This is a genomic window from Sulfurimonas sp., from assembly GCF_041583195.1.
Classification (GTDB): Bacteria; Campylobacterota; Campylobacteria; order Campylobacterales; family Sulfurimonadaceae; genus Sulfurimonas.
Window position 1 is genome coordinate 115,343 of the sequence record NZ_JBFHGL010000005.1, and the last position, 55,043, is coordinate 170,385.

General features: G+C 32.4%; 52 protein-coding genes and 1 pseudogene (1 of these 53 cut by a window edge). 20 read left to right on the forward strand and 33 right to left on the reverse strand.

Annotated elements, in window-relative coordinates:
* Positions 1–78, reverse strand: the beginning of a protein-coding gene (locus ABZA65_RS06480) for a ribonucleotide-diphosphate reductase subunit beta (RefSeq protein ID WP_373071866.1). It extends 945 nt beyond the left edge of the window; only the first 78 of its 1,023 coding nucleotides appear in the window; the start codon lies at positions 76–78; its stop codon lies beyond the left edge, outside the window.
* A gap of 396 nt (positions 79–474) precedes the next feature.
* Between ABZA65_RS06480 and ABZA65_RS06485 the strand changes: the two are divergent.
* From ABZA65_RS06485 to ABZA65_RS06495, 3 genes and pseudogenes are all read left to right on the forward strand, one after another.
* Positions 475–987 (forward strand): annotated as a pseudogene (locus ABZA65_RS06485) (methyl-accepting chemotaxis protein); the annotation flags it as partial.
* 72 nt (positions 988–1,059) lie between these two features.
* The gene (locus ABZA65_RS06490; protein WP_373071958.1) at positions 1,060–1,398 is read left to right on the forward strand and encodes a CZB domain-containing protein; all 339 of its coding nucleotides are present in this window, start codon (positions 1,060–1,062) and stop codon (positions 1,396–1,398) included.
* A gap of 110 nt (positions 1,399–1,508) precedes the next feature.
* A complete protein-coding gene (locus tag ABZA65_RS06495) occupies positions 1,509–2,390 on the forward strand; it encodes a bifunctional methionine sulfoxide reductase B/A protein (protein ID WP_373071960.1) in 882 nt (293 codons plus the stop codon).
* Positions 2,391–2,580: 190 nt separating this feature from the next.
* Here the strand turns inward: ABZA65_RS06495 and ABZA65_RS06500 are convergent, their stop codons facing one another.
* From ABZA65_RS06500 to typA, 4 genes are all read right to left on the reverse strand, one after another.
* Positions 2,581–3,498: a hypothetical protein gene (locus ABZA65_RS06500; protein ID WP_373071868.1), complete on the reverse strand. Its 918-nt coding sequence runs from the start codon at positions 3,496–3,498 to the stop codon at positions 2,581–2,583.
* A 54-nt stretch (positions 3,499–3,552) separates the two neighbouring features.
* Complete coding sequence (locus ABZA65_RS06505) at positions 3,553–3,684, reverse strand: hypothetical protein (RefSeq protein ID WP_373071870.1); 132 nt, start codon at positions 3,682–3,684, stop codon at positions 3,553–3,555.
* Between the two features lies 1 nt (position 3,685).
* Complete coding sequence (locus ABZA65_RS06510) at positions 3,686–4,201, reverse strand: hypothetical protein (protein ID WP_373071871.1); 516 nt, start codon at positions 4,199–4,201, stop codon at positions 3,686–3,688.
* Between the two features lie 267 nt (positions 4,202–4,468).
* The gene (gene typA, locus ABZA65_RS06515) at positions 4,469–6,271 is read right to left on the reverse strand and encodes a translational GTPase TypA (RefSeq protein ID WP_373071873.1); all 1,803 of its coding nucleotides are present in this window, start codon (positions 6,269–6,271) and stop codon (positions 4,469–4,471) included.
* A 143-nt stretch (positions 6,272–6,414) separates the two neighbouring features.
* Here typA and ABZA65_RS06520 point away from each other — a divergent pair, with 143 nt between their 5' ends.
* Positions 6,415–7,605: a CCA tRNA nucleotidyltransferase gene (locus ABZA65_RS06520; protein WP_373071961.1), complete on the forward strand. Its 1,191-nt coding sequence runs from the start codon at positions 6,415–6,417 to the stop codon at positions 7,603–7,605.
* Here ABZA65_RS06520 and ABZA65_RS06525 read toward each other — a convergent pair.
* The 6 genes from ABZA65_RS06525 to dnaA all read right to left on the reverse strand — a co-directional run bounded on the left by ABZA65_RS06525 (position 7,598) and on the right by dnaA (position 14,866).
* On the reverse strand, positions 7,598–8,065 hold the full coding sequence (locus tag ABZA65_RS06525) for a hypothetical protein (protein ID WP_373071875.1): 468 nt from the start codon (positions 8,063–8,065) through the stop codon (positions 7,598–7,600). The two genes, ABZA65_RS06520 and ABZA65_RS06525, sit on opposite strands and share 8 nt — an antisense overlap.
* Positions 8,066–8,095: 30 nt before the next feature.
* Positions 8,096–8,479: a preQ(1) synthase gene (gene queF, locus ABZA65_RS06530; protein WP_373071876.1), complete on the reverse strand. Its 384-nt coding sequence runs from the start codon at positions 8,477–8,479 to the stop codon at positions 8,096–8,098.
* Between the two features lie 4 nt (positions 8,480–8,483).
* Complete coding sequence (locus ABZA65_RS06535; RefSeq protein WP_373071878.1) at positions 8,484–9,842, reverse strand: GGDEF domain-containing protein; 1,359 nt, start codon at positions 9,840–9,842, stop codon at positions 8,484–8,486.
* Between the two features lie 54 nt (positions 9,843–9,896).
* A complete protein-coding gene (gene gyrB / locus ABZA65_RS06540; protein ID WP_373071880.1) occupies positions 9,897–12,209 on the reverse strand; it encodes a DNA topoisomerase (ATP-hydrolyzing) subunit B in 2,313 nt (770 codons plus the stop codon).
* 85 nt (positions 12,210–12,294) lie between these two features.
* Entirely contained in the window at positions 12,295–13,362 is a 1,068-nt protein-coding gene (dnaN, locus tag ABZA65_RS06545; RefSeq protein ID WP_373071882.1) for a DNA polymerase III subunit beta, read from the reverse strand.
* Between the two features lie 196 nt (positions 13,363–13,558).
* Positions 13,559–14,866 carry a chromosomal replication initiator protein DnaA gene (gene dnaA, locus ABZA65_RS06550; RefSeq protein WP_373071885.1) on the reverse strand — a complete coding sequence of 436 codons (1,308 nt, stop codon included), beginning with the start codon at positions 14,864–14,866 and terminating at the stop codon, positions 13,559–13,561.
* 141 nt (positions 14,867–15,007) lie between these two features.
* On the opposite strand from dnaA, the gene ABZA65_RS06555 reads away from it, so the two are divergent.
* Together ABZA65_RS06555 and ruvC are read left to right on the forward strand one after the other, a co-directional pair.
* Positions 15,008–16,252, forward strand: a complete 1,245-nt coding sequence (locus ABZA65_RS06555) for a diguanylate cyclase (protein ID WP_373071887.1) — start codon at positions 15,008–15,010, stop codon at positions 16,250–16,252.
* Complete coding sequence (gene ruvC / locus ABZA65_RS06560) at positions 16,252–16,749, forward strand: crossover junction endodeoxyribonuclease RuvC (protein WP_373071889.1); 498 nt, start codon at positions 16,252–16,254, stop codon at positions 16,747–16,749. Before ABZA65_RS06555 ends, ruvC begins: the two co-directional genes overlap by 1 nt.
* Here ruvC and ABZA65_RS06565 read toward each other — a convergent pair.
* The 7 genes from ABZA65_RS06565 to purB all read right to left on the reverse strand — a co-directional run bounded on the left by ABZA65_RS06565 (position 16,746) and on the right by purB (position 24,851).
* Entirely contained in the window at positions 16,746–18,026 is a 1,281-nt protein-coding gene (locus tag ABZA65_RS06565; RefSeq protein ID WP_373071891.1) for a citrate synthase, read from the reverse strand. The genes ruvC and ABZA65_RS06565 overlap by 4 nt on opposite strands.
* A 35-nt stretch (positions 18,027–18,061) precedes the next feature.
* On the reverse strand, positions 18,062–18,484 hold the full coding sequence (trxC, locus tag ABZA65_RS06570) for a thioredoxin TrxC (RefSeq protein WP_373071893.1): 423 nt from the start codon (positions 18,482–18,484) through the stop codon (positions 18,062–18,064).
* Positions 18,485–18,493: 9 nt separating this feature from the next.
* Positions 18,494–19,876: a DegQ family serine endoprotease gene (locus tag ABZA65_RS06575; protein ID WP_373071895.1), complete on the reverse strand. Its 1,383-nt coding sequence runs from the start codon at positions 19,874–19,876 to the stop codon at positions 18,494–18,496.
* A 111-nt stretch (positions 19,877–19,987) separates the two neighbouring features.
* A complete protein-coding gene (fliW, locus tag ABZA65_RS06580) occupies positions 19,988–20,368 on the reverse strand; it encodes a flagellar assembly protein FliW (RefSeq protein ID WP_373071897.1) in 381 nt (126 codons plus the stop codon).
* Positions 20,369–20,388: 20 nt separating this feature from the next.
* The gene (locus tag ABZA65_RS06585; protein WP_373071899.1) at positions 20,389–20,727 is read right to left on the reverse strand and encodes a hypothetical protein; all 339 of its coding nucleotides are present in this window, start codon (positions 20,725–20,727) and stop codon (positions 20,389–20,391) included.
* A gap of 1 nt (position 20,728) precedes the next feature.
* A complete protein-coding gene (locus tag ABZA65_RS06590; protein ID WP_373071901.1) occupies positions 20,729–23,095 on the reverse strand; it encodes a ribonucleoside-diphosphate reductase subunit alpha in 2,367 nt (788 codons plus the stop codon).
* 421 nt (positions 23,096–23,516) lie between these two features.
* Positions 23,517–24,851, reverse strand: coding sequence for an adenylosuccinate lyase (gene purB, locus ABZA65_RS06595; protein WP_373071963.1), 1,335 nt, complete (start codon positions 24,849–24,851; stop codon positions 23,517–23,519).
* Between the two features lie 105 nt (positions 24,852–24,956).
* Here purB and ABZA65_RS06600 point away from each other — a divergent pair, with 105 nt between their 5' ends.
* Entirely contained in the window at positions 24,957–25,877 is a 921-nt protein-coding gene (locus tag ABZA65_RS06600) for an RluA family pseudouridine synthase (RefSeq protein WP_373071903.1), read from the forward strand.
* Between the two features lie 520 nt (positions 25,878–26,397).
* On the opposite strand, the gene ABZA65_RS06605 is transcribed toward ABZA65_RS06600, so the two are convergent.
* The 4 genes from ABZA65_RS06605 to hisF form a co-directional block, all read right to left on the reverse strand.
* On the reverse strand, positions 26,398–26,649 hold the full coding sequence (locus ABZA65_RS06605; RefSeq protein WP_373071905.1) for a hypothetical protein: 252 nt from the start codon (positions 26,647–26,649) through the stop codon (positions 26,398–26,400).
* Between the two features lie 166 nt (positions 26,650–26,815).
* Positions 26,816–27,892: a 23S rRNA (adenine(2503)-C(2))-methyltransferase RlmN gene (rlmN, locus tag ABZA65_RS06610; RefSeq protein WP_373071965.1), complete on the reverse strand. Its 1,077-nt coding sequence runs from the start codon at positions 27,890–27,892 to the stop codon at positions 26,816–26,818.
* Positions 27,889–28,461, reverse strand: coding sequence for a purine-nucleoside phosphorylase (locus ABZA65_RS06615; protein WP_373071967.1), 573 nt, complete (start codon positions 28,459–28,461; stop codon positions 27,889–27,891). Before ABZA65_RS06615 ends, rlmN begins: the two co-directional genes overlap by 4 nt.
* Before the next feature lie 76 nt (positions 28,462–28,537).
* Positions 28,538–29,296 carry an imidazole glycerol phosphate synthase subunit HisF gene (gene hisF, locus ABZA65_RS06620; RefSeq protein ID WP_373071907.1) on the reverse strand — a complete coding sequence of 253 codons (759 nt, stop codon included), beginning with the start codon at positions 29,294–29,296 and terminating at the stop codon, positions 28,538–28,540.
* A 145-nt stretch (positions 29,297–29,441) separates the two neighbouring features.
* Between hisF and ABZA65_RS06625 the strand changes: the two genes are divergently transcribed.
* The 6 genes from ABZA65_RS06625 (at position 29,442) to fliI (ending at position 35,179) form a co-directional block, all read left to right on the forward strand.
* Entirely contained in the window at positions 29,442–29,906 is a 465-nt protein-coding gene (locus ABZA65_RS06625) for a CZB domain-containing protein (protein ID WP_373071909.1), read from the forward strand.
* 42 nt (positions 29,907–29,948) lie between these two features.
* Positions 29,949–30,737 (forward strand): 16S rRNA (adenine(1518)-N(6)/adenine(1519)-N(6))-dimethyltransferase RsmA, encoded by a 789-nt coding sequence (gene rsmA / locus ABZA65_RS06630; protein WP_373071911.1) that lies wholly within the window; start codon positions 29,949–29,951, stop codon positions 30,735–30,737.
* A 31-nt stretch (positions 30,738–30,768) separates the two neighbouring features.
* Positions 30,769–32,736, forward strand: a complete 1,968-nt coding sequence (locus ABZA65_RS06635; RefSeq protein ID WP_373071913.1) for a ribonuclease J — start codon at positions 30,769–30,771, stop codon at positions 32,734–32,736.
* 146 nt (positions 32,737–32,882) lie between these two features.
* Positions 32,883–33,071 (forward strand): DUF2892 domain-containing protein, encoded by a 189-nt coding sequence (locus tag ABZA65_RS06640; protein ID WP_373071915.1) that lies wholly within the window; start codon positions 32,883–32,885, stop codon positions 33,069–33,071.
* A 209-nt stretch (positions 33,072–33,280) separates the two neighbouring features.
* Positions 33,281–33,865: a GTP cyclohydrolase I FolE gene (gene folE, locus ABZA65_RS06645; protein ID WP_373071917.1), complete on the forward strand. Its 585-nt coding sequence runs from the start codon at positions 33,281–33,283 to the stop codon at positions 33,863–33,865.
* Positions 33,866–33,871: 6 nt separating this feature from the next.
* Positions 33,872–35,179: a flagellar protein export ATPase FliI gene (fliI, locus tag ABZA65_RS06650; RefSeq protein ID WP_373071919.1), complete on the forward strand. Its 1,308-nt coding sequence runs from the start codon at positions 33,872–33,874 to the stop codon at positions 35,177–35,179.
* Here the strand turns inward: fliI and ABZA65_RS06655 are convergent, their stop codons facing one another.
* The 6 genes from ABZA65_RS06655 to ABZA65_RS06680 all read right to left on the reverse strand — a co-directional run bounded on the left by ABZA65_RS06655 (position 35,180) and on the right by ABZA65_RS06680 (position 44,593).
* Entirely contained in the window at positions 35,180–37,297 is a 2,118-nt protein-coding gene (locus ABZA65_RS06655; RefSeq protein WP_373071921.1) for a hypothetical protein, read from the reverse strand.
* 49 nt (positions 37,298–37,346) lie between these two features.
* Entirely contained in the window at positions 37,347–37,664 is a 318-nt protein-coding gene (locus ABZA65_RS06660; RefSeq protein WP_373071923.1) for a cytochrome C, read from the reverse strand.
* A 135-nt stretch (positions 37,665–37,799) separates the two neighbouring features.
* On the reverse strand, positions 37,800–39,290 hold the full coding sequence (locus ABZA65_RS06665; protein WP_373071925.1) for an NAD(P)/FAD-dependent oxidoreductase: 1,491 nt from the start codon (positions 39,288–39,290) through the stop codon (positions 37,800–37,802).
* A 228-nt stretch (positions 39,291–39,518) separates the two neighbouring features.
* Positions 39,519–41,147 (reverse strand): DUF3373 family protein, encoded by a 1,629-nt coding sequence (locus tag ABZA65_RS06670; protein ID WP_373071927.1) that lies wholly within the window; start codon positions 41,145–41,147, stop codon positions 39,519–39,521.
* 249 nt (positions 41,148–41,396) lie between these two features.
* The gene (gene recJ, locus ABZA65_RS06675) at positions 41,397–42,974 is read right to left on the reverse strand and encodes a single-stranded-DNA-specific exonuclease RecJ (protein WP_373071930.1); all 1,578 of its coding nucleotides are present in this window, start codon (positions 42,972–42,974) and stop codon (positions 41,397–41,399) included.
* The gene (locus ABZA65_RS06680) at positions 42,974–44,593 is read right to left on the reverse strand and encodes a CTP synthase (RefSeq protein WP_373071932.1); all 1,620 of its coding nucleotides are present in this window, start codon (positions 44,591–44,593) and stop codon (positions 42,974–42,976) included. Before ABZA65_RS06680 ends, recJ begins: the two co-directional genes overlap by 1 nt.
* 109 nt (positions 44,594–44,702) lie before the next feature.
* Here ABZA65_RS06680 and ABZA65_RS06685 point away from each other — a divergent pair, with 109 nt between their 5' ends.
* Positions 44,703–46,325, forward strand: coding sequence for a cation:proton antiporter (locus ABZA65_RS06685; RefSeq protein ID WP_373071934.1), 1,623 nt, complete (start codon positions 44,703–44,705; stop codon positions 46,323–46,325).
* A 570-nt stretch (positions 46,326–46,895) separates the two neighbouring features.
* On the forward strand, positions 46,896–47,885 hold the full coding sequence (locus tag ABZA65_RS06690) for a sensor histidine kinase (protein WP_373071936.1): 990 nt from the start codon (positions 46,896–46,898) through the stop codon (positions 47,883–47,885).
* Here the strand turns inward: ABZA65_RS06690 and pyrE are convergent.
* The 3 genes from pyrE to secG are packed head-to-tail and all read right to left on the reverse strand — an operon-like array spanning position 47,882 to position 49,383.
* Positions 47,882–48,490 carry an orotate phosphoribosyltransferase gene (gene pyrE / locus ABZA65_RS06695; RefSeq protein ID WP_373071938.1) on the reverse strand — a complete coding sequence of 203 codons (609 nt, stop codon included), beginning with the start codon at positions 48,488–48,490 and terminating at the stop codon, positions 47,882–47,884. The two genes, ABZA65_RS06690 and pyrE, sit on opposite strands and share 4 nt — an antisense overlap.
* Positions 48,490–49,047 carry a ribosome recycling factor gene (gene frr, locus ABZA65_RS06700; protein ID WP_373071940.1) on the reverse strand — a complete coding sequence of 186 codons (558 nt, stop codon included), beginning with the start codon at positions 49,045–49,047 and terminating at the stop codon, positions 48,490–48,492. Before frr ends, pyrE begins: the two co-directional genes overlap by 1 nt.
* A gap of 12 nt (positions 49,048–49,059) precedes the next feature.
* The gene (gene secG / locus ABZA65_RS06705; RefSeq protein ID WP_373071942.1) at positions 49,060–49,383 is read right to left on the reverse strand and encodes a preprotein translocase subunit SecG; all 324 of its coding nucleotides are present in this window, start codon (positions 49,381–49,383) and stop codon (positions 49,060–49,062) included.
* Positions 49,384–49,491: 108 nt separating this feature from the next.
* Between secG and ABZA65_RS06710 the strand changes: the two genes are divergently transcribed.
* The 5 genes from ABZA65_RS06710 to ABZA65_RS06730 are packed head-to-tail and all read left to right on the forward strand — an operon-like array spanning position 49,492 to position 53,443.
* Positions 49,492–50,439: a metal ABC transporter substrate-binding protein gene (locus tag ABZA65_RS06710; RefSeq protein WP_373071944.1), complete on the forward strand. Its 948-nt coding sequence runs from the start codon at positions 49,492–49,494 to the stop codon at positions 50,437–50,439.
* On the forward strand, positions 50,436–51,200 hold the full coding sequence (locus ABZA65_RS06715; protein ID WP_373071946.1) for a metal ABC transporter ATP-binding protein: 765 nt from the start codon (positions 50,436–50,438) through the stop codon (positions 51,198–51,200). Before ABZA65_RS06710 ends, ABZA65_RS06715 begins: the two co-directional genes overlap by 4 nt.
* A 1-nt stretch (position 51,201) precedes the next feature.
* On the forward strand, positions 51,202–52,002 hold the full coding sequence (locus ABZA65_RS06720) for a metal ABC transporter permease (protein ID WP_373071948.1): 801 nt from the start codon (positions 51,202–51,204) through the stop codon (positions 52,000–52,002).
* Positions 51,999–52,694 carry a methyltransferase domain-containing protein gene (locus ABZA65_RS06725; RefSeq protein ID WP_373071950.1) on the forward strand — a complete coding sequence of 232 codons (696 nt, stop codon included), beginning with the start codon at positions 51,999–52,001 and terminating at the stop codon, positions 52,692–52,694. The genes ABZA65_RS06720 and ABZA65_RS06725 overlap by 4 nt, the downstream gene beginning before the upstream one ends.
* A gap of 11 nt (positions 52,695–52,705) precedes the next feature.
* Complete coding sequence (locus tag ABZA65_RS06730) at positions 52,706–53,443, forward strand: competence/damage-inducible protein A (protein ID WP_373071953.1); 738 nt, start codon at positions 52,706–52,708, stop codon at positions 53,441–53,443.
* On the opposite strand, the gene ABZA65_RS06735 is transcribed toward ABZA65_RS06730, so the two are convergent.
* Together ABZA65_RS06735 and ABZA65_RS06740 are read right to left on the reverse strand one after the other, a co-directional pair.
* On the reverse strand, positions 53,440–53,847 hold the full coding sequence (locus ABZA65_RS06735; RefSeq protein WP_373071954.1) for a thiamine-phosphate pyrophosphorylase: 408 nt from the start codon (positions 53,845–53,847) through the stop codon (positions 53,440–53,442). The two genes, ABZA65_RS06730 and ABZA65_RS06735, sit on opposite strands and share 4 nt — an antisense overlap.
* Positions 53,840–54,541 carry a Bax inhibitor-1/YccA family protein gene (locus ABZA65_RS06740; RefSeq protein WP_373071956.1) on the reverse strand — a complete coding sequence of 234 codons (702 nt, stop codon included), beginning with the start codon at positions 54,539–54,541 and terminating at the stop codon, positions 53,840–53,842. The genes ABZA65_RS06735 and ABZA65_RS06740 overlap by 8 nt, the downstream gene beginning before the upstream one ends.
* Between the last annotated feature and the right edge of the window lie 502 nt (positions 54,542–55,043).

Consider the following 55,043-nt stretch of genomic DNA (forward strand, 5'->3'; position numbering starts at 1 on the left):
TGTCGGATTTCCGCCAAATATTCTTCTTTCGTTTACATTCTCTTTTGATTCAGGGTTATATATTTTTTTTCTATCCATGCAAGGTTTCCTTATAACAAAATAGTTTTTGTTTTAATTCAAAGTTTATCATTATATCTCTCCAATTATTTGAATAAGCTTTACAAAATAAAAGTTAATCAACTAATCTATTTTGAGTGTCTAAATTTTGTACTTTTATATAAATTCTGCTAATATTGAGATATAATTTTTATGTTTTATTACGTTGTATTGTTTTATCACAAAATTATCACAAAGGATGATGTTATGGGCTTATTTGGGGAAAAAGGGGTACCTTTAAGAGAATACACTCTCTTAATAGATGAAAAAAAAGCATTACAAAATGAGAACAAAGAACTTTTAGAAAAAATAAACACTCTAGAAGAACAAATTAAAAAGCAAGATTCTAAAGTTTCAGATAGCATTTCAGATAAACTTATGTCATCTCAAAACCTGCATTTAAAAGCAAATATAGTTGACGTTCAAAGTAATCTTGCCGAGTCTGTTGAATCATCTAAACTAAGTGTAGGTAGATCTGAGGAGCTTGTTCAAAACATAACAAACGTATCAAATAAAACAAAAGAGATAGTATCAACTCTTGATCAGTTAAATGAGTTATCTGATGAATCTGTACATACAGTTGAAGGATTATCTTCTAGAACTGAAGAGATCACAGGTATATTAACACTTATTAAAGATATATCTGATCAAACTAATCTTCTAGCCTTAAATGCTGCGATCGAAGCAGCTCGTGCAGGTGAACACGGTCGTGGATTTGCCGTAGTTGCAGATGAAGTACGTAAACTTGCAGACAGAACAGATAAAGCAGTTTCTGAGATTAACATATCACTTCAGTCAATGAAACAGGATGTTGATAGCATGAGCGAACAATTTAAGCATGTTCAAAACGGAGTAAACGGATCAAACCAACTTATAAGTGAACTAGATGAATCACTTCAAGAAAACTCTGCTGAAATAGAATCAACTTTCAAAGATATGCACTATACAACAGATAGAGTATTTATGTCTTTAGCAAAACTAGATCATATTTTATGGAAAGTAAATACTTACTATTCAGCTACAACAAGAGAAGAACAGTTCAAATTTGTAGATCATCACAATTGCCGCTTAGGTAAATGGTATGAAGAGGGTGATGGAAAAACAAATTTCGCACATACTGAACATTATAAAGAATTGGAAGCTCCTCATGCCATTGTCCATAATGGTACCCACAAAGTATTTGATCTAATTGCTCAGGAAAATCCAGATACCAACAAACTAAAAGCTGCTTTTGATGAGATGGAGAAAGGTAGTGACGAGGTATTTAAAATACTTGATAAAATTCTTCATGATAAAGATTAAATAAACTAATAATTTTTTATTTAAAACTTTCATACTAAAATAATCCCTCATATATTTAAAAAGGAGACGGTATGAAAGTTATAATATTTTTCATACTGCTATTTACTACAATGCAAGCAATAGATTTAAAACCTTACCAACAAAAAGCTGATTCACTGAGTGAACTTGAATACAATGTAATTGTCAACAAAGCAACTGAACATCCATATACAGGGCTTTATCTAGATAATAAAAAACACGGTATCTACAAATGTAAACTATGCGGTACACCTCTGTACAAATCAGATGACAAGTTCAATTCAAACTGCGGCTGGCCTAGTTTTGATGATGAAATTGAAGGCGCTGTTAAACGTGTACCAGATGCTGATGGCAGACGTGTAGAGATCGTTTGTGCAAAATGCGGCGGACACTTAGGACATGTATTTGAAGGTGAGAATTTTACAAGAAAAAATACACGCCACTGTGTAAACTCAGTCTCTATAGACTTTGAAGAAACACAAGCTGATCCAAATATGGCAAAAGCATACTTTGCAGGTGGATGTTTCTGGGGCGTTGAGTATTATATGCAACAGATCGAAGGTGTAAAAGAGGTGATCTCTGGTTTTATGGGTGGACATGTAAAAAACCCAACTTACTATGAGGTTGTAAGGACTGATACAGGGCACTTGGAGACTGTTGAAGTTATATATGACAAATCAAAAGTATCTTACAAACAGTTAGCCAAGACTTTCTTTGAGATCCATGACCCTACTCAAGAAAACGGTCAGGGACCAGACATTGGTGCACAGTATTTATCAGCTATATTTGTAAATAACGATCGCGAGCGTGAGACTATAAATGAGCTGATCAAAGAATTGAAATCAAAAGGTTACGATGTAGTTACAATGGTAAAAGATGCGGACGAGTTTTATCAGGCTGATGAATCACACCAGAACTATTACAATAAAAAAGGCTCACTACCTTATTGTCACGGATATGTTAAAAGGTTTTGACCAAAGTCTGTAATTTCTGGAGCTCGTATTTTGAAAAAAATATGAAGCCCGAGAAATTACCATAGAGAGACTTTGGTTACACCCTAGGGTGTAATCTTTGAAACTACTAGAGTTTTAGAAATTTAACGTTTAAGTTGAGAAATAAATTGGCCGCAGGGTAATTTATTTCTCTCTAAAATTTTGTTAAATGCTACACAAAAACAGAACTATACACATACCATCCACCAAGTGCAGCTAATATTAATGAAACGATTGCTCCCCCTATAGGAGACTCGCTAGTTAACATTGCACTGACTTCAGAAATCAGTTTTTTCGTTTCTATATCATTTAATCTATCTATACCACTTGGAATAGATTCTTTTAGCCTTTTTCGTTTTACAGTCGTTAGCATAGAAAGATCAAGATCAATATATGAAAATATAACTTCTATAGATTCTCCTTTGTGCAATGGAGTTTCACCACGTTTTATTGCTAATAACTGCTTCTTTAATTTTGGAGCCTCCCATAGAAGTGCAAAGAAAACTAGTAGAAATAACATTGAAAATATACCAACAAGATATACTAAGAATCCAACATTTCCGTTTATTGTTACTTGTTCTTCCGCTTTCATTGTTTTTAAGTCTCTTACATTTTTAATTCTTGCAGAAGAAATAAATTCTGGGTCTTTAACATCTGAAAGGATTGAAAATACTATTAGATCTCCTGGATTTAATAGTTTAAACTCTAGTGAAATAGACTTTTCATCAATAACAATATTTTTATCTATATTCTCAGGGCTACTTTTTACTATTTCAGCTTCAAGAATATTTCCCTCTTTTAGAGTAATTTTTGGATTAGAAATTAACTCATCAACAGTTACAGCTTTTCTTCCAGTATTCTTGATTTCAAAAGATGTTTTTGATAATGAATCAACCTGTCTTCCTCCATAAAGAATTTGTAATTTCTCTACATTACTTTTTTTCTCTACAATTGTTGCAGTCCTATCTATAGTTAACGTAACTTCAGCAGAAGAATTCCATAAATCCCATGCAATTGGAATAATTACACCTAGTAAGGCTATAAATAATCCCATGATTGTTAATGAAATTCCATTATTTGTTTTTGCCATCTTTTTAGTCCATCTTTTATTTAACGTTTAAGTTGAGAAATATTTGTTATATACTTAGTCTTCTTCTTGAGTTGGTTGCTCTAAATAAGACTCATCGCTTTCCATAGTTATTGTTAGTTCTGGTGCATCCACTTCTGGCGGGACTTCTTCTTGATTATCATCTTCATTTTTATATTCTTCACTCATATCATTTACTCCATTCTAAAATTAATATTAACACAATTGATATAGATAATGTCCAAATAGTACCACTAATATCAGTATATGCTTTTTGCACAAAATCTAATTTCTTACTATAGTTTTCTTCAACTTTTTTTATTGCTTCAGAATACCTTTTACTTAGTCCAAGGTAGACTGTTTCTTTTGTATTTTTTTTAAAATACGATATTATCTTATCATCAGATGGCATTTTTACAATATCTGAAAGTTTAATAGCTCTAAAAACTAAACTCCATGAAGATAAAAAGCAAATAAAAGTAATAGCAACAGATAGTATTATTAACCATTCTAATAAATTATTAGGTGGAATTATTCCTTCAATAATTTGTCTGATTAAAAATAAATAAGCACCCAAAGCAAATGTAATAGCACTTAAATATTTTAATGCTTTTTCTTCAAGGCGTCTATACCTATTAACTTCTTCATCAAATTGGTTCTTTTGATATTCAAAAAGAAGTTTATATTTTTCACTATCAACACTCATATAAATGTCCCTTTTAGTATATAATTATTTATTCAACGAACATTATATATAGATTAGCTTGATATTATATAAATATATGAACACTAAAAATGTTAATTTAAATTATGTTTTCATTGCAATGTAGCATGTTTTGGCCAAAAAGCATAAAATCTTTAAAATACCAATGTACATTTTGTCATTTAATTTTTTAGAAGTGTATGATGAAAAAAGAGATGAGTTTAGTTAGTTACACCTCGAAAGAGGTGCAACTAGTTTGTAGTATAAAAACTATTTTCTAGAAGCGCGTTTACGCTCAGTTTCAGTAAGGAATTTTTTACGAATACGAATATTCTCAGGAGTAATCTCAAGAAGTTCATCATCCTCGATCCACTCTAGTGCACGCTCTAAAGACATGTCACGTGGTGGAACAAGTTTAATAGCATCATCAGCACCAGATGAACGAACGTTCGATTGTTGCTTACCTTTGATCGGGTTAACAGTTAAGTCATTGCTTTTTGCGTGCTCACCGATAATCATACCCTCATAAACTTTTGTCTGAGGTTTTACATACATAACACCACGTGCTTGTAAGTTAAAGATTGAGTATGCTACTGCTTCACCGTTTTCACTTGAAATTAAAGCACCATATTGGCGAGATTCAACTTCACCGCTGAATGGACGGTATTCGATGAATGAGTGGTTCATTACACCTTCACCTTTAGTGTCAGTTAAGAACTGTCCACGGAAACCGATTAATGAACGAGCAGGGATCTCAAACTCTATACGTTGGAAACCTTGACCCATTGGAACCATTGATTTCATCTCAGCTTTACGCTTACCAAGACGCTCGATAACTGTACCGCCTAGATCTTCAGGAACGTCAATTACTAAGTGCTCAAACGGCTCACATTTAACGCCTTCGATCTCTTTTCTGATAACCTCTGGACGAGAAATACCAAACTCAAAACCTTCACGACGCATATTCTCAGCAAGAACAGTAATTTGAAGCTCACCACGACCTGAAACTTTAAATTTACCCTCACCAACAACTTCATATTTCATAGCAACGTTAGTGTTCATCTCAGAATCAAGTCTGTCTTTGATCTTGTTAGATGTAACGTGTTTACCCTCTTGACCTGCAAGTGGAGAATCGTTAACTGAGAATACAACTGTTAAAGTTGGCTCTTCAATGTGCATTGGATCAAGTGCTACAGGATTAACAGGATCACAAATAGTGTCACCAACGTCAATAGTCTCTAAACCAGCCATAGCAACGATATCACCAGCTTCAGCCTCTTCAATCTCCATACGGTTAAGACCGTGGAAACCAATAAGCTTAGTGATACGACCTTTTACAAACTCACCATCAGCTTTTGCAAGAACAACATTATCACCTTTTTTGATAGTACCGTTGAAAATACGGCTAATACCGATCTTACCAACATAGTTATCATAGTCAAGTGTAAATACCTGTGCTTGAGCAGGGTTATCTTTACTACCTTCTGGTTCAGGGATATGCTCTAAAATAGTTTCGAAGATACATTGGAAATCTCCACCCTCTTCATCCATATCTAATTTTGCAATACCATCACGAGCAGCAGCATAGATAACAGGGAAGTCTTGTTGATCATCAGTTGCATCCATATCTGCAAAAAGGTCAAACATCTCATCAACAACACGATCTGGATCAGCTGAAGGTTTATCTATCTTATTGATAACAACGATAGGTTTTTTACCCATCGATAACATTTTCTTAACAACGAATTTTGTTTGCGGCATAACACCTTCGTATGCATCCACTAACACTAACACACCATCAACCATTTTTAATACACGCTCAACCTCACCACCAAAATCGGCGTGACCCGGAGTGTCAATAATGTTGATCTTGTGATCTTTATAACGAATAGCAGTATTTTTTGAAAGAATCGTAATACCACGCTCTTTTTCTAAATCATTACTATCCATAGCACGTTCATCATGTTGCTCATGATCACCAAATGTTCCAGACTGCTCTAACAGTCCATCAACCAATGTAGTTTTTCCATGGTCAACGTGTGCGATAACAGCAATATTTCTAATCTTTTGCATTGCAAAGTTCCTGAGATAAATTTTTCGCGATTATACCCAAATAAATGTTATATTCTTGTAAAACTAATGGTATAATTGTTGAATATTAAGGAAAAATAAATATAACTCTAAAAATATTATTTTTCAGCTAAAAAGTGGCATATATGATTGAATATCCAAATAAATTAGATATTATCTTTGATAAATTGCAAAAATATAATATTAAACCCGTTATTGTAGGCGGGTATGTTAGAGACTATTTTTTTAATAAATATGAAAAAAGCTCTAAACGTCTGACAAAAGATATAGACATAGAACTATACAATGCCGAGTCTTTCGAACAACTTCAAAATATTTTATGTGAATTTGGTAATCCAAATCTAAATGGCAAAAATTTCGGAGTTATCAAACTAAAAGTTGATGATTTAGATATTGACTTCTCTCTTCCAAGAACTGACAATAAAGTATCTTCAGGTCATACTGGCTTTGAAGTAGACACATATTCGGACATATCTTTTCATAAAGCAAGCTCAAGAAGAGATTTTACGATCAATGCTATAGGTTTTGATATATTTAATAAAAAAATATTAGATCCTTTTGGAGGATTAGAAGATTTAAAACAAAAAAAATTAAAAATGGTAAGCCAAGAAACATTTATAGAAGATCCTTTAAGAGTTCTAAGAGCTATGCAGTTTTGTGCTAGATTTGAATTAAAACCGGATTACGAACTAATAGATGCAGCTTCTAAAATGTGTGAAAATAATCTTTTAGATGAACTACCAAGAGAGAGAATATATGAAGAGTTTAAAAAGCTTTTTTTAAAGGCAAAACATATATCCATAGGTCTAAATTTTTTAAAAGACGTGAATGGGTTTATATACTTTAGTGAACTAAATATGTCAGAATCTGACTGGCATATTAAGTTAAAATATATAGACAGTGTTGATAAAACAAAGTTAGATAACGCTACTAACATAGCAGTAGTGTTAGCACTGTTATGTTATAAGATGGAAGAAAACGCAAAACAAAGTTTTTTAAATAAAATAATAAATAAAAAAACAACTTTAAAAACTATAGACTATCTGCACCATATTGATTCTTATTTAGAAAGTATTGATAAAAAGGATTTTGATAACACTCTAAAATATAAAATTTTAAAAGATATAGATACAAACACATTAAAAATATACTTAGAAGCCAAGTCTATATCTGAGGATATAATTAGAAAAATATATAGTATAAAACCTATAGTTCATGGTAAAGATCTTATGAAATCGGGATTTAAACCATCTAAAGAGTTTGACTCTCTATTGCAAATGATCTACGAGGTACAACTGTTAAAACTCTTTAACTGAGTGTACGCATTCGATCAGCTACATCAGATTTAAAGTTTATCTTATCAGCAGCCTTACTTATAGACTCTTTTATTTTATTTTCATATATCTGTTTGTTTTCTTTATCATATTTTTTGATAATTTTTTCATACGTTTCTAAAAACTTTTGAGATATTTCCAGTCCATAAATACTGATCTTTTTATTTGATAATATTAAAATAACCAACTCAAAAACTTTTTTCATTTTAGAGTCCATATCATCTTCTTTTAGATAACACTGTCCTGTATTTTCATTTTTAAGAGTTATCTTTTTTAATATCTCAGATAACCCATATTCACTGACTTCAAATTCACTAAACTTTCCGTTAACATAAAGTCTCATATCATTAAGATCCATCTTCTCTATTTTTTCTAATAGTTTTTCATTTTTAGAATCTTTGTTTGTGTTCTTGTTTCCAAGTATTTTGGAAAATATACCCATTTTTCAGGCCTTTTAATTAAAAAAAGATAGCTATTTATTTATCTTTTCACTATCTATCTCTATAACTGTGTGGACATTTCCTCTAGGGTTAAAATCGGCTACTATCTTCATATATTTAGGCTTTAGCTTCTCATCTAAAAGATCATATATCTCATTTGCTGCACCCTCATGTGATATATGTTTATTCATAAAAGAGTTAATATACAGCTTTATGGCTTTTAACTCTACAACCCATTCATTAGGGATGTATTCTAAATAAATCGTCGCAAAATCAGGATAACCGCTTCTTGGACAAAGCGACATAAACTCCGGAAGAGTTATTTTTATTAAATAATCTTTTTTGTGCTCATTTGGCCAGATCTCTAAATCTTTTTCTACATCAAATTCTACAATCTCTTTTTCACCGTATTTCATTATATTATCCTTCATATATTGTTTCTAGATTTGATAGATATTTTCCTTGAGTGTAATCAATATCTAACTCTTTTATCTTTTCTAATGTTTGTTTAGTTTCTATCATCTTCATCCAGATCTTAGTATCACTGTCTTTTACCATTTTACTAAAACCGTTTACTATGTTGTAATAGTGCTGATCCTCTATATCTTTTGTATAGATGCCATCCATCCTTATAGCATCAACATCTAATTCTCTAAAATATAAAAAGCTTGACTGATATGAACCCATTTTATCTATAGTTATTTTTACACCGAGTTTTCTTATGTTTTTGAGTATATCAGAATATCTTTGAGCATATGAATAGTACTCTTTTTCACTCAAAATAAACATAATTCTGTTTTTTATATGTGGGTTTAAATCTATAAGCTCTTTTAGTTTCAAAAAGAAGCTCCTGTTTCTGATAGACGTAGGTGATACACTTAATGCAAGCATTACATCACTCTCTTCTATGCAGTTTTCCACACTTTTTTCAAGGATCATATAATCATAATCAATCATTAATCTAAGTCTGTTTAAAACTTTAATATATGACTTTTGGTGCATATATTTACCATCAGGTCTTTTTAACTTCGCAAAACATTCTCTCATAACTACTTTGTCACCGTTATAAACATCCTGCTTCATTAACATAAAATTTTTAGATCTTACCGCACTTATTACATATTGTTCAAGTTCATTTGGCTTTATATCTTCACCGATATATTTAACATCTTTAGTTTTATTTTTTTTAAACTCTTTAATCTCAAATAGATTTTCTACCATATATTCTAGATCATTTGAGAAAAATGTATCGTTCATGGCAACTTGAACTTTTATCTCTATATCATCTATTTTAAGATCATCTGCTTTTAAATTCATTAACTCTATCATAGTCATAAATTCACTGCTAATGCCTTTTAAACCAAGTATGAAATCACCACCTTTTACATGTCCGATTGGGAAGTTAGTTATATTATTATCTTCTAAATATTTACATATCCATAAACCAACTTCATATAAAACTTTATCACCACTTTTAATGCCATAACGGTTGTTTATATCATTTAAATTATCTAATGAGATCAGTACTAAGGTATATTCTTTATTGCTTTTTAGTTCTTTTTTAATATATCTGTACAGATATGTTCTTGTAAATACTTTTGATACGTCATCTGTTATTTTTTTTTGATAACCTCTGTATATAAGATAAAATATAAAATATATCCCAAATATTAATACGATCAAAGATTCAATATAAAAAGCAGAATTTAAATTTTCATATGTAGATATAAATGTGTGTAAAATTAGTGCAAACATAAGAGCGAAGATGGGTAAACCCATTCTTAACGCTAATCTGAAGCGATATTCACGCTCTTTTTTTTCTGGTAGGTACATCTAAACGTCTAAGTGTTTAACATCTTTTGCGTGTGTTTCAATGTAGTTACGGCGAGGTTCTACTTCATCACCCATAAATAGTGTAAATGCATCAGAAGCTACTTCTGCGTCATCAATAGTTACCTGTAGTAATGTGCGGTTTTCAGGTGTCATAGTTGTTTCCCATAGCTGATCAGGGTTCATCTCACCAAGACCTTTGTAACGCTGAATATATGCACCTTTTTTAGCATAAGATGTGATGTCTTCTAATACTTCTAAAATATCTTTACCAAGATCGATATCCCACTCTTTAATTTTGTTATATACAAAATTTGCCTCATTAAAGTGAGGAGCTGCAAAAAGTTCATCATTTATAAGTAACTCTTCCATACCGTCGTTTGTTTGAACAAAAAGATGAATTGAATCTTCAGATATAACTTTAGTAAGTATGTTATTTCCATTTTCTGTTAAAAATTTCTCAACTTCAACATACATCTTATCGTAAGCTAGACTTACTAAATCAGGGTTTTCTATAAAATTACGGATTAGATCAATAAGTGCATAACGGCGCTCAAGTGCTTCTAATGATCCACGATAGTGATCCACCATTTTAAAGAAAGAGATCAGATCATTTTGTCCAATAGATTCAACTTCTAAAGATTCAACACCATTTTCGATCAGATAATCGTTTAGAGTACGGTCATTTTTAAAGTAGATCTCTTTTTTACCTTTTCTGTAAAGGTATAGAGGCGGTTGAGCTAAATATAAATATCCATTCTCAATTACATGACGATAATATCTAAAGAAGAAAGTCAATAACAGTGTTTGAATGTGAGAACCATCAACGTCGGCATCGGTCATGATGATGATCTTGTGATAACGAAGCTTCTCTTCATTGTACTCATCACCAATTCCACAACCCATAGCCGTGATCATGTTAGTGATCTCATCAGATTTTAAAATCTTCTCTAAACGAGCTTTTTCAACATTTAAGATCTTACCTTTAAGAGGTAAAATAGCTTGGTATACACGGTCACGACCCATTTTAGCCGAACCACCCGCTGAATCTCCCTCCACCAGGTATAGTTCACAAATAGATGCATCTTTACTTTGACAATCTGCTAACTTACCAGGAAGTGTACCAACACTCATATTATCTTTTCTACGAGTTAACTCACGAGCTTTTTTAGCAGCTTCACGTCCACGAGCGGCAGCTAATGCTTTTTGTACTATTGCTTTAGCTTCAAGAGGATTTTCTTCAAAATATTTTGAAAGGATCTCATAAGAAGATTTTTGAATTAATGGTCTAACGTAAGTGTTACCAAGTTTACCTTTTGTTTGACCTTCAAACTGAGGTTCAGGTACACGAGCTGAAACTATAGCAATTAAACCCTCACCAGTATCATCACCGGAAATCTTTACATCTTTCTCTTTAGCTGCACCGTTTTGAGAATTATAAGTTGATATAACACGTGTTAGTGCTGCACGGAAACCTGCTTCATGTGTACCACCATTTGGTGTACGGATATTATTTACAAATGATGCAACTTTTTCATCGTAACCTTCGTTATACATAAGAGCTATATCAAACTCTATATCTTCGATTTTTCCAGAAAATGAATATGGTTGTGCTACAGCAGCTTTTTTATTTAGATCACTAACATACTGCTCAATACCGCCTTCAAAGTGATAAGTCTCTTTAACACCGCTTCTTTCATCTTCAAAAATTATAGTTATAAATGGATTTAAATAAGCTAGCTCTTTAAAACGGCGAGCTAAGTATTCATATTCAAAAATTACAGTTTCAGTAAAAATAGATGGATCTGGAGAAAATGTAATAGTAGTTCCAGTTTTACGAGTAGTACCTGTAACTTCTAAAGCTTGTTGAGGGATACCTTGTTTGAAATCTTGTTCATGAATCTCTCCACCTCTGTGGATAGTCATATGAAGATCAGATGATAATGCATTTACAACAGATACACCAACACCATGAAGACCACCAGAAACTTTATATGTATCTTTATCAAACTTACCACCGGCATGAAGTACAGTTAAAACAACCGTAGCAGCAGACATATTTTCAGTTGGGTGCATATCTGTAGGTATACCACGACCATTATCGCTAACACTACATCTACCATCTTTAGTAAGTGTTACGTTAATAGTATCACAGTGACCAGCCATTGCCTCATCTATAGAGTTATCAATAACTTCATATACTAAGTGGTGCAGACCTCTATGACCTGTATCACCAATATACATACCAGGACGTTTTCTAACAGCCTCTAGTCCTTTTAGGACTTTAATATTACTAGCGCCGTAATTTTGTTCCATATATATCTCCAATAACCATTTTTGGCATAATTAGAGATATTTTATCTAATGTAAACTAAAAAGAACTTTTATATATATATTAAAATTATATAACTATAGGCATAACTATAGTTTTAAAGTTGTTTTCGCTTAAAATAAACGGTAAATTATTCTCATTTAGTCCAATTGTAAAATCTGTACCGTTTATAGAATTTAAAAAATCTAGTAAATATCTACTGTTTGCAGCAATAGTAAACGGTTCACTAAAACCTGTTGTGTGAGTAATATCTGTTTTAGCTTCTATATTGTCATCACTTAAAGATTCAAAAGTAATCGTGTTATCTAAGAAAGTTATTTTCAGATCAGTTGATATTGTAGTTATCTGTTTTATAGACTCTATCATTAAAGATTTTGGTAATACTAAAGTGTTTGCTATATTTTTAGGAATAATTCTAGAGTATTCAGGGAATTTACCGTTAATAAGTTTTGTGAAAAATGTATATTGATTTGAATGAATGATCAAGTTTGTATCATCATAATAAAGTTCTATATCATCAAAGAACAATTTTTGAATCTCAACAATAGCTTTTTTAGGAAGTATTATAGATAATTCGTTTGAGCTGTTATTTGGAATTGTTACAACAGCTAATCTTCTTGTATCAGTTGAAGCAAAATTTATTTCATTTTGTTTGATATCTATTAGTGCACCATTTAATTCAAACTTAGGGTTATTATTATCAATAGCTGGTGTAATTTTTTTAAGAGATTCAATTAACGAGTGTGAATCTATAGATATGCGATTTTTACCTTCGTAAGATGGGAACTCTGGAAATTCATTATAAGAATATATAGGAAGTTTAAATTTAGAGTGTGATTGTGAAAGATGTAGATTATCACCTTTTAGTTCTAGATCGATCATATCGTCTTTTAAAATTCTAACAATGTCTAAAAACTTTTTACCATTAGCTGTAGCACTACCATCACCAATAATATTTAGATTATTTGTATTAACTAAAAAACCTATTTCATAGTCTGTAGCTTTTAGGGTTAAAGTTCCGTTTGATGCACTAATAAATACATGTGAAGTTATTTGAGAAGTATCTTTCTTTTCTAAGAAAGGTTGAGCGTGGATAAGAACATTTTCAAGTATAGACTTTGATATTTGAATTTTCATTATGTAAATCCCTATATATTTAATAAATTTTTAGTATTAGTAGTAGGGGTATGTGAATATGTGAAAACCATATTTTAACCCCTAAAATGTGAACTAAATGAATGTGATAAAACATAGAGTCATTATTCACACTTGTTCACACTGTGGATTATATCTTTTTTTTACTTTTTTTACAATTGGGGTTTTAGTGCTTATTTTAACTGTTTGCAGTTAACTTATTTGTAAGCTCATCTATTTTAACTTTAAAGTCTTCATCGTTCTCTATAAGTTCATTGATCTTTTTAATAGTATGCGATATAGCCGTGTGATCTTTCATACCAAAATACTGTGCAAGCTGAGGCATAGTGTTTTGAGTTAGTTCACGGCATAAGTAGATAGATATACGTCTTGCATATACAAGATTTTTTGCACGGCCCTTAGATGTTATTTCACTTTGCTTTATATTTAGATCTTTTGCTACAAATTTAGTGATTGTATCTAATGTAAGGTTAGCTGTTTTTTCCTGCAACTGATCTTTTAAAACGTTTTTAGTAAAGTCAAGTGTTATATCTACATGCATCAACTGTGAATATGCATGTAGTTTTGAAAGAATTCCTTCTATCTCACGAACATTGCTTTCAATAACAGTAGCAATATAGTTGATTATATCTTTTGAGAGTTTTACTTTGTTGATCTCAGATTTCTTTTCAATAATAGCTATTTTAGTTGTTAGTTCAGGAGGTTGAATATCTGCAACCAGACCCCATTCAAATCTGCTTTGCAGACGTTTTTCAAGTCCACCGATTTTTTTTGGATGTTTGTCAGCTGTTAGTATGATCTGTTTACCTGCATTTCTAAGTGCTTCAAAAGTGTGGAAAAACTCCTCTTGAATAGTATCTTTGTTAGATAAAAATTGAATATCATCTATTAAAAGAACGTCACAATTACGATACTTCTCTTGAAACCTGTCCATAGTTTGATTTCTAACATGGCGTATAAAGTCATTTAAAAACTGTTCAACTGTAGTATAGATAACACTTTTACCCTGGTTTTGAAAAACATTTCCGGCTGCTTGCATAAGGTGTGTTTTTCCAAGACCTACTCCACCATAAATAAAAAGAGGATTATATATCTCACCTGCTTTTTCACTAACACTTTTTACAGCTGAATATGCAAACTGGTTAGAACCACCAACCATAAAATTATCAAAAGTATGTGAAGGGTTTAAAAGAGATTTTGTAGTATGTTTTTCCTCTTTCTTTTTTGTTTTTCTTTTATCGAAAGTATCTTTCAGAGCTATTTTAACAGTAACGTTATTTGAAGTTTTAACTTCAAACAGGTGTTCTAGTTTAGATGTGTATTTATTTTTAATCCAGTTACACACAAGCATATTAGGTGCATAATACACTGCCAGATCACTGGTTGATTTTTTTGTATCGTAGTCTAATTGTTTGATATAGCGGTTATATTCAACCTCAGTTATCTCTTCTTTTAATTGTTGTAGTATCTCTTGACCGATATTCACATAAACACCTATTTTTTAAAATATAGGTGAATAATAACTCAAACTTACATAAAATAGGGTTAAATATATGTGAATAAGTAAAATGTGAATAAGTGATTAAATAATTTATTGTAAAATTAAATAAAAAAATCGGGGCACGAAGTGGAAAGAATACTAGTTATCGAAGATAATAAAACGTTAGCAAATTTAATTGCCAAAAAAATATCTAAAGAGTTAGACATAGAAGTTGATGTAGCTTACAGTATGTCAGAAGCAAAACTATTTTTAAAAGGTTATAAATATTTTCTAACTCTATCAGATATTAATCTTCCAGATGCACCTGATGGTGAGATTATTGATTATGTTATTAAAACAGGCAATCATGTAATAATATTAACTTCAAATATTGACAAAAACTTTAGAAGAAAGATGTTTGAAAAGAATATAATAGATTATATTCACAAAAGCGGAATAGAAGATATTAACTATATCATTGCAAACATAAAAAGATTGATCAAAAACAAGCAACACAAAGTTCTTGTAGTCGATGACTCAGTTGTATTTAGAAAACAGATGAAAGATATGCTTAACAATCTTTTTTTTAACGTAATAACGGTTGCTCACGGTGAAGAAGCTATAAATATACTAGATACTACGCCTGATATAAGCTTGGTACTAACAGACTATAATATGCCTGTTATGAATGGATTGGAGCTAACAACACAGATAAGAAAGAAATATAAAAAAAGTGAACTTTGTGTGATCGCGCTATCTGGACAAAGTGATGATGAAGAGATAGCACTGTTTCTAAAAAGCGGTGCAAACGATTTTATTAAAAAACCGTTTTCTAAAGAGGAGTTTTCTTGTCGTGTGAATAACTCTATAGAGGCATTGGAAAATATTAATGAGATTACAAACCAAACTATTAGAGATTTTTTAACCGGTCTTTACAATAGAAGATACTTTTTTAAAGAGGTCGGAAAATATTTTGATAATGCTGTGAGAAATGATGAGAATTTTTCAATAGCTATGGTTAATATAGATGACTTTAAACAGATCAACGACAGATACGGACAAGATATGGGTGATAAGGTTATTGTCCATTTAGCAGATATTTTAATGTCTGAGACATCTTCTGAGGATGTAGTTGCAAGATTTGGAGGAGATGAATTTTGTGTACTCCTAAAAAATGTTTCTAGTGAAAATGCTATAAATGTATTTGAGAGGATAAGACAAAACGTATTAACCTCGGTTGCAATGAGCGATAAGGATGAAGAGATTAGATATACGATATCTATAGGTATTGCTTTAAATTATGAAGATACACTTGAAGATACAGTTAATGAAGCAGATATGTACCTTTATAATGCCAAAGAAAACGGCAGAAACCAAGTAGTTTATAAATAATGACAATATTAGGAATTGATCCAGGTACTAGAAATATGGGTTATGCCCTAGTGAATCTTGATAAGGGAAAAATTACCCTCAAAGAAGCAGGACTTATAAAGATAAAAGCTGAAGATCTGCAGTTTCAAATACCACAGATGGTTGAGGCTTTTGATTCTATTTTTAAAAATAATAAAATAGATGAAGTTGCTATGGAAGATATATTTTATGCGCATAATCCAAAAACAACTATAAAACTTGCTCAGTTTAGGGGAGCTATCATGTTAAAGCTTTTACAGGAGTTTGGACAGTTTAGTGAATATACGGCTCTGCAGGTAAAGCAGGCAATTACCGGAAATGGAAAAGCAAAAAAAGAACAAGTTGCTTTTATGGTAAAAAGATTATTAAATATTAAAAAAGAGATCAAACCGCTTGATATTACAGATGCAATCGCCGTAGCGATTACACACTCTCAACGTGTTAAGCTATCACAAAATAAAAAAACTAAAACTTCTTAGCTTTTGGGTGTTCTTTCCGTTTTACCCGTATATAGTTGTCTAGGACGTGCTATTTTTATTGTTTTTTGTTGACGCAGTTCACTCCACTGAGCGATCCAGCCAGGTGTACGACCAATTACAAATATAACGGCAAACATCTCTTTTGGAATTTTAAGAGCTTGAAGGATCAGTCCAGAATAAAAATCTATATTTGGATAAAGGTTTCTAGAAACAAAATATTCATCATTTAGTGCAATGTTTTCAATTTTATTTGCAACTTCAACAAGCTCACTGCTGATACCAAGTTCATCCATAAGTTCATTTCTTATGTCTTTTAGAATTGTTGCACGAGGATCAAAGTTTTTATACACACGGTGACCAAAACCCATAAGTCTAAATGGATCATCTTTATCTTTTGCTTTAGCTATAAACTCATCAACTCTATCTACAGTACCTATCATCTCTAACTGACGTATAACACTCTCGTTAGCTCCACCATGGCTTCTACCCCACAGTGCACCGATACCTGCACTTATAGCTGCATATGGATGAGCCATAGTCGAAGCTAGATTTCTAACTGCTGTTGTAGATGCATTTTGTTCGTGATCTGCATGAAGTGTAAATATAGTATCTAATGCCTTAACCTCTATAGGTTTTAGATCTATATGTTCATCCGGATATGCACGCATCATATATAAAAAGTTCTCAGTAAAACATTTATCTATATTCGGGTACACTATAGGCAAGCCTCTTGAATAACGGTAGCTCATAGCAGCCAATGTAGGAATTTTTGCAACTATTCTATGCGACATCTCTGTGTATTCTTCAGGTGTATTGATATCTAAGTGGTTAAAGTAGATTGTAGATAATGCTGAGACCCCTGCTGAAAGTATAGCCATGGGGTGTGCACGATCAGGAAATGAGTCATACAGTTTTCTAATCCCTTCATGAACAAATGCACGTTTATTCATCTCATATCTAAAATCTTTAAGTTCCTGATCACTTGGAAGTTCACCGTGTAAAAGTAGGTAGGCAGTATCTAAAAAGCTTTTTTCATTTGCCATATATGAGATGTCATAACCTCTATACATAAGTTTTCCGGCACCACCGTCTATATATGTTATTTTAGATTCACATGATGCAGTAGATGTATAACCTTCATCATATGTGAACATACCAGTATCTTTATAAAAACTTGATATATCTACGACTGAAGGACCGACACTGGCATCTAGTATATTAAATTCATATTCTTTTCCATCACGATTATTTATGATAGTTACTGTATCTTTAGACATCTTAATACCTTTATCTTTTATGTTAAATTATTATATCATATAAACTGTGAGACTAAATTATTTAGGTTATCTTCATCAAGTGCTCCACTAATTCTATGTACTTCCTTACCGTCTTTAAAGATCATAAGTGTAGGTATGCTTCTAATACCAAACCTAGCACCTAAGTTTTGTTCGTTTTCTGTATTTACTTTTATGTATAAAGCTTTTAGAGGATATTTATAAGAACTTTTTTCAAACACAGGTCCAAACATTTTACAAGGGCCACACCATGGTGCCCAAAAATCTACAATAACAGGAATATCACTATTTACTATTACGTCATCAAAGTTAGCATCCGTTAGCTCTATAGGTTTTGTGTCTAATAATGAATTTTTACATTTACCGCAGTTAGCTTTTTTATATTCATCTTTTTTTGGAACATTGTTTACAGTTAAACAGTGTGGACATATTACTCTCATATTGAACTCCTATAACACCACTGCAAATACACCGCCACGACGGTAGATAAACAGTCGTTTTTTAGTTTTTGATTTTGTAGATTCAACAAACTCTTTTGTGTTTGTTATCTCTTTATTTTCAACTTGAATGATAACATCACCCGGTTGTATGCCAATTGAGGCAGCACTTGATTTTGGATCAACTTTAACAATTATAACACCTTCAACTTCAGCTGAAAGCATTAGTTTTGATCTTGTCTGCGCATCTATATCTTTTAATTCAAGTCCTTTATAGTTAACAGTGTCCCCAGGTGCAACATCCTCCATAGAACCTAGTTTAACATCTGCAGTTTTTAGTTTTTTATTGCGTAAATATTTTATAGTAACTTCCGTTTTTGGAGCGTAAGTACCAATAGTGTTTTTAAGTTCACTTGAACTTTTGATCTCTTTGTTATTTACAGCAACTATTAAGTCACCTCTTTTTAGTCCTGCTTTTTGTGCCGGAGTTCCATCTTCAACACCAGTAACTAACGCACCAAAGTTATTGTTATAAAATTTACTCATATCCTCACTAACATCTGATATATTAACACCCAAATAAGCACGTGAAAACTTTCCACTTATAATTAGTTGTTTAGCTATTGAAGCAACCATATTTGATGGTATTGCAAATCCTATACCTACATTCCCACCGCTTTTTGAGAGAATTGCAGAGTTTATACCTACAAGATCACCTTTAGAGTTTATTAGTGCTCCGCCTGAATTTCCAGGATTTATAGAAGCATCTGTTTGTATAAAGTCTTCATACTCTACTATACCTACACCGCTTCTGCCTGTAGCTGAGACTATACCTTGAGTTATTGTTTCATGTAAACCAAATGGATTACCCAAAGCAAAAACAACATCACCTACTCTCACTTTATCAGAATCGTAAAAACTGACAGCTTTTAAATCTTCTTTATCTATTTTTATAACGGCTAAGTCACTTTTTTCATCTTTACCAACAAGCTCGGCTTCATACTCTTTTTTATCACCAACTAGATTTACTACTATTTTATCAGCACCGTCTACTACATGGTTATTTGTAACTATGTAACCGTCTTCACTTATTATTACACCACTTCCAAGAGCTCTTTGAACTCTTTCTTGTGGAACATTTTTATAACCTCTGAAAAACTCTCTAAAAAATGGATCATTCATGAAAGGGTTTATAGCTTGTTGTGTTACATTTTTTTGTGTAGAAATATTTACGACGCTATACCTAACATCTTCTAGGATATTGTTATATGAGAGTATATAGTCTTGGTTTGTAGGATACTTTCTTGTATCGGAAGTTGAGTAGTTAAAATTTACGTTGCTTTTGCCATAAACAAGTGAGGCACAAAATAAAAGAACTAAAATTACATTTTTCATATTTTCTCCTTATCATATACTGTTACAAAGATAGAATTTATCTTTGTAAAGTTTATAACTATAAGGTATACGAAAAACTAATCGTTGTCTAACAAAAGGTAAATGAGTCTTTTATTTAAAAGACTCGATTGTCTGGCGTATACCAAAATCAGGATTAGCTTTATGATCTAGTACTGCTTGACCGATTTTTTTGCTATCTTCGTTGACTATTATTGGAGCTAGAAAGTTTATAGTTGATTTTTCAAGAGGCTTTTGTATTATAACAATGTTATATACGTTTAATTTAGAATCCTCTTTAATATCAAGTAAGATTTTTAAGTTTGTAGGAATATCAAAAGAATACTCTCTGAGCATATAAGGGTTAACCAGTGTAAAAGATATGTTCTCATTATCTGTATCGATCATTGTAGAAAACAGTTCATCTACTTCATTAATGTTCACGCTGTAAGTGTTATCAAATCCTAATATTTGACCTTTAACTTCGTAACTCATTTTCTATCCTTTTTATTAAGTTAGAACCGCCCCTCTTCATATTTTATGTGTGACGATTTTATTTGACAGGTTGAATTGTTTATCTTAAAAGCAAATTCAGTACCACCATTTTTTATATCAACACCATTGCTCATGTCTACATAACTCAAATCTGAGTTTTCAAGTAGCGTAGCTTCAATAATATTATCAAATTCTAACTTAAGGTTAACCCAATCATATCCGCGGGAAGAGTCTTGAACAGCAAAAGAAAAAGTTATATTTGTTGGTGAATTTATTTCTATATTTCTAAACTCACCATCTTTAAAATACTCAAAGCGCTCTAAGAAATCTTTTAAAGCACTTTTTGTTAAAGGTTTCATCTTATTGACAACCTACACATTCCATACTTCTATCTTCAACATCGTTAGCAACTTCAGGTGATTGGCTTCTTAGATAGTAAGTAGACTTAAGTCCTAACTTCCATGCTAACATATAGATCTCATTTAGATATTTTCCGCTTGCTTTATCAAGTGTTATAAATATATTTAAACTTTGACCCTGATCTATCCATTTTTGACGAATTGCAGCAGCTTTAATTAGTATAGTCTGGTTTAGATCATAAGCAGGTGTATAGTATGCCCAAGTCTCAGGTGAAAGATTTGGAACAACTACAGGGATAAGTCCGCTTAGGTTTTCTTCAAACCACTTACGTTTAAATACAGGCTCAATAGCTTGAGTCGTACCTGTAAGTATAGAGATAGAACTTGTCGGTGCTACAGCCATTAAATAACCGTTTCTCATACCTTGTTTTTTAACTTTATCACGTAGGTCATCCCATTCGTATTTAGATGCGAATAATCCACCGCGATCAACTAAGTTTATTACCTCTGCATTTGCATGATCATGAGGCATAATACCTTGAGACCATTTTGAACCTTCATACTGAGGATATATACCTTTTTCAACTGCTAGATCAGATGATGCAGATATAGCGTTATAACTAACTGATTCCATAATCTCATCTATTTTGTCAAAGTGAGCTTGGCTTCCCCACTCTATTCCAGCTTCAGCTAACATCTGAGCTTCACCCATAACACCTAGACCTATTGAGCGAGTTTTCATATTAGTACGTTTTACTTTTTCAACTGGATAGAAGTTAAGATCTATTACATTATCTAAACATCTAATAGCTGTTGGTACTATACGATCAATATCCTCTTTTGTATGTATACGAGACAGGTTCACAGATGCAAGGTTACATACTGCAGTATCACCGTTAATTTTTTCTTTCTCAACTACATATATAGGTAAACCGCCAAGTGAATCAAGAGCAGTTACTTTTTTAGCCGGTTTTTCAATTCCGCTATCTACTTTAACGATCTCATCCTCTTCATAACTAACACTGTCACCATTTTCAAATACAAACTTAATCAGATACTTGTTAGGGTTAGTGTTTTGGAAGATCTCAGTACAAAGGTTTGAACTTCTAATAATACCTGCATGTGAGTTAGGGTTAGCACGGTTAGCATTGTCTTTAAAACATAAAAAAGGTGAACCAGTCTCAAAGTATGATGTTAATATTTTCTTCCAAAGGTTTTTAGCTTTGATCTTCTCTTTTATAAGACTCTCATCATTTTCAAGTTCTTGGTAACGTTTAGAAAATTCTTCGCCGTACATAGTAGATAATTCTCTAACATCATATGGATCAAATAGAGTCCATATACCATCTTCTTGAACCCTTTGCATAAATAGATCGTTTAACCAAAGTGACGGGAATAGATCGTGTGCACGACGACGCTCTTCACCAGAGTTCTTTTTAAGATCTAAGAAGTCATTGATATCAATATGCCAAGGCTCAAGATATACAGCTATTGCACCTTTACGAGTTCCAAGCTGATCAACAGCAATAGCGATGTCGTTTGTTATCTTTAAAAATGGTACAGTTCCACCAGCTGCATTTTTATGGCCATCTATGTATGAACCCATTGAACGAACTTGTGTCCAATCCCATCCGATTCCACCACCGAATTTAGATAGCATTGCCATCTCTTGGTAAGCGTCAAATATACCTTCAATATTATCAGGAGTTGAACCAATATAACATGAACTAAGCTGGTGTCTAGTTGTTCTTGCATTACTTAGTGTAGGTGTAGCTAACATTACCTCAAACTGAGAGACCATGTTATAAAACTTTATAGCCCATTCTTGTCTATTTTCTTCTCTTTGAGCAAGGAACATCGCAATAGCCATGAACATATGTTGAGGAAGTTCTATTGGGTCAGAGTTTCTGTCTTTGATTAGGTATCTGTCATATAAAGTTTTTACTCCTAAATAGTTAAACAACATATCTCGCTCAGGTTTTATATGTTTGTCTAACTCTTCTAAATCATACATGTCTTTAAGACCAAGAAGTAATCTACCCTCTTTTTCACCTTTTTCAAAATACTCTTTAAGTGTAGAGTAACCTGAAAAACCGTTTACTTGATGATATAGGTTAAACATAAATAGACGTGATGCTACAAAAGTCCAGTTTGGTGCATCTATATCTATTTTATCTACTGCAGTTTTAATAAGTGTTTGTTGTATCTCTTTAGATGTAATTCCATCTCTAAAATGTATTTGGGCATCAACTTCTAATTCACTTTGGCTTACATTACTTAAACCCTTTACGGCTGCAGATGTATATTTTTGAATTTTGGTGATGTCTAATGGTTCAGTTCTACCATTTCTTTTTATAACTGTAATCATATATATGTTCCTGAGTTTATGTTCAATTTTTTAGGTAATTATTGAGTTAATAATTAGATAAAAAATTGATAATATAATCTCAGATTTTAACCATAGTAAACTTTAAAAATAATGAATTTTGAACTAAATTTTCTTATTAATTTAGACATATAATTTGATGTGATAGTTAGCATAATATACACAGTATTCTAAACAGTTTTTAACTCTGTTTTTCTATGTTTATGTGATAAAAAATTGTATGTTTTGTAAGCTGTATATTTATATAAGGATGATGAATTTTTAAGTAATTGTTTTGGATTAAAGGTTAAGTGAATGTTTAAGATTAGATTACCTAAATCGCTTTTAGTAAGTACCAAAAACTAATCTATTGTAATTTATCGGGCTACATGTTTTTGTAAAAAAACATGTGCTCCGTAAATTACTAGTTTTTGCCAAAAACTCTTTTGAAGATTGCATCCACATTTTTAGTGTAGTATTCGTAGTTGAAACATTCACGAATTTGCTCTTCACTTAGTTTGCTTCTCAACTCTTCATCTGCTAATAAGTGGTTAAGGTATAGTGATTCACCTTTTTCATTTAAAGTAGGTTTGCCTTGCTTGATCTCATCCCAAACTTTCATCGCGTTTCTTTGAACGATTCTGTATGCGTCTTCACGACTTACACCTTGAAGTGGAAGTTCAAGTAATACACGTTGAGAGAAAACAAGACCACCAGTTAGGTTTAGGTTTTTCATCATATTTTCTGGCATAACAGTTAGGTTAGCTATAACGTTATTCATTCTATGAAGCATAAAATCACATGTAATAAATGCATCCGGTAGCCAGAAACGCTCAGTAGAAGAATGGCTAATATCTCTTTCATGCCATAGTGCTACATTTTCCATTGCAGGGTTTGCATACGCTCTGATCATACGCGCAAGACCTGTAATATTTTCTGTAAGTATTGGATTACGTTTATGAGGCATTGCAGATGAACCTTTTTGCCCTTTTGCAAAATACTCCTCAGCTTCATATACTTCTGTTCTTTGTAAGTGACGTACTTGAACTGCAAACTTTTCAACTGAAGATGCAAGTAATGCTAAAGCAGTTGCAAGTCTTGCATATCTGTCACGGTGAACTACTTGGTTTGAACATGGTTCAGGTTTTAAACCAAGTTCAGCCATTGCTAATTCTTCTAACTCTAGTGGTGCGTGAGCAAAGTTACCCATAGCTCCAGAGATTTGTCCTACAGAGATTACTTCCATAGTCTCTTCTAGGTTTTTAAGATGACGTGCTACTTCGTCATACCAAACTGCTAAAGTTAGACCAAATGTAATAGGCTCACCGTGAATACCGTGAGAACGTCCAACCATTAAAGTTAATTTATGCTCTTCTGCTCTTTTTTTGATCGATTCCATTAACATCTTTACGTCTTCAATAATAATAGTTAAAGAGTCTCTCATTTGAAGTGCTACGCCAGTATCAACTGCATCTGAAGATGTCATACCGTAGTGGAACCAACGTGATTCATCACCAAGTGATTCTGCAACACTAGTATTAAATGCAATAAGGTCGTGTTTTGTAATTGCTTCGATCTCTTCAATTCTCTCTACTGAGAATGTTGCATTTTTTACAATTTTATCAGCATCATCTTGAGGAATCTTACCAAGTTTTGCCCAAGCTTTTACAGCAGCTTTTTCAACTTCAAGCCATGCAGCATATCTAGCATGTTGTGTCCAATGTTTACTCATCTCTTCACGAGCATATCTTTCTACCATCTGTCTAACCCTTGTGTTTTTATTAGTGTATAATTTCATATATACAAAGTATCGAATTGTACAAAAATGTATGTAAAGATACGATTAATTATAAAAGGTAAACACTTGCCATTTAAACTAAAGCGTTTTTACTCTCCTACAAAACAAAGAGCTTTTAAATTTTTAATAGATGAACTTGGTATATCTCAAAGAGACTCACAGCGACATATTGCTAATGGAAGATTATTTATAGATGGCAAGCCTATGACAATTCCAACAGCTGAAGTTGAAGGTGAATTTGAGTTTGTAGTATACGAACCAAGTACTAGAGGTTTAAAACCTGTAACAGTTGAAGATAAGTTTGTTGTATTTGATAAACCAAGTGGAGTTTTAATTCATCCTCAAAATAGAAATACAGAATACTCTTTAGTAGATGAATTAAAATATCAGTTTGGACTCGAAGCAAATATAGCTCATAGAATTGATCAAGAGACAAGCGGACTTGTACTTTGTGCTAGAGATAAACAAAGTGAAAAAGATATCAAAGCAATGTTTGAATTTCGCGATATGCAAAAAACATATTTAGCTTTAGTTCATGGAGAGTTTAAAGAAGAGATCACAGTAGAAGAACCATTGTTAAGACGTGAAGATCATAGCGCTATAGTTAGAATGGTTGTTAAAGTCCACGAAGAAGGTAAGGCTTCTAAAACACATTTCAAACCTTTAAAGTATTTTGCTGAAAAAGATATGACTTTAGTTGAGTGTAAACCGTATACTGGTAGGCAACATCAAATTCGTGTACATTTGTTCCACGTGAAACATCCAATAGTTGGAGATCCAATTTATGGACAGGAAGAAACTAATGTTCTTAGGTTTTTAGATAAAGAGATATCAGAAGATGAAAGAATAGAACTGAGTGGTTCATCAAGACTTATGCTTCATGCCTGCGAATTAGAATTTGAACTGTACGGTAATACATATAATATAAAGAGTTCAGATATTTTTTTAGATGAAGTGAATAAAGTTATAAGTAGTAACAAAAAATAAGCAGTTATTATTTGTTTTATAAATCTAATGTGAATAACTTTTAAGCAGTTTTAAGTATCAAATATTCAGGTTGTTTTTTTTTATTATCACAATCGATGTAGGTCCCTATATTATGGGCTTTAAGTTGTGTTAAAGCTATTGAAATTAAGTGTGAATTTAGATAAAAAAACTCTTAAATAAATCCAAAATTTTCAAATTTACTTATAATAAAGTTTAGTTTTATTCACAAGTTAGAACAATGTGTGAATAATTCACATTTATTACAAATTGTAAACATTTTATTATCTATTATAAAATTTTAAGAAATATTTTTAGATAACTTTGGATAATTTTTTTGTAAGAAAAAGAGGGTATTATTACATCTAAGAACGACCTCCCTGGTGTGTTGGTCGTTTTGCATTCACAAACAGTAAAGAGGAGCATATTTTACTTGTAAAATATAGCCCGATGAACGATTAGTTTGGAATGTATTCTTCGAGGTAGAATTTAACTTACTTATTTAGAAGTAAGCGTTTAATAACTATACGTTATTGTATCTTTTAATAATCTTCTTAACACGCTTTTTTAATTTACGTAGAGCATCAGTAGCATCGTCACCATCAGCAGTTAAGTTACCAAAGTTTATATTATCTTCAAATTGAACTTTAGCTACCCATCCAATCTGTTTATGGTATTTAACACCTACAAAAAGAGTGTTACCAAAATGGTCTTCACATAGTTCATATATACGTTTAATACGATCAGTATTAGTTTTTTTTCTTTCACTAGACATACAGTTTTCCTTTTAAATTTAAATCTATTCTATCATATTATGATAACACAGTGTAAACATTAATCTTCTTCAGAGTCTTTTGATGTAGCAGCTTTAAGAAAACCAATTACACCAACAGCAAATACTACTATTAAAAAAATTATTTGAAATATCTCTATAGCACCCATTATATTTCTTCCTTTTCTTTTTCTTTTAACTGTCCACATGCAGCTGAAATATCTATACCTTTTGAATCACGTATTGTACACAATAACCCATGTTTAACCAGATACTCTTGGAAGTTAATCATATCTTTTAATTCAGGTCTGTCATATGTAGTACCTGGATAAGGATTAAAGTATATTAGATTTACTTTTGCTTTTATCCCTGATAAAAGTTTTACAAGCTTTTTAGCAGATGCTATATCGTCATTTTTATCTTTTATAACAAGGTATTCAAACATAACACGTTTACGTGTATCTATTGGAAAGCGTTTAACAGCCTCAATGATAGAATTAATGTTATGAGCTTTATTCATAGGTATAAGCTCAGTTCTAAGTTCATCGTCTACCGCATGAAGTGATATTGCTATATGTACACCTAGATCCATAGCTCCTAGCTGATCTATTTTATTACTTAAGCCACTAGTTGAGACAGTTTGGCGTTTACCGCTAATTGCAAGACCATCTTCCTCTTTAAAGATCTCTATCGCTTTTGCAAGATTAGTTAAATTATCAAGCGGTTCACCCATACCCATATATACTATATTGATTTTACGGTTATGTTTATGATCATTATCACGTTTTAGAGCTACGACCTGCCCTACTATTTCACCTGCAGACAAGTCTCTTGTGAAGCCACCTTTTGCCGTTAAACAAAATGAGCACCCTACTTTGCATCCAACTTGCGTAGATACACATATAGTATACTTAGCTTCATGTATTAGTTTTCCAGAATCATCATAAATATCATCTTTCATCTTTAGCCAAACTGCTTCTACAGTTTTTCCGTCTTGTAGTTCAAATAGATACTTTATAGTTCCATCTGATGATTCTTCTTTTTTAACTATTTTTAGAGGACTAACTATATATTTTTGTGCTAATTCCTCTTTTAAAGACTTGGGAATATTTTTCATGTCATCATATGTAGATGCATAGTTATGATATAACCAACCTAGAATCTGTTTTACACGAAACGATGGTTTTATAATTCCAAGCAATTCCTCTTTTGTAAAATCAAGAAGCGTTGGTTTTAATTCTGTTATACTGATGTTAGCTCCTTAATCCTATTTTTTACATGTATTTCTAAAAGCTTTTTTGCTTCATTATGATTTTTTATAAAATCTTTATGGGCATCTTTATTTGTATAGTTTGTTATACAAAAAACTCCACCTGCAGGTATATTAAACTCCTCTGCTATTTTTAAAACTGAATAAAATTCCATATTCTCAATTTCAAGTCCTAACTTTAAAAACTTTTTTGTTTTTTCTTCACAAGTTGATATGTAGTTAGATGAATTTACAATAACATCTTTTATGTTAGTTGTGTTAGTTGATACTACATTGTCAAGTGGTGTATAAGCACAAGAGTCTAAAAAAGAAAGTTCAATATTGGCAGCTGTTTTAGATTCAACAATATCTAAAATATTATGATTTCCATAACTACCTGCAGTACCTACAAATAACAAGAATTCAGGTTTGTCAAATAAACAAAGCCTAGTTATATTCATAGCTGACTCTATAAGCCCTACTCCCATTGGAGTTGCAAAATCAAAAGTTTCGTTATTTCCGGCGCAGATAATAATGATAAATCCTTTGTAGTTTAACTTTAGCAATTTAAATGTTTCACATGAAACATTTTGCTCTTGATAGCTCAAACATATTAAATATTACTCGTGAAACTGAAAAGACTTAAAGTCTTACAGGTATCCCTTCATTATGTAGATAATGTTTTAGATCCATTATATCGATCTCTTTGTAGTGAAATATACTTGCTGCTAGTGCTGCATCGGCACCGTGTTCAAATGCATCTTTTATGTGCTCCATAGTACCTGCTCCACCACTTGCAATTACAGGAACGTTTACAGCCTTTGAGATCTGTTCTGTAATGTTAAGCTCAAAGCCCGCTTTTGTACCATCAGCATCCATAGATGTTAAAAGTATTTCACCACTTCCACGCTCTACAACTTCCTTAGCCCATTCTACAGCATCAATACCTGTATCAACACGACCACCGTTTAGATAAACATTGTATTTGTCACCGGTTTTTTTAACATCTATAGCAGTTACTATACACTGAGAACCAAAACGCTTAGCACCTTCGTCTATTAACTCCGGACGTTTTATAGCTGCTGAGTTTACACTTACTTTGTCGCATCCTACATTTAAAAGTTTGTAAATATCATTAAGTTTACGTATACCACCGCCGACAGTTAAAGGTATAAATATTTCACGTGCAACTTCTGCTACTATATCTACTATAGTTTCGCGATTGTCACTAGATGCAGTAATGTCTAAAAAAGTGATCTCATCTGCACCCTCTTCATTATAACGTTTTGCAACTTCAACAGGATCGCCTGCATCTTTTAAACCAACAAAATTAACACCCTTTACAACTCTACCGTCTTTAACATCTAGACATGGGATAATTCTTTTTGCAAAATAGTTCAAATTTACACCTTATATATAATAAATGAATTATACAACTTTTTCCTTATACTTTGTTATGTGGATATAAAAATAAATTTAATAATAGCATTGTTAAAATGATAAAAAAAAGTTATAATATTATAATTTGTTTAAAAAGGTTGATTATATGGAAAAAGATCAGATAATCGAGCATCTAAGAGCTGCAAAAAGCGCTCATATAAAATGGGTACAAAAAGCCAAACTTTTAATTAATGGTATAGAGGTTGAAAAAGATGCAATTCCGGTTGATTCAACTGAGTGTAAATTTGGAAAATGGTTCTATGGAGATGGGCAGGTTTTAAATGCTTTATCGAATAATCCTGTTGAGTGCATGGTTGCTATAGAAGAGTTACACTCTGAACTTCATGACATATATATGAATATATTCCATATATATTTTTCTAAACAAAGTGGTGGCTTATTATCAAAGATTTTCGGTACTAAGAAAAAAATAACTCAAGAGGAATCGATAAGAGCCTTAGATTATTATGACAAGCTCGAAACAGTATCTAAAAAACTTTTAGATGAGATTAATAGGTTAGAGAGAAGGCTACTAGCTGTTCCTGATGAAAAGATAAGGGAACTTGTTTAGTTATTAACTTTATATAAGCTAACTTCAGATAAACTCATGTTTATGAATGAGAATAGCGTAGTAGCTAAGAAGAAATTTGGACAAAATTTCTTAAAAGATGAGAGTGTATTACACAAAATCATCCAATCGAAGCCCAAAAATAAAAATAAAATTGTTGAAATTGGGCCTGGCTTAGGTGATTTAACTAAATATTTAGTAGATGTCGAAAGTGTAGAAGCTTTTGAGGTCGATACCGATTTATGTAAGATTTTACAAGAAAAGTTTAAAGAAGAGATCAATACCAAGCAACTCCACCTAAATTGTGGGGACGTGCTCACTGCTTGGCAGAGTAGCTCAAATGGAAATTTAATAGATGAGCCGTATGATCTGGTAGCAAACCTGCCATATTATATAGCCACTAATATTATCCTAAAAGCACTCGCTGATACAATGTGTAAAAATATTCTTGTAATGACTCAGCTTGAAGTAGCAGAAAAATTTTGTGCTGAGGCTGGAGAAAAGGTATTTGGTTCTTTGGGTATAATAACTCAAAGTGTAGGGATGGCAAAAATAGTTGTAAAAGTCCCACCGACTGCTTTTGAACCACCTCCAAAAATTGATTCTGCAGTTTTTTTAATTGAAAAAGATAAAGATAGATCTGACAAGGATTTCGAGGATTTGCTAAGAGTTGCATTTACGCAGCCTAGAAAGACTTTGATGAAAAACTTATCTTCAAAATATGAAAAAGTGAAACTTCAAGAGGCCTTTGAAAGCCTAAATCTTACATTAACGATTCGTCCTCATCAGGTTAGCACTCAGGACTATCACCAACTCTATAAAAAAATAAAATAAAAAGTGGGCACTGCCTGCAAAAGGAGTTTGGATGGAAAATAATGGTAACGTAATAGAGCCAGAAGTAAATGGCAACGTAAAAGAGGCTAAAAAGCCAAATCAAAACCGTAGACCAAATAATAGAAATAATAGAAACAACAATAATAGTAATAATAATCAAAGTAAAGATTCAAAACCTAATTCTAAAAATAATCAAAACCGTAGTAAAAATAGTGGTGGTAATCGCGGTGGACGTCGTCGCCAGTCTACACCTGTAGATGAAAATCTTAAAAAGTTTGTTACTCTTAATCAGGAAGGTCACAAACAAAGATTAAATCCACACTTCAAACTTGACTTAAACTCAAAAGACAAAATTCGTATCACTCCACTTGGTGGTTTAGGTGAAATCGGTGGAAATATAACTGTTTTTGAGACTCAAAAAGAAGCAATTCTTGTTGATGTTGGTATGAGTTTCCCAGATGAAGATATGCATGGTGTAGATATATTAGTACCCGATTTTTCATATATTCGTGAAATAAAAGATAAAATTAAAGCTGTAATCATCACTCACGCTCACGAAGATCACATCGGTGCTATGCCTTATCTATATAAAGAGATGCAATTTCCAATTTATGGTACGCCATTGCCGTTAGCAATGATCGGTAATAAGTTTGATGAACATCATATAAAAGAGCATAGAAGATTTTTCAATCCAATTGAGAAAAGAAAAGTTTATGACATTGGTGAAGATTTTAAAATAGAGTGGATGCACATGACTCACTCTATTATAGATAGTTCATCATTAGCTATTACAACAGATGCCGGTACGGTTATTCACACTGGTGACTTTAAAATAGATCACACTCCAGTTGATGGTTATCCTGCAGATTTACATAGACTTGCTTACTATGGAGATAAGGGAGTTTTATGTCTTTTAAGTGATTCTACTAACTCTTATAATCCACTACCGACACCATCAGAGTTAAGTGTAGCTCCGGCATTAGATCGTGTATTTAGCAAAGCTGAGGGTCGTGTAATTCTTTCAACGTTTAGTTCAAACATTCACCGTGTTCAGCAAGCTATACAGTACGGTATTAAATATGGACGTAAGATCTGTGTAATAGGACGCTCAATGGAGAGAAACATAGAAATAGCTATGCAGTATGATTATGTAAAACTTCCTAAAAATGCATTCGTTGAACCTGAACAAGTTGCACACATGAATGATAAAGATGTACTGATCGTTACAACAGGTTCACAGGGTGAACCAAGTTCTGCTCTATTTAGAATGAGTATAGGTGAACACAGACATATTAAGATCAAGCCAACAGACCTAATAGTTCTTTCATCACGTGCTATTCCAGGTAATGAGGGAAGTATCTCAGGTATGTTAAACCATTTACAACGTGCAGGTGCAAAAATTTCTAACGATAAAGATATTCACGTTTCAGGTCACGCATCTATTGAAGAGCAAAAACTTATGTTACGCCTTACTAATCCTAAGTTTTTCCTACCTGTTCATGGTGAGTATAACCACGTTATGCGTCATAAAGAGACAGCTGTAATGTGTGGGATTCCTGAGAGAAATATCTATATTATGAATGATGGTGACTCTATAGAGGTAGCTCCGAAATATATGAGAAAAGTTAAAACGGTTAAATCAGGTAAAACTTATATCGATAACCAAAACAACCATAAAATCGAAGATGATATCGTACTTGATCGTCAAAAACTTGCATCAGATGGTATTGTTATGCTTATTGCAGAGGTTGATGGACAACACGCTAAGATGCTTTCAAAACCAAAAGTTACATCATTTGGTCTAGTAGCTGACAAGCATGATAAAGCTTTTGCTAAAGAGATGGAAGAGGTTCTAGAGCACTTCTTATTACATATTAAAGACGGTTTATTAGAAAATGGCCGTGCGTTAGAGAATGACTTACGTCAAGTCGTTCGTAAACACATCTACAGAAAAATGAAAAAATATCCTCTTATTGTTCCACACGTTTTTGTTCAATAAGCAATTTTAAAATAACTGCTGGGTTCTACCCGGCATTAGATACTAACTAAAAGAATACCTACTTCTGCTTTTTCTCTAATTACTCTAGTATATTATAAAAAATAATATTTGTGTATAATTACTCTATATCAAATAAAGGATTGAAAATGTGTTTTAATACAGGAAAGATAGATAGAATTATTAGAATAGTTGTAGGGGTTGCTTTAATTGCATATGGTTTACTAGCTGATATGACATTATTATCTCTAATTGGTTTAATCCCTTTAATTACTGGTGCAGTAGGTTTTTGTCCATTATATTCAATATTTAAAATAGATACTGGATGTAAAAAATAGAGTGAGCTTAATTATGATCATCCCAAACACTTTAGGGATGGTTATAAAGTTATATAATTTTATTTTTTTTAATGAGTTAAATGATGATAAAAAGGAACTTATTCAAAAGAATATAAATAAAGATCTTTGTTTAAAAAGCTTGAAAAATACGGTTTTATCGAGCAAAAAATTATTGTATAATTTCCTTATTAAACTTCAAAGGTTACATAGTGTCTGATAGTAAAGATATACAGTTTGAAAACGCCGTTAAAACCATGATGGAACATGTTGGAGAAGATCCTAATCGTGAAGGTCTATTAGATACTCCAAAACGTGTTAGAAAAGCATATGAATTTATTTATGGCGGATACAAAGAAGATCCAAAAGAGATACTTGAATCTGCTATGTTTTCAACAAGTAATGATGAGATGGTTCTAATAAAAGATATTGAGTTCTATTCAACTTGTGAACATCATCTATTACCGATAATAGGTCGTGTACATGTAGCTTATATTCCAGATGGAAAAGTTGTCGGTCTTTCAAAAATACCTCGCGTTGTAAATGTATTTGCTCGTCGTATGCAGATACAGGAGCAACTTACTGAGCAGATAGCTGATGCAATAATGGAGACAATAAATCCAAAAGGTGTAGCTGTTGTAATTCAGGCACGTCATATGTGTATGGAGATGCGTGGAGTTGAAAAGATTAACTCTACTACAACATCAAGCGCACTACGCGGATTATTTAAAAAAGATGAAAAAACAAGAAGCGAATTTTTCTCTTTAATAAACTCTCCAACCGGAACAAGATACTAAGATACTATGCCGTTTAGTTCCCTAAAAGAAAAACTATCATCTGTTAATCACTCAACACATTTTGGTGAAGTAGTTAAAATAAATGCTACGGTTATTACTGCAACTGGACTAAATGTAAGCATATCCGATATGGTAAGAATTATATCAAACTATACAGGGCAAGAGACGGTTGGTATGGTAACTGAGATTGATGGCAGGACTTTTTATATAACCCCGTTTCGTTTCGTTGAAGGCTTTCGTGCTGGTGATAAAGTATATTTAGATTCCAACGGTTTAAATATAGATGTAGGTGATGGTCTTATAGGACGTGTTGTAAATCCGTTTATGCAGCCTATAGACGGTAAGGGACCTATAAAGAATACCAAATTAGCTCCTATTATAAAAGACCCTATTCCTGCTATGAAACGTGGGATGATCGATGAAGTATTCAGCGTAGGTGTAAAAACTATAGATGGAATTCTAACTTGCGGAAAAGGTCAAAAACTTGGTATTTTTGCAGGAAGCGGGGTAGGGAAATCAACTCTGATGGGGATGATAGTTCGTGGTGCAGATGCGCCTGTTAAAGTTGTAGCACTTATCGGTGAGCGTGGGCGTGAGGTTCCTGAGTTTATAGAAAAAAATCTTGGTGGAGATCTTACAAATACAGTTATCATTGTAGCTACAAGTGATGATTCACCACTTATGCGTAAATATGGTGCATTTTCAGCTATGAGTGTTGCAGAGTATTTTAAAGATAAAGGGCAAGACGTTTTATTTATTATGGATTCTGTAACAAGGTTTGCCATGGCTCAGCGTGAGATTGGTCTGGCTTTGGGTGAGCCACCTACATCAAAAGGTTATCCACCATCGTCTCTAACACTTTTACCACAGTTAATGGAGCGTGCAGGAAAAGAAGCAGGCAAGGGTAGTATTACTGCATTTTTTACGGTACTTATTGAGGGTGATGATATGGGTGACCCAATAGCTGATCAGAGTAGGTCTATTTTAGATGGTCATATAGTGCTATCACGTGAGCTTACAGACTTTGGTATATATCCACCTATTCATATACTAAACTCTGCTTCTAGGGTTATGAATGACATCGTGACAACAGAGCATATGGATGCAGTTATGAAGTTTAGAAGAATGTATACCCTTTTAAAAGAAAATGAGATGTTAATCCGTATTGGTGCATATACTAAAGGTACTGACCCTGAGTTAGATGAAGCAATAAATAAAAAAGATGCAATGGAGCAGTTTTTAAAACAGCGTTCAGATGATATAGTACCTTATGATCAAACGGTTGAAGAGATTACAGGTATAATCAAAAGCTGATTATTTTACAAAGTCTGAATATAGCCAAGAGTTTCTGTTTGTTGTTACGTCTTGAGTTATAGCTAGCTTTTGTTTTGTTTTAAGTTCATATTTTTTCATTAGCTGGCTAACTTCATGATCAAGTCCAAAAGTATCAGTATATGTATATATCAGTTTTTCAAACTCTTTAAAAGAACGTTTAGAAAAGTAAACTTTCATTCTGACGTGAAACGATAATCTAAACAGATCTCCTACTTTGTCTACCCTTCCTTCTAACATCATAAGCTCACCAAGAGTTTTCTTTATATCTGAAACATTGCCTTTCATAGCATAATGTTCACACTTTTGGATGATCCCTTTCCAATGCTTTTCAAGCATTTCACCAAGCTCTGTGGTATATAGATAAGGGTACATATCCAGAGTTTCATAACACCTTTTAAAATCATTTTTTTCATAATATTTTTGTAATAGTTCTAAGTGTTCGCATTCTTTTAAAAAATATTCTATTTGTTTTTTTAAATGAGGGACATTTTCTATTATAGATATCGCAATTTTAGCTTTTTGTGTATCACCTTGATATATAAAAGTTTTTATTTGATCTATTTTATACTCTATCTCATTTTCAAGTATTTTATAGCTAGGCGCTTTAGTAAGTAGTTTATTTTTTTTACTCATTTGTGACGCTAAGGCATAATCTTTTTTATCCAGAGCCAAAATAAACTGTATGAACTCTTTATTTTGATTTAGTACTAAGTTAACCATCTCTTTTTTTGCAGGAATTGTTTTGTATTTATCTAGTAAAAAATTTGCTTTTCCTATTTTTCCTTGCAGCATCTGACGTTGAGCATTTTTAAAATCATCTCTCCAAAACTCTTCAACTTTTTTAAAAATAGGTGTATGCTCAAGTTCAGGATATCTTGATACAAGTGCATATATAACAGAGATTTTTTTCCCTACATAAAGCACTTTTAGATTATTGTAGTTTTTAAATGCAATAAATAAGGAACTAATCTCATGTCTTTTTGACGGTAAATCAATAAACATATCCAGTAGTTCTTTTGCCATGGATATATTTTGATTAATTAAAGCTACAATGGCTTTTTTGTATATACCTTTATATATTTTTTCAAGCTCATGATACTCTTTTGTATCTTTTAACATAGGTTCTTTATCTATAAGTTTATATGCTTTGTCTAAAGAGTTATGCAGTATAAAAGATTTTATATTCTCACCTGTACTTAATTCTATTTTATGGATCATTCCGTTTTTAAGTGCCACAGCTACATTTTTATCATCTATATTTGCAAGCTTGATCACACTGTCGTTAAACTCTATGTAGTTGTGATGGAGCATTTTGTGTTTTTTAATATCGACTATGCTTATAAAATTACTGTTTGAGCAGACCATAATATAGTTAGGGTTAGGCATTGATATGATCTGACGAATCCTTATAAGAGGTGTTTCTATCTCAGCTAAAATTTTCTTTTCTTTTATGGAATAAATAGTGATCAAACCGTCAAAATTCCCGCTTATTAAAGTGTTATCGTCAATAAAGTGTAGTGCATTAATTCGTGAACGTGAGTTGTGAAGAACTATTTTGTTTGCTCTTGAATACATATCTATAATGATTATACTACCACCAAGACCACTGGTTGCAAGCCTATTTTTATTTATCGCAAAGGCACTTACATAGTTTTTTCGTATCCTTTTTCTATCTGTCTCATTATAAGGAAAAGAGCATAATCTAGATAGTGCAGATGAACTTATACAGTTATATTGTATAACTCTTCCGTTTTCGTTTCCTGCAATGATGTAGTTTGACGTTTCATCAAATGTAAGCAGTTGTATTTTTTTAGAATCTGTTATTATAGTTTTTAATATCTCTTTTTTTGTAAGATCAGCTATATATATTGTTTTATTGTTTGAAAATGCAATAAGGTTTCCGTTGTTATTAAAAGCTACGGCTGTTGTGTCTTGATTTAGAAATTGATTTGAAAAATTTGCTTTAACACTGCAGTTTTCAGCAGAAAAAAGTTTAGCACCATGAAGTTTTGTAGAATATACTAAGTTGTTGTCATCTGTTTTTTGGAGGTTTGTTATAAGGGATCTTGCCTTAATGTAATCGAATATTTCTGACAATAATATAAACTCGAATTATAAATGAACCCAAGAAGGGTTCAAAAAGTACTTAACAAGATGGAACGTTACCACTGTCGTTAGCATACTCATAGAAAAAGTCAAAGTAGTGTTGTAAATATTTTTCTTTTAAAGCGCTATCTTTAACTTTTGGACAAATACTTTTGATCTCTTCTGCTAAGTTTCCTTTAACATCTTCCCACTCAGCTTGAGAGTGTTTAGTAGCCATTTTAGCACCGTTCATACCACAAGCACCTTTTAATTTTTTAAGGTATAGTTTTTGACCTTTTGCAACGTCTGCGTTTAGTGTTGTAGCACTCATAGTTAACATAACTAATGCTGCTAAAGCGATTTTAATCATTTTTGACATTTCGTGTTTCTCCTATTTGAAATTTATTTATTTTACCACGAAAAAATAAAAATAGCATTATTTTTGATAATTTTTTGATATTTATGAAATCTGTGTAGAGATTATTGAAGAGTATCCCCATAAAAGGGGATGTGATTATGCACGGCCTGAAAGCATACCGTGGATAGTCATTGGTTTTAGAGCATAAACTTTTAATAACCACCAAATCCATCTCTCTTGAGTTGGATCTAATGGGAATGATGCTGCATTAACACCTGAACCAGCTGGTTTTGAAGCCCAGTTAAATTCAGCTAACATAACAGTACCGATGCTAGTAATAAGTGGACATACTGTATATCCATCATATTTAGCAGTTAATTCTTTACCTTGCATTGCAGCAATCATATTATCTACAACTACTTTGTATTGTTTACGTGCAGATCCACCAGTTTTACCCATAGGAACAGCAGCAACATCACCTAAAGACCATACGTTTTTATATTTAACGTGTTGTAGAGTCTCTTTATTTACAGGAACCCAACCTTTTGCTGAACCAACTGCAGAGTTTGCAACTACATCTGGAGCTTTCATAGGTGGAGTTACGTGCATAAAGTCATATGGTACTTCTACACGCTCGTGTTTAGTAACCATAGTGTACTCTTCTAAATCCTCATCGTATGCACCTTTTTCTTGCCAGTGTTTGTCAAATACAGCTATTTTTTTAGCTGTGTCAACTTCTACTAGGTTATGTTTATAGTGCCATTTAAAGTCACGAGCTTTAAATTGTTCTACGATAGCATCATGGTAATCTTTAATACCAAACATTCCACCGCCGTTTGGATAGAAAGTTAATTCAACTTTATCACGAACCCCAGCTTCTTCTAAACGAGAATTTGTAAGATACATGATTTTCTTTGGAGCACCACCACATTTAATAGGAGTATTTGGGTGAGTGAATACAGCTTGTAGTTTTTCAGGACCCTTATGAGCTTTAGCTTTTTCAATTAACTCTTCAATACCTTTCCAAGTAGCTTCTGCACCGTCTTGGAAGTAGATTGAGTGTAATCCATCTTTAGTAATACCAGAGTTTTTAACAGCAGCATTATCAGCACCACTTGAAGTGATCTCACCTTCAAGACCTTTGATAGCACCATAATTTAATATAACACCCGTTGTTATGATCATTTGATCATATTTAATCTCTTTTGAACCATCAACAGTAACAGAGTTGTTGTCAGGATCAAATGCAGTAACACTACCTTTGATTAGTTTTACACCACTTGGTACAAATTCATCTCTGTTGTATTGAATATCACTTTTATCCCATATACCCGCACCTACTAAAGTTTGACCAGGTTGGTAAGAAACTGACATTGGGTCTGGTTCAATTACAGTGATATCAGCATTGCTTATAGAATTGTTAAGACGAGCAGCAGTACTCATACCAGCTAAACCACCACCTACGATAACGATTTTACCTTTAACGTCAGCAGCAACCGCACTAGCAGCTCCAACAGTTGTTCCAGCCATGATTGATGCTGCAACAGGTGATACACTCATGAATTTTAAAGCGTCACGACGAGACATAACCTCTGGATGCTTATCAACTTCATTTAGAATCTCTTCTAAGATCTGATTTTTAGACATATAATTTCCCTTATGTATTAGATTAATTGATTTTACTTGTAATCAGCTTAATACATTTTTAAACAATACAAATTTTAACAATTTTAAAGATTGTTATCACATTATTGTGATAAAGTGTCTGTTTTTTACATAATACATATATTTGAAATATTGGTAAATAGGGGATTTGAGAAGAATAGCTTATAATTATTATAAGAAAAAGCCTTAAAGGCTTTTTCTAAAGTTATATTAATATCTATAACGGAAGTAAACTCTTAAGTCTTGAGCTTTTTCAACTGGATCATATGCACCACCTAACATACCGAATAGTTGGTTAAGTTGTCTAGCTTCACTCATAGAGTATGGAGTACCACCATCACCAAAGAAACCGTTTGAACCAGTATAGTCATATTTGATAGATGTATATCTTACTTGCATGCTGAATACATCATCAATTAATGGTTGTGACCAGTAAGCTTCTATTGCAGAACCACGAGTAGCAAGTTTAGAACCAACTAAAGTGTCTTCACCATATGTAAATGGTCTCCAGTACTTATCACCATGGTTGTACTCTAAACCAAATCTACCACCAGTTAAGTTTGGAGTGTTAATTCCTAACCAGTAAGAGTGACCTGTTTGTTCTTTATCTGAACCCATCATTGCACCAGTATCTAATACTGACATTAAAGAACCCATCATTTGTTGCTGAGCAGCCGGCATTAGAGCCATTAGAGCTCCAGCAGCAGGTGTCATAGTCATCATATCACCAGAACGAGCGTGAGGACGAGATTTACTCATTGCATAAGATGCAAAGAAAGTTGTTTCGTCTAAAAAGTCACTGATCTCATTACCGATACCGTCAATTTTTAATGATGCAGCCATACCGTCCATATCACCTATAGTATCCATAGCCCAGCTTTGATCCATTGCAAATGCAGGTCCAGCAGCATCAATTGTAAAGCTACCAACCATACCAGGTACGTTTTTACCACGGTACCAAGTTGTTTTAAGTGCATATTGACCATCATCATATGGAACAAAGATAAATCCGTACATATCAATAGTATCTAAAGCATTTGCGTCTTCAATATAGCTAGGAGATGTAGGACTCATATAGCTTGATAAAGTAAAATCTGCTTCATTAGCCCATGCTTTAGCATTAGTTAAACCACGGCCAAGACATAGTTTAAACATCATACCAGGAACATATTTGTCAAGTTTGATACCAGCAGAAGCCCCATCAAATTCCATATTGATAACGTGTCCTAGTGGAGATTTTGCTTTTGGATCATCTTCACGTAAGTTAGCTAAGTAACCATTAGTAGATGGACGACGACCGATACTTGCAGTGAAACCGATATCACCAATTTTTGGCATCCATAACCAGTAAGCTTCTCTTACACGGATTTTGTCATCGTTTAGAGTTTCACTTGAGATCCAGTCAAAAGTATCAAAACCAAAACCTCTTTGTGGAACACTAAAAGTTTCACCACCAGCAAAGCTTCCAGCTGCACCTATTGGAGCTGCACCAAACGCTTTGTTATAAGCTAGTTGACCTTTAAATACCATATTATCAGTTGGAGCATAACCCATGTTTAACCATAAACGGTTAGACCAAACACCAGTATTTTTATAAGTTTGTTTTCCAAGTGCGCCAGTTCCAAGTGTTTCATATTCTATTTTATCAACAGCTGTACGAAAGTCAACATCAAATTTGATATTATCTTTTGCAGCTTGTGCATTTACTTCACCAACTTTTTTAGTTAATCTTTCTAATTTTTTGCTTAACTGTTCAACTTGAGATTGAAGATCAGCATCTGCAGCATATACTGCTGTACTTAAAAAAGCCACAGCCGAAAGAGCGATTATTTTTTTCATTCGAATTCCTTCATTTTTTTAATTCCATATCATCATATCACAAACTGGAGAGAAATTTGACACAAAAGTGATAAAAAAGTGATAAATTTTAAAAAAATTGTTACAAAAGTAAGCATAAGAAATATTTATATTACTTTAGATAATCTTATGAATAATTAAATAATATAATGTATGAGATTTTGTGATAATGTAACTATTCTATATAAAAATAGATAATAGAGCAAGTATCATATTAGTATAAATTAATATCTATGTGTAGATTTTATTTACAAGTAATTGAATATTAACCTTATTGTTCCATTCATTTTTATTTATAGTGTAAGAGAGAGTTATTTTTTTATCTTCAGGTAATTCAAAAACCTGTTTAAAAAGAGTTAGTTCAAGTGAAGAGATATCATTTTTATTTTGCTTTAGTATTATTTTAGAATGATTTTTTTCACGACCGAAAACTTTTACATCTTCAACAAAAGCGTTCTCAATTAAAAAAGTAGGGCGTTTATTTGCTTCCCCATATGGCTCAAACATATCAAAAATGTTTAATAGTTCCATATCTATAGAGTTGGTATCGATTTTTCCAATTAGATTTTCTTTTGGTATAAAATCGGAATCAGGTATATGTTTAGCACTTTGATTTATAGCTTTTGAAAACTCATATATATATTCTTGATCGATACTAAGACCTGCTGCCATCTTATGACCACCAAAACCATTTAGAAAATGTTTATTTTGGTCAAGGAGCTTAAAAATATTCACTTCACCTATACTTCTAGCACTCCCTTTTGCTTTTCCATCTTCTATATTTAGTACAATACTTGGCCGTCCATACTTGTCACTTAGACGTGAAGCTACTATACCTACGACACCCTCATGCCAATCTTCTCCTGCTACTACTATTATTCTGTCATTTTCATTTACAGACTGAGCAGCTACTTTTGTAGTGTGGGCTTCAGTCTCTTTTCTTTCTTCATTTAAAAGAGAAAGCTGATTGAAATATTTGTATGCTTGATTTAGATCAGTAGATGTGAAAAACTTTAATGCAATTGAAGCATCTTCGAGTCTTCCTGCTGCATTTATTCTTGGAGCTATGCCAAACGCAATATCTTCACTTGTAACGGTAGATTTGTTTATATAGTCTTTTATAATTACAGATGCCGGACGCTTTGAGTGCGTCAAGACCTTTAAACCTTCACGAACTAGTGTACGGTTAATATCAATTAGGGGCATTACATCAGCAATAATACCTATTGCAAGTATGTCCAAAAATTGTTTCATATCTATATCTAAAGATAGTTCTTTTTTTACAAGTCCCAAAACAAGCCATGCTACCTGGGCTCCACAGATCTCTTTAAAAGGGTACTCACATCCATCAAGTTTTGGATCAACTATAGCATATGCATCTGGCAGAGTATCTCCAGGTGTATGATGATCTGTAATAATCAGGTCAATGCCACGCTCCCTGCAGATTTGTGCAGCCTCTATAGCAGCTATACCATTGTCAACCGTTATAAGAAGGTCTGTTTCTATACGTTCTAGTACAGTCGGATTTACACCGTAGCCATCGTTAAAACGATTTGGGATGATTGTCTCTAAAGGGTATGGAATTTGTTTAAAATAATCACTCATTATAGCAGTCGATGTAACGCCATCTACATCATAATCACCAACTAGTGTAATTTTTTGATTGTTTTTAATAGCTTCTGCGATTCTTGAAGCGGCTTTTAGACCGTCTTTTAAAAGGGCGGGGTTTGGGATCTCTGAGAGTTTTTTTTCTTCATCAAATCTTGAACTTAAAAGTTCAAAGATTTTATATTTATCTAAAACTTCCACTAATGAGCTTCTAGTGACGCCTTAACAAATGCAAGTATTGAAGGGTTTGGAGTTTGCAGGCGTGAAGTAAATTCAGGGTGGAACTGAACACCTAAGAACCAAGGGTGATCTTTTATCTCAACTGTCTCAATTAAACCATTTGATTCACCAGTAACTATCATACCAGCTTTTTCTAATTGTTCTCTATAAGCAGGGTTTGCTTCATAACGGTGGCGGTGACGCTCATAAATAATTTTCTCACCATTGTAAGCTTCACGTAGGATTGAACCCTCTTTAGTCTCACAAGGGTATTCGCCTAGACGAAGTGTTCCACCCATTGGTGAGTTGTGTGTACGAAGCTGAGCTTCACCGTTTTGATCTAAGAAATCAGAGATTAAGTAGATCATAGGGTTTTTACAGTTTTCATCAAACTCTATCGAATTTGCATCTTCAAGACCAAGTACATTTCTAGCATACTCGATCAGTGTAAGCTGCATACCTAGACATATTCCAAGGTATGGGATCTTATTTGTACGTGCATATTCAATAGCCTGAATTTTACCTTCTACACCACGGTTACCAAATCCTCCAGCTACTAATACAGAATCACAATCAGCTAAAAGTGCTTCAGCACCTTTGTCTTCGATCTCTTCAGAATCAACCCAGCAGATCTCAACTCTCGCATCTAGGTGTGCACCTGAATGAATAAGAGATTCTGTTAAAGACTTGTAACTTTCTTTAAGTTCAAGATATTTTCCTACAAAGCCAATAGTTGTTTTACCTTTTGGCTGAACAATCTTTTTAACTAAAGAATCCCACTCCTCCATGTCAGGATTAAGTTCACCAAGTTCTAAGTTCTTAGCTATAGGATTTAAAATCCCTTGCCTTAAAAAGCTCATAGGTACATCATAGATACTAGCTGCATCATTAGCTTCTATAACAGCATCTTGATGAACATCACAGCTCATAGCAAGTTTTTTCTTAAATGATTTTGGAAGCGGGTTTTCACTTCTTGCAATAATCATCTGCGGAGTTATACCGATACGGCGAAGTTCCTGAACAGAGTGCTGAGTTGGTTTAGACTTTAATTCACCTGCAGCTTTGATGTAAGGAATTAGAGTTACATGAACAAAAAATGTCCCTGCCACGTCTTCATCATGTTTCATTTGACGGATTGCTTCCATAAAAGGCAAGCCTTCGATATCTCCAACAGTTCCACCAAGCTCAACAACCAAGATTTCATGGCCTTCACCTGCTTCTTTGATACGGCTAACAATTTCACCAACAATATGTGGGATAACTTGAATAGTTTGACCAAGGTATCCACCCGCACGCTCACGCTCGATAACGCTTGAGTAAACTTGACCAGTCGTGAAGTTAGCAGTTTTTAAATAAGATGTATCTAAAAAACGCTCATAGTTACCAATGTCAAGATCTGTCTCAGCCCCGTCTTTTGTAACGAAAACTTCACCGTGTTCAAGTGGACTCATAGTTCCAGGGTCAACGTTGATATATGGATCTATTTTAAGCATACCCACTTTTTTGCCAGAGTGCTTTAGTAATGTACCAATACTAGCAGCCGTAATCCCTTTTCCAAGAGAACTTAAAACCCCTCCAGTTACAAAAATGTACTTCGTCATGCCGATTGTCTCCATATTTTAAATCTTTTCGCGATTATATAACAAATGCACTTAAAAAGTTATTTAGATATACTTTTATAGAGAATAAAAATAGGGATAATTATAAAATATGGATAAAGTTTTATTTATAATAGTTTTAGCACTTGGAATTTCAACAGTTTTGAATCTACTTTTGAAAAAAGTAGGTGTGTCACAAATAATAGGCTATATTTTTACAGGTACTATTTTGGCTTATAGTTTTGGACTTCAGGATTCTAGCCAGTCTAACACCCTAGAGCACATTGGAGAGTTTGGTATAGTGTTCTTGATGTTTACTATAGGTCTTGAGATCTCCCTTTCTAAAATGAATAATATGAAAAAAGAGATCTTTGGAAATGGATTTATGCAGGCAACATTTACTGCTTTAGCTATTTTGAGCATATGTTTTTTCATATTTAACTTAGATTTTGTTACATCTTTAATTATCTCAACCGCATTTGCATTATCATCTACTGCAGTAGTTCTCTCGTATTTAAAATCATCAAAAGAGATATATGCCCCATATGGCCAACGTGCAACGGGGATACTTATATTTCAGGATATCGCAGTTATTCCACTATTAATTTTACTTGGTTTTTTGACAAACGATGCTGAGCATTCTGTATGGATTATTATTAAAGACACAGTTATAAGTGCTTTGATAGTAGTAGGTATTTTGTTTTTTATAGGTAGAAAAGTTGTGTCTTGGCTGCTTCACTTTTCTGCTTCATCTGAAGAAGATGAGCTTTTTATGGGAAGTGTATTGTTTATAGTTATTAGTGCATCATTACTCGCATCTTATTTTGGTTTCACATATTCACTTGGAGCTTTTGTTGCGGGTATGGTGATAGCTGAGACAAAGTATCATCATAAAGTCGAATATGATATAGCACCGTTTAAAGACATACTTTTAGGTACTTTTTTTATAGTAGTAGGTATGAAAATAAATATATCTTACTTTTTAGATAATGTTGCACTGATTATAGGAATATTTATTTTAGTACTAATTTTAAAAACTTTGATCACCTTTATGGTCTTAAAAATTTCAACTAACAGTTCAACATCACTTAAAACTGCATTATCGATATCTCAGGTAGGTGAATTTTCTTTTGTTATATTTGCAGTGGCAAGTGTAGGTGGACTTATAGATAAAGAATTAGAATCACTACTACTTTTAATAGTGATATTTTCCATGCTGATCACACCATTTTTTATATCACATATAAATCATTTTGTCGATAGTTTTATAAAAGATGACTATATAGCATTGCTTGATGAAAAAGCTTTTAAAACACGTGAGGGACATATTATAGTTTGTGGGTACAGTGATATTGGTAAGTCGGTTGCAGAACATTTGGATGAGATGAAACTCCCGTATGTGATAATAGATAATAATCCAAAAAATGTTCAACTTGCACTTAAACAAAATAAAGAGGCGTATTTGGGTGATATGTCAGAACTAGCTATGATTGAAGCTCTACATACAGAGAATTGTGCATCTGTAATTGTAACGTTAGATAATATAGATAAGAAAAAAGCCGTTTGTGAGACTATTCGTCAATATACTAAAGATATACATTTAATAGCTAAAGTTGTGTCTCAAGATGAGAAAAATAAATTAAGAGGTATTGATATCGATGTTATAGTTGATGGAAAATACGAAGTCGGTAGAATATTGGTTGATAAGATGATGGTATGTCAGATGAGAATATAATGTCTGTTCTCGTCTGACTTAACACTTTACTTCTTTACAGGAGAAAAAAAGAAGTAAATAATAACTATGAATCCCCTTCGAACACTAAAATTATAAAATAAAGATGTCACAAAAGATGTCACATAGTAATATATTTTTTACTAATAATTAAGATTAACTTAATTCTAAACAGATATCATATTAATAAATTCTTTTTAACGGAATGTATTAATGATTGATGATCTAAAAAAATTATTAAATACTAGTTACAATATTAAACTTGTAGAGATGGTTGCTAAGAATAATTTATCAGGATCAATTGCTTCTAATATAATCCTCCCTATAGCAATTTTAGTCATATTTTACAGGTTAATCCCCTATATGCACTTTTGGCTTATGATACACTTTTTTTTATTTTTTTCGAGAATGTATGTGGCTAAAAAGATAAGTAATTATCTAAAATTTAATGATAAAGATAAAATATATAGATATTTAAAAATATACACCATATTAATTTCTATAACAGCAATTTTATATGGTTATATAGTATGGCAAAGTGTACTTTATACTGAAGATATTCATATATTTGTTATGGTTACAATAATTACTTCTATAGCAGCAGGTTCAGTATCGATATTTGTTAGTGTCTTTTATATTTTTGTATTGTTTGTAATATTACAAATGATTCCTCTTATTTGTGCATTGATATACCATGGAAACGGGATGTTTTATATTGTGGCGTCAATGGCAACTTTATTTATGCTTATAATACTTTTAAATGGTTATAGACAGTTTAAAACTTTAAAAGAGACAATACTTCTTAAAGAGAGTTTTAAAAATAGGGTTGATGATATAACATGCGAATTAAAAGAAAAGAATAAAATGTTGTTACGCCGATCTAGACAAGCAGCAATGGGGGAGATAATTGATGCAATTGCACATCAATGGAAGCAACCTTTGAACGCTATAGTTATGAGTATATCTATGTTAGAAAATTCAGCTAAAGCTAATGAAGTGATCAAAAACAAAGATATCATAGATTGTTATAATATAGTTAACAAACAAATTACTCACCTTACTAATACGTTAAATGAATTTCGAAATTTTTTTAGAGCAGATTCTAATACTGAACTAGTTAGTTTAAAAGTATTAGTAGATTCAGCATTGATTCTTCTTAAAGATGAGCTTTTAAGAAATATGATAAAAGTAGATGTGTCATGTAACGAAAACATATTTATTAATGTAAACTCAAATGACATAATACATCTAATTCTTAGTATTTTAAGTAATGCAAAAGATGAGATGTTAAAAAGTAATGTAGACTCTAAAGACAGAAAAATATTTATAAACTGTTATACTCAAATGAGTAAAGTTATTATCAAAATTAAAGATAGTGGAAAAGGTATAGATAAAAAGATAATAGATGATATTTTTAAAATGGATTTTACTACTAAAGGTAAAACAGGAGGAACAGGTATGGGTTTATATATGTGCTATCTAATATGTGAAAAGTATGGGGCTACTATAAAAGCTTCAAATGATAATGGAGCAGTATTTACAGTAGCATTAAAAATAGATTAATTTCCGCGTGAACCAGGTTTAATAGCTTCGCTTCCATCTTTACATAACGGGCATTCATCCGGTGAATACATCTCAAATGTAAAGTCTTCCAGTGCAAAGAAAGGGATATCTTGAGGAAGTTTACAGTTAGGTTTTGTTTCAACATCACTGTTCTGGCGTTTACAAAAACCGCGGTTTGCTAAAGCTGCTACACCAACGATCTCACCGCCCAGGCTTTTTACAACCTCCGCAGCTTCCATAGCACTTCCACCTGTTGTAATAATGTCTTCACACATTAAAACTTTCTCGCCTTTTTTTACTTCAAAACCGCGACGGATACTCATCTCTCCATTTACACGTTCAGCAAAAATCGAGCGAACATCAAGGGCAGTCGCTAGTGCAAAGCCTGCTATTAGTCCACCAAGTGCAGGAGCACATACTGTATCTACTTCTAAGCCGCTTTCTTTGATCTGAGCTGCAAGTGCATCAGCTAAAAGTTTAGCAGTTTTTGGATCTTCTAAAACTTTTGCAGATTGTAGATAAAATTGAGAATGGTTTCCGCTACTTAGTTTAAAGTGCCCTTCTAAAAGAGCTTCCGCGTCCATATATATTTTTTTAATGTCCATTAAACTTTTAGAACCTCTATCTCTTTTGCTTTAGCATCTTCTTCGATCACAGCAATATATTTATCAGTTAATTTTTGAATGTTCTCTTGAGCAGATTTAGATTCATCTTGAGTTACTTCTTTGTCTTTCTCAAGTTTTTTAATAGCATCATTTGCTTTTTTTCTATCGTTTCTTACAGAAACTTTAGCATCTTCAACCATCCCCTTCATCTGTTTAACAGTTTCTTGTCTTTGCTCACTTGTCATAGGTGGGAAGAAAAGTTTGATAAAGTCACCGTCATTGTTTGGGTTAACACCAAGATTAGCAGCATTTATAGCAGCTTCAATATCACCTAAAAGGTGTTTTTCCCAAGGGTTGATAGCGATTGTAGTTGCATCTACAGCTGTAACTGAACCAACTTGGTCAAGCGGAGTCATAGTACCGTAGTAGTCAATTTTAACATTATCTAAAACTGTAGTAGAAACTTTACCTGTTCTTAAAGTTTTGAAATCTCTATGCATGTGTTCAACACTGCCTTGCATCTTCGCTTCACATTGATTATAAACATCATCTAACATTTGAGTATCCCCTTATTTTGAACTGTTTGTTTCTTTTGCTACCGGTGCAGCCTTAGGTGCTACAACATTTGTATCCTCTACCATATTGTCAACAACTGATTCACTAGCTGCCTGAGAGTACATGTAACCTAGAGTGATAGTATTTACAACAAATAAAAACCCTATTGTAAATGTAACTTTTGCTAAAAAGCTGTTTGGTCCTTTTGCTCCAAATACTGAGTCGTTTGAACCGCTATATGCTCCAAGACCAATGCTTGAGCTTTTCTGTAATAGCACAGCGATTACAATTAAAACCACTAAAACTATTTGAACAATAAGTAAAAAACTAGTTGTCATTTATAAATTCCTATTTGGCGTGTGCCATGATTAAAGTTGCGAATTATATCTAAAAAAACCTTTAATTCAAAATTGGGTATAATGTTAAAAAATAGAGATAGGTGACATATGATTTTTAAAAAGATAATTATTACACTTTTTGCAGCTGTTTTAGCAAGTTTATTTGTTGCTTGTAGTTCTGAAAAAAAATCTGATATTAAAAATACTAAGATAAATATTGTTGTTAGTACCTATGCCCTTTACGACATAACAACACATATAGCAGAAGATAGGTTTAACGTTAAAAATATCCTTCCTTTTGGAAGTGATGCACACTCTTATGAGTTAAGTCCTAAAAATATGGCCGGCATTCAAGATGCAAATTTGTTTATATATAGCGGTGCATCTTTAGAACCGTGGGCTGCAAAATTTTCAACTCAGAATTCACTTGATATGTCAAAATATGTGAAGTTGATACATTTGGATGAAGATGATGAACATCACCACCATAAAGATTCAGAACTTGAGCATGAAGAGAAAAGTGAACATAAAGAAGCTCTTGATCCACACTATTGGTTAGATTTAGAAAATATGGAGAAGATGACAGAGGTTATAGTAGCTGAATTTATAAAGCTATCACCAAAAGATAAAGAGTTTTTTGAAACAAATAAAAAAAGTTACTTGGCAAGTTTAGCTGAGATGGATAACTCTTACAAATCTGCTTTAAAAGAGTGTAAAAAAGATACTATTGTAGTGAATCATAATGCATTTTCATATCTTGGAAAAAAGTATAATTTTCATATAGAATCAATAAACGGTTTATCAAATGATTCAATGCCTTCACCAGATGATATTAAAAAAATACTTCATCTGATAGAAGATGAAGGGATCTCAATTATATTTTTTGAGAGTTTTGCAAGCGATAAAATTATAAAGTCAATTGCTAAAGATACAGGTGTAAAAGTTGATACGCTTCAACCGCTTGGTAATATTACAAAAGATGAAGTAGGTAAAAGCTATAAACATATCATGGATGAGAATATCAAAAAAATCAAACAAGCATTAGAGTGTAAATGATCTTTAAAATACCTATATTTGATGTAAAAAATTTGAGCTTTAACGTTGGTGGCGTTGATATACTTTCAAACGTATCGCTGCAAATATATAACTCTCAGTATATAGGAATTATAGGTCCAAACGGTGGTGGAAAAACAACTTTGATTCGTTTGCTATTGGGCTTGGAAAAACCGACCAGCGGTGAGATTAAAATATATGGTAAAAAACTTTCAAAATTTCATAAGTGGAATAAAATAGGATATGTCCCACAGCGTGCATCACATGTTGATATAAATTTTCCGGCAACTGTTTTAGATATTGTTAAGATGGGTAGAACACCACAAAGAAAACTATTCTCAAAAATGAGTTTAGAAGATCATAGACTAGTAGAAGATGCTATGAAACAGATGGATATAACACATCTTAAAGATAAGATGGTAGGGACACTCTCAGGTGGTCAGCGTCAACGTGTTATGATTGCACGTGCTTTGGCTTCTGAGCCTGAAGTATTGATATTGGATGAACCAAATACAGGTGTAGATATTAAATCTCAAAACAGGTTTTATGCACTACTTAGAGAGCTAAATAAAAATAAAAAAATAACTATTGTTTTTATAACACACGATATTGGTGTTATAGCTGATGATATCGCAAGATTATTTACGGTAAACCAAAATGTTATAACTTGTAATAATCCAAAACAAGCACTTTCTTGTGATGAGATGAGTGAGCTTTACGGAATAGATGCTCATCTAATTCACAACCATAAACACGGACACTAATATGATAGAGATGCTTCAATACGATTTTATGCAGCGTGCATTTTTAGCAGGAATTATAATAGCTACACTAGCTTCAATTAGCGGTACATTTGTAGTCCTTAAACGTTATTCAATGATTAGTGAAACATTAGCTCACTCTGCATTATTAGGAGTTGCTGTTGGTTTAGTAGCAGGATATAACCCATTATGGATTGCTGTTGTTGTAGCACTTTTTTCTGCATGGCTTATAGAGTATTTACGTGCAAACTTTACAATATATTCAGATGCAGTTTTGGCCATACTTCTCTCAGGCTCATTAGCTTTAGCCGTGATAATAGTATCTTTAGGCGGTGCATTTAATAACTCATTATTTTCATACCTATTTGGTTCTATTCTCTCAGTAAGTATTGAAGATGTTATAACAATATTAATTTTTGGAGTTATTGCCTTAGCTATTTTACTTGCATTTTCAAAAGAGTTCTATTTTATAGCGTATGATGAAGAAGTGGCCAAGATCAGTGGTATTAAAGTTAAACTTTTAAACTTTTTACTTGTAAGTGTTGTGGCAATTATTATAGCTTTATCTATTAGAATAGTAGGATCGTTACTGATCGGTGCACTTATGGTAATTCCAACGGTTTCAGCTTTGCAGTATAAACAAGGCTTTTTTAAGACTACTTTATTAGCTTTATCTTTTGCACTATTTAGTGTAATAAGCGGAATGTATCTCTCGTACAATTTCTCCCTTCCAAGTGGTGCTACTATAGTTGTGTGTGTCCTCGTAATATTTATATTTTCTATAGTAATAAATAAAAAATCATGAAAATTAGTCAAGAGTTCTCAAAGTATGCAAAGACATACAATACATATAATGTAATTCAAAATAAAGTGATAAAACATCTTTTATCCAAGATCTCTAAAAAGAAAAATAAACCGCAAAATATTTTAGATATAGGCTGCGGTAGTGGAAGTTTATGTAAAAAAATAGATTGGAAATATAAACATTTTACAGGTGTAGATTTCTCACCAGGGATGCTTGAATTACATCCGAGATCGAAAGAAGTTGAGTGTATATATGGTGATTTTAATGACCAAACTTTATTTGATAATCTATTAACATATAACTATGATTTTATTTTTTCTGCATCTGCTCTTCAATGGGCAGATGATATTGATTGTGTTTTTGCTAATATAAAATCTTTAGATGCACCAATAGCACTTGCGATATTTACGTCAGGGACTTTTAAAACATTAAATAAAACTGCAAATTTGGAGCCGATTTTAAAAAGTGCAGATTATATAGATAAATTACAAAAAAAGTATTTTAATCTTGAGATGGAAGTAATAGAATACAGATTAGAATTTGAAAATAACAGAGAGATGTTTAGGTATATAAAAAAAAGTGGAGTTAGCGGCTCTAGAAATGTATTAGACTATAAGCAAACTAAAGAGCTTATAAAAAACTACCCTTTAAATTATTTAGAGTTTGAGGTAGTATATATAATATCAAAATAAAAAGGAACGTAATGAACTTTTATGCTGTCATTATCGGTACTGAAATTTTAAATAGCAGACGTGAAGACAAACATTTTGATTTTCTAAAAAAAGAATTGGCCAAATATGGACATGAGCTTTTTGGTTCTTTTATAGTAAAAGATGATGAAACTCTTATTAAAAATACATATAAAATGATAAAAGAGGACGATAATTCTATTCTTTTCTCTTTTGGTGGTATTGGCTCAACACCTGATGATCTAACACGCCAAATTGCTGCGGATGTTTTTACATCTTCACCTTTACAAACAAATGAAAAGTTTAAGCAAGATATTTTGGATAAGTTTGGTGATGAGGCATATCCACATAGAATTCATATGGCAGATATACCAAAGGGGAGTGATCTTATATTTAATCCGGTAAATAATATGTCTGCTTTTTCATTAGAAAACAGGTTCTTCTTTGTGCCTGGTTTTCCATCTATGGCTCATCCAATGCTTGAGAATGTGATAGCTGAATATTTCAGCGAATCAAAGAAAAAATACCGTTATACACTAGTGGCAAAAACCAGTGAAAATACACTAATTACTTTAATGAATCAAGTTCCACAAAATATAGAACTCTCATCTTTACCTATGTTTAAAGATTCTAAGCCATTAGTTGAATTATCGTTAAGCGGTTATGAAGATGTATTGGTAAAAAAATATTTTGAAATGTTTAAAACTGAACTAGAAGAGAAGAAAATAGAATACTCAATTTTAGATGCTTAGCTATTTGTTAAGATATTTTTTTCCAGATCATATAGCTCATATCTAATATGTTTAAACTTCTCACTCTCTTTAGAACTATGAAGTTTAAAAAGTTCTTCCAGTACACGCGAACTCTCTTGTGCACGTTTAAAGTTGGCAATCACTACACTTTTTAAATCTGTTCTGTTTAACTCATCATCTATAGTTGGACGTAATACATCGTTAATACTGTCACGATGTTTAAGTAGTGCATCTATATCTTCATAAACAGATAAGTGTCTAAGGTTTTTTAGTTTTTGTGAGATATCTTTGTTATTGTATAGGTATCGTTGCAAGTCTTCTACAACTCTAATACCTTCTTTAAGACGGTTAAGGTTTGCATCTATCACCCGGTAAAGTTCGGGTGATAAATTATTTTTACTCATCGTTTCCAAATATTCCAAACAGGTGTAAAAGAGCTGTAAAGATATTTAAGAAGTCTAAGTATAGTGCAATTGCACCATCGATAGGAGTTTCATAGTTTCCAGCTATAATATTTTGTGTATCAAATACAACTAAGATACTAAATAGTACAACTACAACTGCCGAGATACCAATAGCAATGATTGGGCTTCCTAAAAACAGATTTACAATTGAGAAAGCAAAAATTACTAAAACTGCAATCATTAAAGGTTTACCGTAACCTGTAAAGTCTTTAGTAGTTTTAATAGCATAAAAACTCATACTACCAAAAATTAAAGAAGTCATAGCAAAAGCATTACCAATAACAACTCCACCGCCATTCATCCCAAGTGTATGAGCTAAAAGAGGTGCCAATGTTAGACCTGTAACAAATACAAATCCAAACATAACAGCTAAGTTAATACCAGGTTTATGTTTTACAGCAAATAAACCAAATAATAAAGCGATCTCTAAAATTACTAGTGGAATAAACCAGCTAGATATTGCACCGGCCATTGGTACACCAACGTATGCTCCAACAGCACCGGCCATCATCGAGGCAGCAAATAGTTTATATGTTTCTTTAACAAACGTAACTATTTGAGCTTCACTTCTAGATACGCTACCATATTCAAAAGCATTTCCGCTTCTTGCATAATCACGATCATATAGTCCCATAATTATTTCCTTTTATTTTTAAATATAAGAATTTTACATATAAAGAGTAAACATAGAGAAACAAATTGATTTAATATACTATATATATACAAAGTGCAAAACAGAACTACTAAGAAATAACATATGATAACTAAATAAACATTTTCAAAAAAATTTGCAAATTCTTTTGAAAAACTATTGACATAAAAGAAATGTTTTCCTATAATTCTGCTCCACAAACGGAAGAGACATTTGAGAGAGTGTTTCAAGAGACGCTTCGAGTTGAAGGGTCATTTAGAAGTTTGAGATCATTGAAAACTAAGTAAGTAAACTAACTGAGAACTATTAAAAAATAGTTATTAGTTTATAGAGTTTACTTTATAAAATATAATAACAACAACCGTCTATTAACTTTTATTTATTTAGAAATTAATAGATACTTTACGTCTAATACTATATTATAGTAATTAGATAATACAAAGCCAAAGATTTTGATCTTGGGCAAGGTCAGTAATTCATATTA

Excerpts from the sequence above, each read along its gene's own strand:
- ABZA65_RS06720 (WP_373071948.1), top strand. The coding sequence starts at position 51,202 with ATGATAGAGATGCTTCAATACGATTTTATGCAGCGTGCATTTTTAGCA.
- ABZA65_RS06715 (WP_373071946.1), top strand. The coding sequence starts at position 50,436 with ATGATCTTTAAAATACCTATATTTGATGTAAAAAATTTGAGCTTTAAC.
- ABZA65_RS06710 (WP_373071944.1), top strand. The coding sequence starts at position 49,492 with ATGATTTTTAAAAAGATAATTATTACACTTTTTGCAGCTGTTTTAGCA.
- ABZA65_RS06575 (WP_373071895.1), bottom strand. The coding sequence starts at position 19,876 with ATGAAAAATGTAATTTTAGTTCTTTTATTTTGTGCCTCACTTGTTTAT.
- queF (WP_373071876.1), bottom strand. The coding sequence starts at position 8,479 with ATGAAATACGGTGAAAAAGAGATTGTAGAATTTGATGTAGAAAAAGAT.
- ABZA65_RS06505 (WP_373071870.1), bottom strand. The coding sequence starts at position 3,684 with ATGAGTGAAGAATATAAAAATGAAGATGATAATCAAGAAGAAGTCCCG.
- ABZA65_RS06500 (WP_373071868.1), bottom strand. The coding sequence starts at position 3,498 with ATGGCAAAAACAAATAATGGAATTTCATTAACAATCATGGGATTATTT.
- ABZA65_RS06725 (WP_373071950.1), top strand. The coding sequence starts at position 51,999 with ATGAAAATTAGTCAAGAGTTCTCAAAGTATGCAAAGACATACAATACA.
- ABZA65_RS06660 (WP_373071923.1), bottom strand. The coding sequence starts at position 37,664 with ATGTCAAAAATGATTAAAATCGCTTTAGCAGCATTAGTTATGTTAACT.
- dnaN (WP_373071882.1), bottom strand. The coding sequence starts at position 13,362 with ATGAAAATTCAAATATCAAAGTCTATACTTGAAAATGTTCTTATCCAC.
- ABZA65_RS06605 (WP_373071905.1), bottom strand. The coding sequence starts at position 26,649 with ATGTCTAGTGAAAGAAAAAAAACTAATACTGATCGTATTAAACGTATA.
- ABZA65_RS06495 (WP_373071960.1), top strand. The coding sequence starts at position 1,509 with ATGCAAGCAATAGATTTAAAACCTTACCAACAAAAAGCTGATTCACTG.
- ruvC (WP_373071889.1), top strand. The coding sequence starts at position 16,252 with ATGACAATATTAGGAATTGATCCAGGTACTAGAAATATGGGTTATGCC.
- ABZA65_RS06690 (WP_373071936.1), top strand. The coding sequence starts at position 46,896 with ATGGTTACAATAATTACTTCTATAGCAGCAGGTTCAGTATCGATATTT.
- secG (WP_373071942.1), bottom strand. The coding sequence starts at position 49,383 with ATGACAACTAGTTTTTTACTTATTGTTCAAATAGTTTTAGTGGTTTTA.
- fliI (WP_373071919.1), top strand. The coding sequence starts at position 33,872 with ATGCCGTTTAGTTCCCTAAAAGAAAAACTATCATCTGTTAATCACTCA.
- purB (WP_373071963.1), bottom strand. The coding sequence starts at position 24,851 with ATGGTAGAAAGATATGCTCGTGAAGAGATGAGTAAACATTGGACACAA.
- ABZA65_RS06670 (WP_373071927.1), bottom strand. The coding sequence starts at position 41,147 with ATGAAAAAAATAATCGCTCTTTCGGCTGTGGCTTTTTTAAGTACAGCA.
- pyrE (WP_373071938.1), bottom strand. The coding sequence starts at position 48,490 with ATGGACATTAAAAAAATATATATGGACGCGGAAGCTCTTTTAGAAGGG.
- typA (WP_373071873.1), bottom strand. The coding sequence starts at position 6,271 with ATGCAAAAGATTAGAAATATTGCTGTTATCGCACACGTTGACCATGGA.
- trxC (WP_373071893.1), bottom strand. The coding sequence starts at position 18,484 with ATGAGAGTAATATGTCCACACTGTTTAACTGTAAACAATGTTCCAAAA.
- ABZA65_RS06510 (WP_373071871.1), bottom strand. The coding sequence starts at position 4,201 with ATGAGTGTTGATAGTGAAAAATATAAACTTCTTTTTGAATATCAAAAG.
- ABZA65_RS06520 (WP_373071961.1), top strand. The coding sequence starts at position 6,415 with ATGATTGAATATCCAAATAAATTAGATATTATCTTTGATAAATTGCAA.
- ABZA65_RS06665 (WP_373071925.1), bottom strand. The coding sequence starts at position 39,290 with ATGTCTAAAAATCAGATCTTAGAAGAGATTCTAAATGAAGTTGATAAG.
- frr (WP_373071940.1), bottom strand. The coding sequence starts at position 49,047 with ATGTTAGATGATGTTTATAATCAATGTGAAGCGAAGATGCAAGGCAGT.
- gyrB (WP_373071880.1), bottom strand. The coding sequence starts at position 12,209 with ATGGAACAAAATTACGGCGCTAGTAATATTAAAGTCCTAAAAGGACTA.
- ABZA65_RS06625 (WP_373071909.1), top strand. The coding sequence starts at position 29,442 with ATGGAAAAAGATCAGATAATCGAGCATCTAAGAGCTGCAAAAAGCGCT.
- ABZA65_RS06565 (WP_373071891.1), bottom strand. The coding sequence starts at position 18,026 with ATGTCTAAAGATACAGTAACTATCATAAATAATCGTGATGGAAAAGAA.
- rsmA (WP_373071911.1), top strand. The coding sequence starts at position 29,949 with ATGAATGAGAATAGCGTAGTAGCTAAGAAGAAATTTGGACAAAATTTC.
- ABZA65_RS06590 (WP_373071901.1), bottom strand. The coding sequence starts at position 23,095 with ATGATTACAGTTATAAAAAGAAATGGTAGAACTGAACCATTAGACATC.
- ABZA65_RS06490 (WP_373071958.1), top strand. The coding sequence starts at position 1,060 with ATGTCTTTAGCAAAACTAGATCATATTTTATGGAAAGTAAATACTTAC.
- ABZA65_RS06635 (WP_373071913.1), top strand. The coding sequence starts at position 30,769 with ATGGAAAATAATGGTAACGTAATAGAGCCAGAAGTAAATGGCAACGTA.
- ABZA65_RS06730 (WP_373071953.1), top strand. The coding sequence starts at position 52,706 with ATGAACTTTTATGCTGTCATTATCGGTACTGAAATTTTAAATAGCAGA.
- ABZA65_RS06525 (WP_373071875.1), bottom strand. The coding sequence starts at position 8,065 with ATGGGTATATTTTCCAAAATACTTGGAAACAAGAACACAAACAAAGAT.
- ABZA65_RS06685 (WP_373071934.1), top strand. The coding sequence starts at position 44,703 with ATGGATAAAGTTTTATTTATAATAGTTTTAGCACTTGGAATTTCAACA.
- ABZA65_RS06640 (WP_373071915.1), top strand. The coding sequence starts at position 32,883 with ATGTGTTTTAATACAGGAAAGATAGATAGAATTATTAGAATAGTTGTA.
- ABZA65_RS06735 (WP_373071954.1), bottom strand. The coding sequence starts at position 53,847 with ATGAGTAAAAATAATTTATCACCCGAACTTTACCGGGTGATAGATGCA.
- ABZA65_RS06585 (WP_373071899.1), bottom strand. The coding sequence starts at position 20,727 with ATGAAACCTTTAACAAAAAGTGCTTTAAAAGATTTCTTAGAGCGCTTT.
- ABZA65_RS06740 (WP_373071956.1), bottom strand. The coding sequence starts at position 54,541 with ATGGGACTATATGATCGTGATTATGCAAGAAGCGGAAATGCTTTTGAA.
- ABZA65_RS06535 (WP_373071878.1), bottom strand. The coding sequence starts at position 9,842 with ATGGGTTTACCCATCTTCGCTCTTATGTTTGCACTAATTTTACACACA.
- fliW (WP_373071897.1), bottom strand. The coding sequence starts at position 20,368 with ATGAGTTACGAAGTTAAAGGTCAAATATTAGGATTTGATAACACTTAC.
- ABZA65_RS06680 (WP_373071932.1), bottom strand. The coding sequence starts at position 44,593 with ATGACGAAGTACATTTTTGTAACTGGAGGGGTTTTAAGTTCTCTTGGA.